Genomic DNA, 57,671 nt, shown 5'->3' with positions numbered 1-57,671 from the left:
TCCTGTATCTCTTTTACCTTCGGCTGCAGCCTTTGCATTACCACCATTGATTTCATCTGCTTCTGCGTTAAAGGATAAAGAGCCATTTTAACAATAATAGTTAATAAAATAATTGCCAAACCATAATTGGGTATACCAATCTGTCCAGTCAACTGATATAGCCAATTCAGCAAATAAGTCATACCAGCAATTAAAGAATTAAATATTTCCAATCCCCATGCCTCCCTAATAATGCCCGTTTACCTTTCATCAGCACTAGCATGATTTTATACAACCAAGCCCAACTTATACCGGATCATATCCACCAGGATGAAAAGGATGACATTTCATAATTCTTTTAACTGCCATAAAGGAGCCTTTAATTATTCCATACTTTTGCACAGCTTGCAAAGCATAATGTGAGCAAGTCGGGTAAAAACGGCAGGTAGGCATTTTTAGAGGCGATATAACCACTTGATAAAAACGAATCAACAGAATTAACAATTTCCTCATGCTTACCCTCTGCAAGAATTAATATTTCTCAACAGTTTCAACAAACTTTCTTCAACCTGTTGATACTTTTGTCCCACTATAGCATTACGCGCCAGTAAAACATAATCAAAGCCAATTGGAAATCTATTTAAATTTAAACGGCAGGCTTCCTTGAACAATCGTCTTACCCTGTTTCTCTTAATCGCATTTCCAATTTTTTTACTCACTGTAAAGCCAAACCGGCTGGTTTCCAAATTATTAACCAAAAAAAATAAAACTAGATAACGGTCAGCCACTGATTTTCCATAATTATATACTTTCTTATAATCCTTATTTTTTTGTATTTTATTAAAAACAGCCATTAATTCTCCTGCTATCTAATATATCCAATTATAAACACCAACTATACTCTTAAATACTATGATAGCTAGAAAGGCCACTTTGATATGCAGCGGCCTTACGCAGATAATCTCTTTCTCCCTTTAAATCTCCTTCTTTTCAAAACATTTCTTCCAGATCGGGTAGCCATTCTCTTAATAAATCCATGTAGCTTTTTGTGCTTGCGCGACTTCGGCTGGTAAGTACGTTTCATGCTATTACACCCCCTTTTTTAATTGGATAAAAAAGCAAAATGCCGTTATAATTAGGCACACACTACCAATTATATAGTAATGACCTTTCAACGTCAAGAATTACTATAAAGAGAGAAAAGCCTAGAAAAAATATATATTGACTAAATAAAGTAAATTTTGGTATGATAAATAAGTCATTGAAAAATACAATAATTATTTATCAAGTATATATTACATTTAAAAGTATCTTATTTAAACCTTCAAAAGGTCTCTTCAAAACAGGGAGAGAATTTTTGGGGTTTAATTTTCTTTCTTTAATTTTAATATATAATTTTTCTTTATGGAGGTAACCAGGAGTTAATTATGATTAAAAGTGAAGTCCAAGATCTTTGGGATCAATCACTAAAAATACTGCAAAAAAAAATAAACAAGTATTCCTTTGAGACTTTGCTTAAATCACTTAAACCGCTTGGATGCCATGAAAATACAATTATTATTGAAGCCCCCAGTTATTTTACACGCGATTGGCTCAAAGACCGGTATGCTCCTTTGATTAAAGAAGTTTTTCAAAGTATCTTAAATAAAGATATTGATGTGAAGTTTCTTATATCCAGTGAAATTTTCGACATAAATTCCTCCAATAAAAAACAAAACGATAAAAATATTGATGAATTATCTTCAACACATTTTAACCCAAAGTATAGTTTTAAAAATTTTGTCATTGGCAACGGCAACCGTTTTGCTCATGCCGCTTGTCTCGCAGTGGCTGAATCGCCTTCAAAAGCCTATAACCCTTTATTCATATATGGTGGCGCCGGACTTGGCAAAACTCATTTAATGCAGGCTATCGGCTGGTTTATTCTAGAAAATCATAATAGAATGAAAGTTTCTTATGTAACATCCGAAAAATTTACAAATGAATTAATTAATTCCATTAGAGATTATAACACAAACGATTTTAGAAATAAATACCGCAGTATGGATATCCTGCTTGTTGACGATATACAATTTTTAGCTGGAAAAGAAAGCACGCAAGAAGAATTTTTCCACACATTCAACTCTCTCTATGAAGACAACAGACAAATTATCATATCTAGTGACCGCCCGCCGAAAGAAATACCAACCCTGGAAGATCGTCTCCGCTCCCGCTTCGAATGGGGTTTAATAACTGATATTCAAGCCCCCGATCTGGAGACCCGTATTGCCATTTTAAGAAAAAAAGGTCAATTAGAAAACCTGCATGTACCAGACGACACTATTTCTTATATAGCGGACAAGATTCAATCCAATATTCGTGTCCTTGAGGGAGCGTTAATCAGAGTAGTCGCTTACGCTTCTTTATATAACGAAGAAATAAGCCCGGAACTGGCGGCAAAAGTGCTCAAAGATATACTGCCTCCCGAAAAACCCACTGAAATAACAGTGGAATTAATTCAACAAGTTGTTTCCAAATATTATAGTCTTCGCCAGGAAGATTTTAAGGCTAAGCGAAGAACCAGCGCTATATCTTATCCCCGCCAAATAGCCATGTATCTGACTAAAGAACTAACCGACTTGTCCTTGCCTAAAATAGGCGAATTTTTTGGAGGCCGCGATCATACTACCGTACTGCACGCATGTAATAAAATAAGCAATAAGTTACAAGAGGATTACACTTTACAGAACATTATCACTGAATTAATTAAACAAATAAAAAACAGTTGATAAATAAATCTGTTATTTTATTGTATACTGTGGATAAATTTTTTCGGTAATAAATTTTCTCTCAAAGTTATCTTTTTTTTTAAACAGCTTTTTTTCTAGAAGCGCCTTCATGGAACCTACATATCCACATAATAACAACTCCTACTACTATTATTTAAAAATAAATAATGTTAATTTTATATTATTAATATTAATCAGGAGTGGAAAAATGCGTTTAATCAGCAGCAAGGAAGACCTTTTATTCGCTGTCCAGACAGCTCAACGCGCCGTGTCATTAAAAAGCCCCTTGCCAATCCTTTCAGGAATCAAATTTGAGACACAAGATGATCTGCTTATTACGACAGCCACAGACTTGGAAGTGGGAATCAAATGTTCTGTTAAAGCTAGTGTTTTTGAACAAGGTTCGGCGGTCTTACCAGCTAAATACATCTCTGAGCTAATCAGGCGATTGCCAGATATCCCAATTCTTTTTAATTCAGATCCTGCAACGGGAAGCATGACCATTAAATACGGCGAGTCAGAAACTAATATCAACGGCTTTCCGGTAGAGGAATTTCCTGACGTGTCATTACCTTCGTGTGATAATAATTTTGATATTAAGGAAAATATTTTCAGGGATGCTATAAGACAAATTATTTTTGCTGTTGGCACAGATGAAAACAGGCCGGTATTCACAGGTGTCATGCTTGAAGTAAAAAACGGACAAATGCAGATGGTGGCTACTGATACACATCGCCTAGCTTGGCGTAAGGTCGATCTGGATAACTACAATAGCTCTGATATAACTGTAATTGTTCCAGGTAAAACTTTAAATGAGTTAAGTAGAATTATCGGTAGACCGGAGCAGTCAGTTCAAGTTAAGATCACAGAAAATCAAGTTCTTTTCTCCAGTGAAAACTTATCTTTTATTTCACGTTTAATTAACGGAAAATTCCCTCACTATCGCCAAGTAATTCCAAAAGAGTTGGTGGCGAAGGTTCGTTTAAAAACAAGGGAATTGTCAGAAGCAACGGAAAGAGCCGCTTTACTGGCAACAGAGGGCTCATCTGCGATCAAACTTGATATACAAGATAATATTTTGGTTATTTCAGCTAATGCAGTAGCCGGGCGGGTTTATGAAGAAATTCCAGCTTATTATGAAGGTGAACCAATGCAAGTTGCTTTCAACGCCTATTATTTAAGTGAATTATTAAAAGCGATCGGGAATGAAGAAATTGACATTGAATTTGCCGGTCCGCTCAGTCCGGGAATATTTAGGCCGGTTGGTGATGAAGGATATTTTTCTTTACTCCTGCCCGTGCGTATAAAAGAGGAATGACAGAATGACCCTAAGGTAAGCATTCCGTAATATTGAAATAACCTGATAATGGTGACTTATATCTATTGAATAACTGTGAACTGAGGAGTGTTAAACTCTTGCGCCTTCAGCGATTGGAGTTGACAAATTTTCGTAATTACCTCCACGGGAATATAGAACCCGGCTTTTCTCTAAATGTTTTAAACGGAGACAACGCGCAAGGAAAAACAAATATTTTGGAATCGATTTATTTGGCTTGTACGGGCAAGTCATTTCGTACAATAAAAGAAAGCGAGATAATTAACTGGCAGTGTGATTTTTCATTAATAAGCTGTTTATTTGAATCCGCCGGGCGTGAATTGGATTTAAAAATATTGCTGACACCCGGACAGAAAAAAATAAAGGTTAATGGCGCGTTAGCCCGCGGTTATCCTCTTGGATGGCCGGGCGTAGTATTGTTTACGCCGGACGACCTGGTTATTGTCAAAGGATCGCCGCAGGAAAGACGACGTTTTTTAGATTTGGAAATTGGCCCTTTAAATCACCAGTATGGACATTACCTGATCCGTTACCAGCGGGTTCTGACCCAACGTAATAATTTGCTGCGTGAGATCAGGGACAAGAAATGCGATAGTGAATCACTGCAAACCTGGAACGAACAATTTTGCCAATACGGATCGAAAATAATTTTTCTAAGAATAGCCTTATTAAAAAAAGTAAACCCTGTTATAAAAAATATTTACCGGGAGTTAACAGGGGGAGTGGAAGAGATTGGTATACGGTACCTCTCTTCTTTAAGGATCGATAACATAACAAGCGAGCAAGAAATTATTAATCATTTTAATGTTGAGCTGTCAGCTGTGAAAAACGAGGAGATCGCGCGTGGGCAGTCATTAATCGGGCCGCACCGGGATGATCTTGTTTTTTTAATTAACAAGAAAGAAGCTAAGGTATACGGATCTCAGGGACAGCAACGCACGATAGTGTTGGTTTTAAAATTAGCGCAAATTCAAATGTGGAATAATGAAATTGGCGAATATCCAATTTTGCTGCTTGATGATGTGTTGTTTGAACTGGATCATGCCAGACAAAATGCTTTATTTTGTAAAATTAAGGATAACGTACAGACTTTCATTACGTCTAATATAGTTAAAGATATAGGTACGGGACATAATCTTAATAAAAAGCTTTTTATTGTTCGTGAGGGAAAAATAATTAATTAAATAAAGGAGGCTTTATTATGTTCTTACATATTGGAGCTGACGTGGTAGTGCCAAAGAAAGATATTATTGCTATCTTGGAAATAAATACGAAGTCGTCAGCAATCACCAAAGAATTTCTTGAAATTGCTCAAGATGAAGGCTTCATAGAACATGTATCTGGAAATAACAAAGAAAAATCCTACATAATTACCACGGATAAAATTTATTTTTCACCTATCTCATGTACAACGTTGAAGAAAAGGTCAGACAGTATTATTGATGAGTGATCATTTGTAGGAATGAATCTATTGGTTCAAATACGCCCAAAATATGTCCTTTTTGGATGCAACTTGAGGGTTAAGCGCCCGCGTGTTATAATATTATTTGGTTTTAGTCTAATAAAGGAGTTGTTCTGGCATTGAATGGACATGACAATAACAACGGGTATGGAGCTGAAGAAATTCAAGTCCTGGAGGGACTTGAGGCCGTACGGCGCCGGCCCGGCATGTATATTGGGAGCACCAGTGCCAGAGGTCTTCACCATCTGGTATACGAGGTTGTGGATAACAGTATTGACGAGGCGATGGCAGGTTATTGCGACCGGATAGAAGTCATTATCAACGATGACAACTCGGTAACTGTTATTGATAATGGCCGGGGGATACCGGTTGGCATACAACCGAAAGTTGGCCGTCCCGCGGTTGAGGTAGCGTTGACAATGCTGCATGCCGGCGGTAAATTTGGCGGGGGAGGCTACAAAGTATCAGGTGGGTTGCACGGCGTAGGGGTTTCCGTGGTGAACGCCCTTTCCGAGTGGCTGGAAGTTGAAGTAAGAAGAGAAGGAAATATTTACTGGCAGAAGTATGAACGTGGCGTACCTGTAACAGAATTGGAAATAATCGGGCAAAGTGAAGTCGATGGAACAAAAGTTACTTTTAAACCTGACCCCGATATTTTTGAAGAGCTTGAATATAGTTACGATACCCTTTGCCAGCGTTTAAGAGAACTCTCTTTCTTAAACAAGGGAATTAAGATAATACTGACAGATAAACGTACCGAACAAGAAGTAATTTTCCAGCATGACGGCGGTATCATTGATTTTGTCAAGTATCTAAATAAAAATAAAACCCCGTTGCATACTCAGCCAATTTATTTTCAAATACAGAAAGATGATATACTCGTAGAAATATCTTTGCAATATACAGATTCATATACGGAAAATATTCTTTCTTATGCTAACAATATCAACACCATCGACGGCGGAACACATGAAGCGGGATTTAAAGCTTCGTTGACCAGGGTGGTTAATGACTATGGCCGTAAATATAATGTCCTAAAAAACGGTAACAGCAACCTGTCGGGGGAGGATATCAGGGAAGGTCTCACGGCGGTAATCAGTGTAAAGGTGCCGGAGCCGCAGTTTGAGGGACAAACTAAAACCAAATTGGGTAACAGCGAAGTAAGAAGTACTGTAGATCAAGTAGTTGCCGAAGGATTAAGCGCTTTTCTTGAGGAAAACCCTCAGATCAGCAAGCGGATTCTGGAAAAAGCGATTAACTCTTCAAGAGCCAGGGAAGCGGCCCGGAAAGCGAGAGAATTGACCAGGCGAAAAACCGCTCTGGAAAGCTCCACCCTGCCGGGTAAGCTAGCCGACTGTTCTGATAAGGACCCGTCTATTTCAGAATTATATCTTGTCGAGGGGGACTCCGCGGGCGGTTCGGCTAAGCAAGGGCGGGACAGGCGCTTCCAGGCGATCCTCCCTTTAAGGGGTAAAATTTTAAATGTGGAGAAAGCGCGTCTGGACAAAATCCTGGCCAACGAAGAAATCAGGGCGATGATTACCGCTCTCGGTACCGGTGTAGGGGAAGATTTTGATATCAGCAAGGCCAGGTACCACAAATTGATTCTGATGTCTGACGCGGATGTTGACGGGGCGCATATCAGAACGCTATTGCTCACTTTCTTTTACCGCTACATGAGGCCGTTGATTGAAGCCGGTTACGTTTTTATCGCCCAGCCTCCACTGTACAGAGTTAAAAAAGGTAAAAAAGACGTTTACGTTTATAATGACGCTGAATTGGAAAAGTTGTTGGAACAAATCGGCCGGGACGGAGTGAATATTCAAAGATATAAAGGTCTTGGCGAAATGGATGCCGGGCAATTATGGGACACTACCATGGACCCGGATACACGGACAGTGTTGCAGGTAGACATGACGGACGCGATAGAGGCGGACGCCGTTTTCTCAATGCTGATGGGCGACCGTGTGGAGCCGCGGCGTGACTTTATCCTGGAAAACGCTTTGGATGTAAGAAACTTGGATATATAAGGTGTTGTTCCAAAAGTGAATATCTCTTAGAAGTGAGACCCCTGCATGTACGCAGGGGTTTTATTTAATTAAAATAAGGTTGAATGAAAATTTTAAGAAAGACCTGAAAAAATTAAGAATTATCGATATAATATCTTTGTTATCTTTTAATCCACTTAAGCGGGATTTTTATTCAAAAATTATATAAAAAATTAAGCTTTATTTTTTAAGATATTGAAATTTAAATAAAAACAACATGTATAAGTATTATTCCACCTTATTAATACTTGACAGTATTGATTTGTTGTGGTAGTAATGTTAAAATTTAATAGAAGAATATTAGATTTCTGTAGATGTATTGTTGACTTAATGATTACAAAAATTTAAGATCACCAAAGATTTTTTATATAATTAAAGTTGACAATTAGTTATTTGACTAATTGTCAACTTGGGCGGTAATTAAATGACGTTAGGAACAATAATTAGAAAAGCCCGCGAAGAAAAAAAGCTCACTCAAACGGAGCTCGGAATAAAAATAGGGGTATCAAAATATGAAATAAGTCGATATGAAAACGATAGCAGAGTTCCTAGGGCAAAAAAAATTCGTACCCTCGCAGAGTCTTTGGGTATAAATATTGAGGATTTGCTCGAGTCATTAATTGAAATTGACGATTTGATAAAATGGGGTCGAGTCTATGGCAGGCCACGGGAATTTGTTTACATACCAATGTATCAAAATAGAATTAATTCTGATGATGTTAGTTATACTTTAGAATCACTTGGAGCGGTCGTTGCTGCAGGAGCTAATTTGTCCAAGGGTCAATACATATGGGTAGCAAATGTAGAGGGCTGCAGATGGATAAAACGCGGTACTCGACTTCTTGTGTATAAGACGAGTAAAGTGTGTAAGGGTGATTTAGCGGCTTTTTTGCTCTGTGACGACTGGATTTGGGTCGGTGAAGTGACAGAATTAAACGGTGAACTTCATTTGTGTTTTATTTTTAACGGAGAAGAGGAGTTTTTAAATATTGAACGGGTTCGCCTTCTGGGTAAGATAGTACATTTGGCGTTAGACCTATAGAGGCCTCGTTAATTGATATGAGATAAATAGTAGTCAGAGAGGATTTTTTTACTTGCGGTAGGATAGATCTAAGGAATGCTCTACTTTTTACCGGTAATTAAATAAAAACTAAAATTAATAATAAAAACCCCTTCCCATAAACGAACATATGTTCTATAATTATATAAAAGACTTTATGCCGGAAAAAGTTTAGAAGCTTTAGGCGTCATCCTAACGGCAACCCAAAGAGGTGTTTTTAAGTGTGACAAACGTAATAGACAAATGGCCAATAGCAGGAGTGCTACTTTACAAGAAGCAAAAAAGTGAAATTGCTAATCTCCTGTTAAAATTTTTTCAATTAAAAAGTGCGCTTTCTGATATTAAAGGAATCGAAGGAGAAGAGAGTATTGCGAGCATTGTACCAACTCATCTGAGAGAGAATGAAGATATTTGGCTTTGTTTGTTTTTAACTGACCAACCAAATGAAGTACTCGTCGTTCCGTTAAACTGTATTAAAAACTCAAACAGTCAACTCTTGGATAGCGAACTAAATTATGATTTAAAAAATATTAGGGGTAAGATTACCCAGCCGTGGACTCCTTTATCCGGTTATAATAACTACACTTTTTCTAGCCGTAATAAGGGATTGACGCCACGTGCTCAGGTTATATGTTTAAGTCGCTCAATCACTGAAATAAATTTTTTTCATGACGTGTATGTTAAGAAAGAAAACCAGAAAGCTGTCGATGACAGTATTAAAATTTTCTTCGGCGGAACGGAAAAAACTCAACGTTGGAGAGAAGAATTATTGTCTAAAGCCCTAGAAAATTTAGGAGACCTGCAATTTGAAAGGGCTATAGAAGAATTTGAAGAGAAATTGCTCAATGAAAACTAGTCACTATTCGAATCTACTCAAAGACTTCCTGATAACGGTATTATCTTGCCTAGCATAGTAGAAGACTTAGGAAATGTGATGGACGAAGAAACAAAAAAATTTTTGGTGTCGTCGAAGAATGTCGAGATCTTTGCTTCGAAAAATTTAATCAAGGAGTTTGACTATTCGCTTCCGGGAAGTGGCGTTTGGAAAGCTATAGAGAGAGAATTAAACGCGTCAATAATTTGTCACCTGCGAAGAAGTCGAAACATAGTTAACGACGATCCGTGGGTCACTTTAAGACATCACTCGGAGGAAGTTAACATATTCACGAATGCAAAGGGACGCAAAGTTAACTTAAATAGGCGAGAAAAGTCGGGATCGCCACAGTTAGGAGGCGTCATGTTGGGCGAAATCGCACATATATTACTGTTTGGCGATCACAATGGCGTAAACGATGACTTTGACGCTGTCGGGCTAACGCCCGAAATGGTTGAATTCCTTATGTGTGAATTGCCCAAAAATATTATAAAAGTCAGCAGCTTTAGAAATAAAAATGCTCACATTTCAGCTATGTCTAAAAAAGATTATTTCCATCTTTCAAAACTAGTTCTCGGTGATGAAGATGAACCAAAAAAATCTTTGTTGGGCAGAATCCTTTCTCTTAAGCAAGAGCTTTCTAGTATACGTTAAGCCGCTGATAAAATCAAGAGGAGAAACTGTTCCACGTTTTATGAAATCTGACTTTTATTGATTTCAATGAATGCGCAAAGGTTTTTCATCGGGCAACGAAGGCATTTCGGTTTACTAAAAGTACAAACGAGGGCGGCAAAGTCTAAAAGAGCCCAGTTAAACTCGCGAAAATTCTTTTTTGGCAAAAGTTTTCGCGAAGCTTCCCAAAGCACGGAATATCTGCGTGTACCTGTAAGGCCATGAGATATTCCGAAGAATCTGGACAAAATTCTTTCTACATTAGTGTCTAAAATCGCTTCTCTCTTGCCGTACGCGAAACATAGAACGGCGGAGGCTGTGTACGGGCCAACTCCAGGTAAATTTAGGATGGCCTTCTTGTCAGTCGGCGGTTTACCGCCATATTCTGCAACTAAAACTCTAGCGAATTCTTTAATAAGTTTAGCTCTTTTTACCAAACCCAAGGGATATATTATTTTTTCTATATCGTCTGTTTGAGCATCTGCTAAAGCCTGTGCTGTGGGTTATTTTTCTATCATGACGCGATATGCGTGGACTGCTTTGTAAGCTGCAGTCTTTTGCAGAAGTAGTTCCGACAAAATGACCTCATAAGAGTTTAGCGTTTTTCTCCACGGGAAATCTCGTTTGCTTTTTTGCCACCATTTTCGAAGTCTGACCTGAAACGCGCGTTTTTTTGGTAAATCTAGCATCTTATCTTACTCACCACCTAACAGTACCTAATCAAAATAGTAGCACATATATTTCATTTTGTGAGAGGAGAACTAAAAAAAATGGTTCGGTGTTTAACAAATCGGATATTAAAAAAGAAACCAACGGTTCTTAGTATGTTCAGTGGTTGTGGAGGTCTTGACCTCGGATTTGTCCAAGCTGGCTTCGACATCGTATGGGCTAACGACATTAATCCGGATGCTTGCTTAACTTATCGCCAAAACATCGGAAAGATCAACGAAGGTGACATTTTTACGTTTAACATACCAGAAATAGATGGCCTGGACGTGCTGACAGCTGGATTCCCGTGCCAGCCGTTTTCGAACGCTGGGAAGAGATTAGGTGTTAACGACTCTAGGGGGCGGCTCTTCGAAGTATGCCTCCGGTACGTTGACGTATTGCGACCAAAGATAGTGATGTTTGAAAACGTGCGTGGATTGTTAACCATACGAAATCAAAACGGCGTTAGACTTATCGAGGATATCTGCTCCAGTTTAACTGACAGCGGTTATGAGGTGCATTTTAAACTGGTTAACGCGGCAAGCTACGGAGTTCCGCAAAACAGACTAAGAATAATCATTGTAGCTGTAGCGAAAAACTTCAAAGAACGAGATTTCCGTTTCCCCTCGCCTGTAATCGGAGCGGATTTGACCCTGGGGTCTTGCCTTAATGTTTCACCTGAAACCCCAAACCAAAATGATCTTTTAAAACTAAACCCCCAAGCGGTGTATCTTGGAAGCCTAGTTCCAGAAGGTGGATCTTGGAAGGACATTCCATACGACTTGTTGCCGGATCGGCTAAAAAGGATTAGGGACAACATGAGAAAATATCGTTGGCCAAATTTTTACAGAAGGTTTGCGCGAAACGAAGTGGCTGGAACAGTTACTGCAGCATTTAAGCCGGAAAACGCCGGCGTCTGGCATCCCATCGAAGACCGTGTGCTATCGGCACGTGAGATTGCAAGAATACAGTCTTTTCCGGATACATTTGTATTCCGAGGTAGCAGTGTGAAAGCAATCTACGAGATGATAGGCAATGCTGTTGCGCCAAGGCTAGCTAAAGCGTTTGCCGATATGTTTTTACATATTTTAGAGGGTCGCCAAGAAATGATTGGAGCGCCTCTTATACAATATTCAAAATTGAATTTAAATAAGAAGCCAATTAGGCCTGGAGACCCCGAGATATTATTTGACTACCCGCCAGAAAAAAGAAACGTTAAAGAGTTAATCCGTTATGAGAATCTGGAACTAAATTTCGAAGTTGTAGGTGAAGCTTAATGACTCTTTTATATTTTTCCAGCGAAACCATATTAAATAACTTTAAGTCTTTAAATCTTAGAGAAGAGCAAAGATATGGAAAGACGAATCTTGAACGGACAACGGCTTTCGGTGCTTTTTTTTCTTTGGACATAACTCAGAAAATAGTTGGAAATTCGGTAGTAGACCTACACCCGAAACGTTCGAGAGATGGGCGAATTACACCACGAAAAATTATGACCGCCAAATACGTAGATCTGTTCATGCCATCTCTTAGACAAGAAGACAAAGATTTAGTAGTGAGGGAATTTGGCGTCACACATGTCGATGGGGAAAATGCTAGGAGCTTTTTAAGTAAGGCTTTTAGTAGCAATTTCTTGACACAACCTTTAAAAAAAGCTTCTGTCGCGGCCAGCCCGATACCATATCCTAGTAGCCGCCCGGCTCCAATTATGATTTTGGGTGTTGGTCCTGATAAGTGGAGTGCAGGGAAGCATCCGAATTGGAAATCTAACCTTTTAAAATTTATGGAAATTCGTGAATGTGGAAATGATTTTTTTCCGTTAATTGTGTACTTATTAAGATTCCGTGATTTAAGCCCACATGTTTCTTCCAACTTTTCAACGGGTCTTCTTTTGGCTCTCGGCGAGTTTTTGACTGAAGAATTAAGTGAATATTTAATAGAGAATTCGACCGCAAGCCAGCATGACTGGAGGGAGGAAGGCCTGTTAACTAACGAAATGCCAGTTGTAGATTTCAGGTCTATTGCGGACAATGCCGAAAATGAGATGCTAGTTGACCTCGGATCTCTTATGAACAATGTTGAAATAGAAGATGTCCAAGAAGAAACTAATGATACTGACGTAGAATGGCCGAACCCAGATGACGTAGTTGGAAATCCGCCATTTAACGTAGAGGTCATTCGTCGTATATTGGCGGCGTTGCAAAGTGGAAGTCACCTCATATTAATCGGACCCCCCGGAACGGGAAAAACGACTTTGGCTAAACGCATTGCTGAGAGGTGTAAAGGAAACTCTTATAAGCTTTATACCGCAACTTCCGACTGGACTACGCACGAAGTCATAGGTGGGTACATGCCGGACCTGAAACGACCTGAAAGATTAACTTTTTCTCCCGGCTTAGTCACGCGTGCATTAAGTGACAACGAGTGGCTCATCATAGACGAAATTAACCGGTCTGATGTTGACAAAGCATTCGGAGAGCTGTTTACCTTCCTCGCGGGTAAGGATGTGGTTTTGCCCCAAAGCTTCCAAGAATATAACGATGCGGGAGATCCCATTGGGCGTACAAAGAAAATAGTTCTCAAAGTTGAAAATGACAAAGATTACGAAGAAGAGGAATATGTGGTCTATGAGAAAAAGGATGATTGGAGAATTATGGGAACCATGAATACGTTCGACAAGGCGGCCCTTTACCAATTGTCTTACGCATTCATGAGACGATTCGCGTTCGTAGAGGTTCCTGCGCCCTCGCCAGAAGAATGTAGGGATATTATTAATAGCACAATAACCTTGTCTGCAGCGGAAGGTGCTTCTCAACCTGAGGATAACACCTTGTGGGTACAAATTACAGAGTTACTGCTACGGGTGTTCGCGGACGAAACTACAGGCTTACACGCCATCAACAAACCTGTAGGCGCGTCAATTCCTCTGGACGTTATAAATTATTTGAAAACCAGAATACATTTTGAGGCAAATGAGGTTAATGACGCCAGATTTTTAACGTTAGAAGCTGTGGAAATGTTCTTATTTCCACAGTTCGAATCACAGCGGAAAGAACATAAATTTCTCTTTGAAAAACTTGCTGACGCTCTAAATATTGAACAACCAAATGATAGAGATAAGCTAGACCGAAGCTTAAGTTCTTGGACTGGGGCCATTCCCGCGGGTGAAACGAGGTAAAATGAGTAGGAGTTTTGTATATACGCCGGAGCATTGGGAATCTGAAGTAAAGCGGTACTTGTTTGCTCGTCTCGATTCCTTATGGAAGAACTTGCCCGGAAACGAAAACGAAATATTAGACTTTCTCCAGGCCCTAACCTTGTCTCCTAACGACATTGAATGGTTAGCCCTTTTATACCATATCTCGCGAACTGAAGGAGCACAACAGTTTCTCGTCGAGGAGGCGCCTGGAAAACTTTCTTCGCTGACCCGAGCCAGAGAATCACGTCTATTACGTGACAGGAAGCCTAGGGGGCGAATTTTATGGGAAAGGACAATTATCGAACGAAGGTGGCGCCGTGACAATCAAGTATTCGTGCTTGACTGCCCTTCTAAAACACCGAACACCCCGGAAAATATGTTACTCAAGTTATACGTCGAAGAAGTCTTCAATAAGGCGAGGTCATATCGCGGGCGAGAGACCGAAGACATACGTTTGCTGTCCGAGATATTAGTTTCATGCGAAGAAATGCTCTCTTCTACATATTTGAAAAACATTACAACGACAACGGAAGCCACGGCTAGAATGATCGCGCAAACCTCCCGCAATCGGCGTAAATTGTATGCTCGTCTACATGAGTTATGGGTCGAGTACGAGAAGGCCATACTTCAAAGAGACCTGAAAGCTATAAAGGAAATGTTGGCTGTTGGCTGGCTTGCACCGTTATTGAAAAGAAATACAGACTATCTTTTCGAGTTATTCGTTTTGGTTAGCGTCATTAATTCCGTTGAAGAATTTGTCTTTAGTAGATCCGCTCTTACTAAAAAATCAAGATTTGGTCTCGTGCGAAGAGATGGTTCACGTCTAGTGGCGATAATTGAGGGTGACAATTGGGTTGGAGAAGTTAGTTTCAACCGTTCACCTGAAAACCTATTCGATGTAGGTGTGACTGGAAGCCTATATAAAACTCTTTTAAATCTTTACAATGGCTTGTCTGGTACGTCCAGAAGACCTGATGTTGCTGTCCGAATTAAAGTTCGCGAGAATTCTAAAGAGATTCGATTAATTGTAGAAGTTAAAAACACCGAACCCGAATCCAGCTATAGCAGCGACAGCTTGTACAAGGCTATAGGTTACTTGAAAGATTTTGAATCAATTTGGAAAATGAACGATCAAAAACCCAAAATAGTGCTTACGTTTCCTTACGGTATTTCCCCGCAATATGTCAATGCCGAAGATTGGCTAAACCAGGACATCGCAATAATTTCAGGAGATATTTCTACGTGGTTCTTGAGGATTCTTAATAAGATAACAGTTAATATTTTACGGTAATTATAACCATAATTTTTTATTAACAACTAACAAGTGTATTATATTTATTTTTTCTAAAGAGACAAACATGCTGCTAACGCAGCACCAGCAGAAGGATGAAAATAGAGCCGCATAGAATCTTTTTCTTTACGGCTGGCGAAGGGAGGTCGTGTTTTCTTGGTGCCACGAGCCCGTTAAATAGACAGACCCCAACGACCAGGTGCACCACAGATTGTTGCTCCCATCCGGGAAGCACGCAGGATAGAATAATCATTGATGGTTGTTGCACCAGCCCTTCAATTTAATTGCCGTAGAAGGAGCAATAGATGGAAGTCGTATACAGCCACTGCTGCGGCCTTGACGTTCACAAAAAGACTGTTGTAGCCTGTGTTATTATTCCTGAGGGAAAAGAGATTCGCACATTTTCAACGATGACGGATGACCTCATTTCCATGGTGGACTGGATAAAAGACAAAGGTTGTACTCATGTGGCAATGGAAAGCACCGGTTCGTTTTGGAAGCCCATTTTCAACCTGTTGGAACTGGAAGACATCCAGGCTTTGGTGGTCAATGCCAAGCATATGAAAAATGTCCCTGGGCGCAAAACCGATGTTAAAGATGCTGAATGGATTGCCGGTTTGCTCCGTCACGGCCTCTTGCAAGGCAGTTACATTCCTTGTTGGCTCAGCGCAGACTCAAGAATAAGAAGCCAGAATTGCAGCGGGCACTTAATGGTCTAATCGGGCACCACCAAAAGCTAATGCTTAAAACCCAACTGCGTCACATCGACTTTCTGGCAGACGAAATCAAACAACTAGACGAAGAGATTAAGGAGCGAATGCTCCCTTTTGACGAAGACCTGGAGTTGCTGGATACCATTCCCGGAGTGGGTCGGCGCACGGCTGAGCAAATTTTAGCCGAAATAGGAACCGATATGGACCAATTCCCTTCCGCTGCTCATATGTGTTCGTGGGCAGGGTTGTCTCCAGGAAACAATGAAAGCGCCGGAAAACGAAAGTCGGGACGAACGCGCAAGGGTAACAAGGAACTGAGAAGTGCGCTGGTAGAAGCAGCCAGGGCTGCTGGCCGAACTAAGAATACCTATTTGTCCAGTCAGTATCACCGTCTTGCTGCAAGACGTGGAAAGAACCGTGCCGCTGTTGCAGTTGCCCATAGTATTCTAACCATTGCCTACTACATTGTTAAGCGAAAGCAACCTTATATTGAGCTTGGTCCAACTTATTATGAAGAACGTAAGCGTGACACTGTCATCAGACAGTCCATTAAGAAACTGGAATCCCTTGGGTACAAGGTCACCGTTGAATCAGTAGCTTAGTTTTTTGTTTTATACCTTCATCCTTCTGTTTCCTGATTTCGTATTTTTTTATTATGAAGTTGGGTTGGTTTGTTATTGTTTTTTACAATTCGTTACGGTAGTTAATTTTCAGGATAGAATAAAAAATGGATGTTGAACTTGCTGTTGCGGTGGTTAGAGCAGAAGCCAACCTCACCTATCGGCTCTAATTCAGACATTAATAGAGTTCAATACACAGAAGATATGTAACTATTCTTGAAGATACAACTTGTCCAGTTTCTTGGGGTATGCCTTGCTCCGGATATACCACTATTTGAATGGCTTGAAGCTTTTAGCTCGTCCTGTCTACAGCCAATGATTGGCCGGCAAATGTAACTCGTTGATAAGAATAAATACTTAGTCGCTTAATCGTTGCTTTTGCCGATATTGCCTTATAGCGTTTTGGAGGTATTCAAGGTTCAGGGCTTTTTGAGTAATATTGTTTTATTAAAAAGAATTAATAATATTTTATCTATTACACCAACAAATTCATTTTTAATGAAACGCTAGTTTGAAAAGGAGCTATGGGCTCCTTAGCTTGAGTTTCATTTTTTGTGTAAACCGATAGTTTTAAAAGTGAATATCTTTGTAGTGAGCCCCTGCCTGGAATAACGGCGGGGGTTTTGAATTTTATAGATAATAGTAGATTATTGCTTAGGACATTAAACGCCGAACATGAGCCGTATTATATGCTCAAGGGGCGTCAACGACAAAGTTGTATATATAAAAACAGAAGTAAAAAGGAGCTAAATTATTGTATTGGTAATTATTGACCAAATATAGCTAAATATTAGGTTTGCTAAAATATGGTAGCATATAAATCACAAACAAGTGCAAAGGGGGTAAGAATAATGAGGACTGTTCTAAAATATAAGTCAGTGGGATTTAATAAAATTAAAACAATTTTTTTCACTGCCTTATTGCTGTCAATAGCTTTTTTATCCGGCGCGCTGGTTGAAAGATCAGATCATATCATACAAGACATATATGCGACTGCGCCGGTAGTGCTTGATGAAATAAAAACATTTTTACACGAACAGGTTATTATCAAAGTTAATTCAACAGCCGGTTATTTTAAGTGGGGATCAGTTATTACACTTTCAATTTTTGAACGCAGCTTGGCCAGCTTGATTAGAGGGCCCTAAAAAATATATTAGCGGAGGTGCATTCATTTGAGTGAAACTAAAATTGTTATAATTTCGAGAAAATGGCCGCAGGCAGTGATACAAAAGTTATGGCAGAAATTATATCTTTTGTGTGGAAAGGCCGTTGGTAAAAAAAACAACATTACAAAATGATTTGAGGTGGTGTGTCTTGATTGTGTGAAAAATATCCGGCACATTGAATATAAGGAGGAGAAAAACTTAAATTAATCCATAATCATTTGTGTGAAAAATGAGAATGTAAATTTTACGGCGAACGGGTCAGTTAAAAAGGTAAAGATGAGTTATTAACCTTGGTTTTAAAACCACGAAAGATCCGGCTGTAAAGTTTACCATATTATCTGAACTGATTACCCCGGTAAATTGCATTAGTTAGTTTATTTTGGTATAATTCCTACGTCGAAGAAAATAGGTAGAGGTGAGAGGTTTTGCCGTCATTAACAGGAAAAGTGATCCCGGTAAATATTAACGAAGAGATGAAGCATTCCTACCTGGATTATGCTATGAGCGTCGTAGTCGGAAGAGCGCTTCCTGATGTGCGCGACGGTTTGAAACCGGTTCACCGCCGTATTCTTTACGCGATGCACAATCTTGGTCTTTCGCCTGAAAAGCCGTACCGTAAATCAGCGTTTATCGTCGGGGATGTGCTGGGGAAATATCACCCTCACGGGGATCTGGCTGTATACGACGCTTTGGTGCGTATGGCGCAGGATTTTGCCGCCCGTTATCCAATGGTGGACGGACATGGCAACTTTGGGTCCGTCGACGGGGACTCGGCGGCGGCAATGCGTTATACGGAAGCGAGGCTGTCTAAGATTGCGACAGAAATGCTCTCCGATATTGAAAAAGAAACAGTCAGCTTCATTCCCAACTATGACGAAAAAACCGAAGAGCCGACTGTTCTGCCTTCCAGGATCCCTAATTTATTGGTCAATGGTTCCGCCGGCATCGCGGTGGGAATGGCGACCAATATCCCGCCTCATAATCTCGGTGAAGTAATCGACGGGGTAATCATGCTGATTGACGACCCGGATGTAAGTATAAAAGATCTGACAACAGCCATAAAAGGGCCGGATTTTCCCACCGGGGGAAAAATAATGGGCATGGAAGGTATTTGGAACGCTTACCGCACCGGCCGGGGCAGCATTAAAGTCCGCGCACAGGCGGTAATTGAAAAAAACAGCAATGGGAAAAGCAGTATTATTGTTAATGAAATACCATATCAGGTTAATAAAGCGCGCTTAATTGAAAAAATAGCCGAACTGGTAAAAGACAAGAAGCTGGAAGGGGTTGGCGACCTGCGGGATGAGTCGGACCGCAGGGGCATGCGTATTGTTATTGAACTAAAAAGGGATGCCAACCCACAGATAATTCTTAATCAGCTTTATAAACACAGCCAGATGCAAGAGAGTTTTGGCGTTATCATGCTGGCCCTCGTAGATGGGAAACCCCGGTATTTAAATCTGAAACAAGCTTTATTTTACTATCTTGAGCACCAGAAAGACGTAATTGTAAGGCGCACCCGCTTTGAGTTAAAAAAGGCGGAAGCGCGCGCGCATATTGTTGAAGGCCTGCGTATCGCCTTGTCCCATCTGGATGAGATAATCAAAATTATCAGGTCTTCCCGCACGACGGAAATCGCTAAAGCATCTTTAATGGAAAGATTTAATCTTTCCGAAAGACAAGCCGAAGCTATTGTTGAAATGCGTTTACGGCAACTGACCGGTTTGGAACGTGAGAAATTAGAGCAAGAATACAAAGAACTTATGGAAAAAATAAATTATCTCCGCTCAGTGCTTGCAGATGAGCGAAAAGTTTTAGACATTATCAAGAGTGAATTGTCCGCCATAAGGAAAAAATACGCCGACCCGCGGCGTACCAGCATATCGTATGAAGAAGTGTCTTTTGAAGAAGAAGATTTAATCCCGGAAGAAGAAGTTGTAATTACTATTACCAACCAGGGTTATGTTAAAAGAATACCGCTTGATACATACCGCAGCCAGCGCCGGGGCGGCCGCGGCGTAACCGCCATGGGCACTAAAGAGGAGGATTTTGTCAGGCATCTGTTCATAACTACGACACATCACTTTTTATTGTTCTTTACCAACCGCGGAAAGGTATACCGGCTTAAAGTGCACGAAATACCGGAGGCCGGCAGGCAGGCCAAAGGAACGGCGCTGGTGAACCTGATATACATCGAAAACAATGAAAAAGTGACGGCGGTTATCCCGGTGCGTGAGTTTAAACCGGATCAGTATTTATTTATGGTGACCAAGCGCGGAGTTGTTAAAAAAACTCAGTTGAATCATTACGATACCTCCCGCCGGGACGGAATTATCGCCCTTTCATTGGACGAGCAAGATGAATTAATTGACGTTAAATTAACCACCGGCAAAGAGGAAATCATTTTAGCGACTATGAATGGTCTGGCTATTCGTTTTTCAGAGCAGGAAGTACGCTTTACGGGTCGTGTTTCACGTGGAGTAAAAGGAATTTCTTTAAGGAAAAATGACGTAGTGGTAGGGATGGAGACTGTTCGTCCGGACTCCTATTTGCTTACCGTGACGGCCAACGGATTCGGCAAACGCACGCAAATATCCGAATATCGCCTGCAATCCCGCGGCGGCAAAGGGATCATCAATGTCAAAACAAGCGACAGGAATGGCCCGGTGGTTGCGGTTCAGGAAGTGAAAGGTGAAGAAGAAATAATGATGATTAGCGCGGAAGGAATTATTATTCGCCTGAGCGTCAGTGATATATCCGCCATGGGCCGCTCAACCCAGGGAGTGACCTTGATGCGCCTTGACCCGGGGGATTTAGTGGTGGCGGTTGCCAAGGTGTATATGGAAGATTGAAATTAAAGCAGCCTTTTCCATAACGGTTTCATGATGCAAACCGGCGATTAATATCACCGGTTCTTTTCATTTGTCAGAGGAAAGGGGACACACCTCCCTAACGGGCTTATATTTAGGGTCGGAGGAATGTCCCCGATTATAAGGGCGGAACATGGGATGCGTTGTATGTCCAATGGTCATACAATTGTTTTTATGATTTCGCTTTTATGTTTTAGCTTGACTATAAAAGGCCAAAATAGTAATTGGGAGTATTGTAAACAGGACACTTTTATATTATAATAATATCAAGGTCAGTCAAAGTCAAAGTATCTGCGGCACAGGGATGGTGACAATAATGAACAATATTTCCGACCTTATCGAGCGGTATCTAAAGAAAATGCTGGCGGAAAGCATTCAGGATTTTATTGAGGTCCAACGCAGTGAACTGGCGAACCGCTTTAACTGTGTGCCCTCGCAGATCAACTATGTATTGACGACCCGGTTTTCAACGGGGCGGGGGTATATCGTGGAGAGCAGGAGAGGCGGAGGCGGATTTATCAGGATTGTCAAGGTGCCCCTGGATCAGCGGGTGGATCTCATTCTTGATATCAGTAATATGATTGGCGATTCAATATCTCAAAACGAAGCCGCAGGTTTAATCCGGAGACTGCTGGAGGAGGAGTTGATCACCAAAAGAGAGGCGCGCTTAATGCTCTCAGCGATGGACGGCAGTATACTGCGTCTGAATTTACCTGCGCGTGACCAATTAAGGGCTATGATCTTAAAAGCGATGGTAGTAGCGGTATTGAGAGAATAAATGTTAAGGTGATATTTCGGAAAGCTTGAAGGGGGAGTCTAATTATGTTATGCGAGCGCTGCGGACAGCGTCCGGCGACGGTGCATATGACAGAAATAATAAACGCTCAAAAAAGTGAAACTCATCTTTGTGAAGTGTGTGCCAGGGAAATCCAGCCGCAGGGATTTGCTTTTGTACCGCAAATACACCTGCACAATTTCCTCGCCAGTCTATTAAATCATGAATTGGGCGGGGAGCAACGTGATCAAGCGGAGACAACCGGGAACAGATGCGAAAAATGCGGCGTTCCTGAAGAACAGATTGTCAAACAGGGACTTCTTGGCTGCGGCGACTGCTACCCTTTCTTTGAAGACAAGGTGCTTCCTCTGCTGCGAAGAATCCACGGCAGCACCAGGCATACGGGTAAAGTGCCTGAGCGCACCGGGGGACGCGCCCGTTTGGTGAAGGAGATAGACACCTTGAAGAGTCGTCTCAAAGAGGCGGTTAGCCGCGAGGATTTTGAACAGGCTGCTCAACTGCGCGACCAAATTCATCAACTGGAAAAGAGTATGAATGAGGGGGGGGAGGTTTGATGCCGCTGAAAAAGACAGTCAATGATTCCCACAGCAACTGGATGGATGGGGCCGGCCCGGAGTCGGACATTGCGATTAGCAGCCGGGTTAGAGTAGCTAGAAACCTTGCTGACATCCCTTTCCCGCATCTGTTGAATAATGCTAAGGCCGAAGATGTTATTCACGCGGTACGGCTGGCAGTTGAAGACAAGGAACTGGCAAGGCAAGCCGGCGTCCTTGAGATGAGCCTGTTAGGCGAATTGTCCCCGGTGGAAAGACAGATACTAGTAGATAAGCATTTGATCAGCCCGGATCTGATAAACAGTTTTGAGTGCAAGGCGGTTGTGTTGAGGGATGATGAAGTAATCAGCATTATGGTTAATGAGGAAGACCATTTACGGATTCAGTGCCTGCTTTCTGGTTTGCAGCTTAAAGAGGCATGGGATTTGATTAATCAGGTCGATGACGGATTGGAAAAAACGCTGGATTATGCTTTTTCCGAGCAGCTTGGCTACCTTACGGCATGTCCCACTAATGTAGGGACCGGAATGCGCGCTTCGGTCATGCTGCACTTGCCTGGCCTGGTCCTGGTAAAGCAGCTGAAAGGAGTGCTGAACGCTATCAGTAAAGTCGGCCTAACAGCACGGGGTCTTTTTGGAGAGGGTACTGAAGCGCTGGGAGATTTGTTTCAAATATCCAATCAAATTACCCTTGGGCAGACTGAGGAGGAGATCATCAGCAACCTTACCGCTGTTGTCCGGCAAATAATCTCCCAGGAAAAGGCCACTCGCGCGGCCCTTTATAAAGATAGGCGGGATTTTGTCGAGGACCGTGTTTATCGTGCTTACGGCATCTTGAAAAACGCGCATATTCTGTCTTCTGAAGAGGCGATGCGTTTATTTTCCGATTTGCGGCTGGGCATAGAAATGAATCTTCTGTCGGGTATACCGGCTAAACTGTTAAATGAACTAATGGTCAGAATAAGGCCGGCCTTCTTAATCAAGTTGGCCGGGCGGGAGATGTCCGCCCACCAGAGGGATGTTTTCAGGGCGGAGTTAATCAGGAATGAGTTTAAAGAATTTGATTGTTAATTGGAGGTGATTGGCGTGTTCGGAAGATTTACCGAGCGGGCGCAAAAAGCGTTATATTTTGCCCGGGAAGAAGCGAAAAATTCAGGCTATCCGTATGTTGGGACTGAGCACCTGCTGCTTGGCCTGATCCGCGAAGGTGAGGGTGTGGCGGCTAAAGTGCTGGATGCGGTTGGCCTTGATGCGGATAAAGTACGGTCGGCGGTAGCGCAAATAGTGGAAGCCGCCAAAGGGTCGGCGACGGGTGAACCGGCGCTTACCCCACGCACAAAACGGGTGTTGGAGCTGTCGGTGGATGAAGCCAGGCGCATGGGGCACAATTATATTGGCACAGAGCATTTGTTGCTGGGGTTGGTCCGCGAAGGAGAAGGCGTAGCGGCCCATATCCTGAACGCATACGGCGCTGACGGCAACAAGGTCCGTGCCATGGTAGTCAACATGCTGGGCGGGCAGTCAGGCGCCGCCGCTGAAGGGGGACAGCCGGCCGGCAACGCGAAGGACGGCGGAACGCGCACATTGGAACAGTACGGGCGCGACTTGACTGTTTTGGCCAAGGAAGACAAACTCGACCCGGTAGTCGGCAGGGAAAAAGAAATAGAAAGGGTAATCCAGATCTTAAGCAGGCGCACGAAAAACAACCCGGTGCTGATTGGCGAACCGGGCGTGGGTAAAACCGCCGTGGCCGAGGGACTGGCCCAACGGATAAACGCCGGAAACATACCGGAAGTGTTGGAAAATAAACGAGTGGTAACCCTTGATATGGGCTCACTGGTGGCAGGGACCAAGTACCGGGGTGAGTTTGAAGAGCGGTTGAAAAAAATTGTTGATGAGATTCGCCAGTCCGGCAATGTCATCCTGTTTATCGATGAACTGCATACCATGGTTGGAGCGGGCGCTGCCGAAGGGGCCATAGACGCGGCGAACATTTTAAAGCCCGCGCTGGCCAGGGGAGAGTTGCAGTGCATTGGCGCGACCACGCTGGATGAGTACCGCAAGTATATTGAAAAAGACGCCGCCCTGGAGCGCCGTTTCCAGCCGATTACCGTCGAGGAACCGACAGTTGAGGAAACCATTCAAATTCTGCACGGTCTGAGGGATAAATACGAGGCCCACCACCGCGTCAGGATTACTGATACCGCGCTGGAAGCGGCCGCCAAGATATCGAGCCGTTATATTACCGACCGCTTTCTACCTGACAAAGCCATTGACCTGGTGGACGAAGCCGGTTCAAAAGTAAGGTTGCAGGCTTTTACCGCGCCGCCGGATTTAAAAGAACTGGAAAAGAAATTGGAAGTGCTGCAAAAAGAAAAAGAAGCGGCGGTCAATGGCCAGGAATTTGAAAAAGCGGCGGAAATAAGGGATCAGGAGAAGAAAATCCGGAATGAGCTCGACCAGCTCCGGGAGTCGTGGAAACAGCGCAAGGGCGGGCCGGAACTGGTAGTGGACGAAGATGTCATCGCCCAGATTGCCGCCAACTGGACCGGTATTCCGGTAAAGAAGCTAGCCGAGGGGGAATCGGAAAGGCTTCTGAAAATGGAAGAAATATTGCACCAGCGGGTAATCGGGCAGGATGAAGCCATCCTGGCCGTATCACGGGCGGTGCGGCGCGCCCGCGCCGGGCTGAAGGACCCGAAACGCCCCATTGGCTCGTTTATTTTCCTCGGCCCTACCGGGGTTGGCAAAACCGAGTTGGCCAGGGCGCTGGCGGAGGTCTTGTTTGGCGACGAGGACGCCATGGTGCGCATTGACATGTCGGAGTACATGGAAAAATTCGCGGTGTCCCGCCTGGTTGGAGCGCCTCCCGGCTATGTGGGTTACGAAGAAGGCGGCCAGTTGACCGAAGCGGTGCGGCGGCGGCCATATTCGGTAGTCCTGCTGGACGAAATTGAAAAAGCCCACCCGGATGTTTTCAATATTCTGCTGCAGGTGCTGGAAGACGGCCGGTTGACCGACTCCAAGGGGCGCAAGGTGGATTTTCGCAATACGGTGATTATTATGACGTCCAACGTCGGCGTTCAGATGATCAAGCGCGAGTCGGTTCTCGGTTTCCGTACCGGTGACCAGCGCGAGGCAAACTATGAGAATATGAAGAGCAAGGTAACTGAAGAACTGAGGCGCACTTTCCGCCCCGAGTTTCTCAACCGGATTGATGAAATTATCGTTTTCCACGCCTTGAGCGCTGAACACATCAGGGAAATTGTCAACTTGATGCTTAAGGAAGTTGCTGAAAGGATGAAGGAAAACGAGGTTGAGATAGATGTGACCGAGACTGTCAAAGACTTGCTGGCCAAGGAAGGCTTTGACGAGGAGTACGGCGCCAGGCCGCTGCGCCGGGCGATCCTGCGCCTGGTGGAAGACCGGCTTTCCGAAGAAATCCTCAAGGGGACCTTCAAGCGGGGCAACCGGGTGTTGCTTGATAAAGGCGACAATAATGAGATTACCGTTAAAATCGCATAAATATAGCACTATAATACAGGCCTGCCGCCCGTTGGGGAACGGCAGGTTTTTTTTCCGTAGTTAAGCTAATGTGAATTTGCTCTCATTTTTTATCTGATGATTTTGGCAATATCCATTTTTGCATAAATGATTCTGCGTATCTCCACTTCAAGTTCAGTTACTACATAGAAAACCAGATAGTTTTTTACTGGCAATATCCTGTATTCACCTTCTAATGGTTGTGCAGGTTGATATAGCCTGCATGAATATGGGAATTGTGCAAGCCTTGATATGGAAGCATCCAGAGCGTCAAGCAAATCCGTAGCGGCCTTTGGCGCTTTAAGCATACCGGTGATATAATCCGTAATATCTCTTAAATCCTTCAATGCCAAAGGTATATATTTTATCTTATGCATTATCACCATCCACTCTGTCGGCAAGTCTTCCCCTTAAATCCGAAAACACTTCTTCATGTGAAAACCTTTTATCCGTTGACTTTGCTTCCAATTCTGCCTCCTTCAGCTTAAAATAAATTTCACTTTCGAATAATTTGCGTTCATAGGTTTCTATACTCATTACAACCATATCGCCATAACCATTCTTGGTTAAGAATACCGGTTCTGCCGTCTCATGTACTACCCTTGAGATGTCAGCAAAATTGTTCCGCAAATCAGAGACTGGTCTAATATGTGGCATATCCTCACCCTCTATTATTTTTAGCATAATTTTATCGTAATTATGCTAAATAATCAACTCCGTCTTCCTACGAAAGCCCTTGTTATTATACTTAGGACCTCTGAGGATGGCCTAATTATATTCATCCGATAGATTCAATGAAAAATTTTTCTCTATATAGAAGGATATAGAAGGAAATAAGCATCAAGGCAAAGAAGATCCAAGTTTGGTTAAATAGTCATAATTGCAGGTCGAAATGGGGATTATTTGTGAAAATATCTACAGTTGATCGGAATACCGGCAGAAAATACAAGCCATCTGCTTTAAAAGCGGGAGGCGGCAAAGACTTTTCCAGTACCCTGGATATGGCTAAAAGGGAACAGCGGAAGCTTGAAGAGATGCTGGATAAAATAAAAGCAGCGGGAGATAAATTAAAGAGGACAAAAAGCAAAGTTGACGTGATCGAATATAAAGAACAAGTACAAGAATACCTGACTTTTGTACTGAATAATTATTACAGGGTCAAACAGGATTACGGATTGGGCCGGTTGCTGATTAGAATTGAGATAATAAATAAAAAAATTGAAGAATTGACTGCCTCCCTGCTGGAGCAACAGAAAGCAAACTTTGAGATCGTCGGTAAAATTGATGAGATAGCGGGACTCTTGCTGGATTTGTATAATTAGCCGAACAAGATACGCAGAATAACTGTCACGACCTGACTTGTTCAGTATCTATCAGGTTCAGCCACTTTTCCATGTGGTCATGCAGGACCGCCCGGATTTGTTCCAACTCGCTCTGTCGTTGCTGACAGGCTTGGTAATCATGATATACTTCAGGTTGCTCCAGTTCTTTTTCCAGGCGGGAAATCAACTCTTCCTGATGGGCGATGGACTGTTCCAGGTTCGCAATTTCACGCTGGTGTTTGCGTTTTTTCCTCTCCTCCTCTTTCTTTTGATAATATTGTATCTTTTCCCCGGTGTCTGCGGAACGCTCCGGCTTAGCTGGACCGGACTTCGCTGTTCCTTGCAGGCGGGTTTTTTTATTCAGGTAGTAATCATAATTCCCTTGGTAACTGATTACGTCGCCGAGGGATAACTCCAGTGCCCGGGAGGCCACTTTGTTAATAAAATACCGGTCGTGGGAGATAAAAAGAATAGTGCCCGGGTAATCGGCCAGGGCGTCTTCCAGCGCTTCTTTACCCGGCAGGTCGAGGTGGTTTGTCGGTTCGTCCAGGAGAAGAAAGTTCGCCTTGCGCAGCATTAAAGCGGCCAGGGCAAGGCGGGATTTCTCACCGCCGCTTAAGCCCGCCACACTCTTATTTACATCGTCACCGCTGAACAAAAAACCGCCCAGCGCTTTGCGAATGTCCAGCTCATTCATGTGCGGGAACTGGTCCCACAATTCATGCAGCACATCCTTGTCCCGGTGCAACCCTTGCTGCTCCTGCTCGTAGTAGCCTATTTGCACCAAGCTTCCTTGCCGGATACTTCCCCCCAGAGGCGGGAGCAAACCGGTGATGGTTTTTAGCAGGGTGGATTTGCCGGCGCCGTTGGGGCCGATCAACACTACCCGCTCCCCCTTGTTAATCTCAAAATTCAACCCCCTGGCCAGCACAGTACCGGGATAACCAATGGTCAAATCGCGCGCCTTAAGCACTTCCCGCCCGCTTGGCCGGGCAACATAAAAAGAAACGTTTACCCTGCGTTCTTTCTCCGGCCCGGGTCACCCGCTCCATTTTTTCGAGTGTTTTTAGACGGCTTTGAGCGCGTCTGGTTGTATCCTTGGCGGCGATATTCCGCCTCACGAATTCCTCCGTGCGGGCGATCTCCTCTTGCTGTTTTTTATAGGCTTTAAGCTGCTGTTCTTGCATTTCCTTTTTTTGCCGGATAAAGCCGGTGTAATTCCCTGTGTACCGGGTAATTCCGCCGTTGTCCAGGTCATAAATCACCTTCGTCAGGGTGTCCAGGAAGTAGCGGTCATGGGATACTACAAGCACAGCCCCGCGGTACGACTGGAGGTATTGTTCCAGCCAGGTCAGGTTGTCCATGTCCAGGTAATTGGTTGGTTCATCCAGTATTAATATATCCGGCGCCCCAAGCAGACAGCGGGCAAGGGCCAGGCGGGTCTTCTGGCCGCCGCTCAGTATATTCACCGGAGTGTTGTAGTCCATATCTCTGAAGTTAAGCCCGTGCAGCACACCACGAATGTTAGCTTCGTATTCAAATCCGCCTTTATTCTCGAAGTCAGCGGAAAGACTGTCATAGTCCCGTAGCAGTTGCCGGTATTGTTTGCCGTCTGCCATCACGGTCGGGTCTCCCATGCGCTTCTCCATTTCTCTGAGTTGCTGCTCCAACCCAATTAAATGGGTAAACGCTGAAAGCATTTCGTGCCAGATACTCTGCCCTGATTCCAGACCGCCGTCTTGCGCCATGTATGAAACCGATATGTCTTTCGCCTTGATTACTTCTCCGGCATCCGGTGACAGTGCGCCGGTGATTATTTTTAAAAGGGTGGATTTGCCAGCCCCATTGACACCTACAATACCTGCGCGCTCCCCTTCCTGAATGATTAAGTTCACGTTATTTAGCACCCGGCGGGCGCCAAAAGATTTGGCTATACGGACAGCCTGCAACAGGATCAAGTGAAATCACCTCTTTTACCTATCCAGTTTACAATAACGGGGAGTGAGATTACAAGCGTGCGGCACAGGCTTATATATTAAAATCTAAGGAAATTTGTTAAAATAAGGTGACAGTAAATTTTAATTTTAAAATTAATAAGAAACAACTAGAATATAAATTAAAAAAGGTAGAGGAAATTAATATGCAACAGAAATTCACTGTTAAAACCCGCAATCGTGAGGAGCTTATTGATATTACAGATGAAGTGAAAAAAATCTTAGCCGGGTCAGATATAAAAAACGGAATCGTGAATGTATACGTGCGTGGCGCGACAGCGGCGATAATGATTCAGGAGAATTGGGATGAAAGTGTTCAAAACGATGTGGTAAATTTATTGAGGAGATTAATACCGAGAGGCGTTTGGGAACATGATCGACAAGATGGCAATGGAGACGCGCACTTGAAATCCGGTTTGATTAGTCCGAGTGAAACTATTCCTATTATTGACGGGGAAATTGGGCTATCTACCTGGCAGAATATTTTCCTTTGTGAATTCGACGGGCCGCGTCCGAGCAGAGAAATCGTTATTACCATTATCGGCGCTTAACTCCCGGCCAGGCATCAATTTAGCAGTCTTTTTTCATGAAAATACTTAAGGCCGGAAAATATTTGAAGCTGCAATAATGTTGGAAGGACATGAATCATTTTAAGAAACAACTTGAAAGTTGAGTTAAGAAACTCGGGTCCAAAGGTATTTTAGCTGGTGGGAGGGTTTGTATTATTGGGACATTAATCCATTTGTTTCATTTTAAACAATTAGGATATGCCGGGATTTACTTGTCTTTGGCTTTGGGTATCCTCGGAGTGCCTATACCTGACGAAGCGTTGATGACATATCTTGGTTATGTAATAAATTCCGGCAAGCTAAATTATAGCTATGCATTCATTCTTTCTTTCTTGGGAAGTTTAACGGGTATGACCTTAAGCTATTTAATAGGCAAAGGTATCTTAAGCAGGTTTGAACATAAATTTGAAGAAAGGTTTAACCTTAAAGAAAAACGTATTAATTTAGAAAAAATACTCGCAAGATTTGGTAATATAATTATTGTTTTTGGCTATTATTTTCCAGGTATTCGCCACCTTGTGGCATATACGTGCGGAATGCTGAAAATGAACTATGTTAAATTTCTCATATATTCGTCAATAGGAGCTTTTATTTGGGTGAATTCTTTTATCTTATTGGGATATTACCTGGGAGATGATTGGAAAAAGATATTATATTTCTCGCTGCATTACAAGAATGTAATAGCCATAACAGCTATCGCTGTTTTAGTCATGTTGATATGTTATTATATAAAAAAACAAGTTAAAGATAATAATACAGGATAGTTCATTAAACTATTCTGGAGGGAGTTTGAACATGAAGCGCGACATTTGTGTTGTTGGAATTCTGGTAGATGAAAGGGCGAACAACGCCCCGGAAGTGCAGCAAGTGCTGACCAGGCACGGATCGCAAATATTAAGCCGCAGCGGTATTCCCGGCCCCGGCCGCCAAAGAGGTATTATCACCCTGACTATGCAGGCAAACGATAATGAGAGGCAAAAGCTGGAGGATGACTTGAAGAGAATCGGCGGGATATCTGTTAAGTCATTTTGCCTGGCAGACGCTGTGGAGTAGTGGTAAAATAACCTGGCAAGCCAGGTTATTCAGGAAATATTAAAACGGTATCCGGTACCCCATATTGTTTCAATATAATCAGGATTGGACGGGTCTTTTTCTATTTTTTCGCGAACTCTTCTAATATGAACGGCAACCGTGGCAATATCCCCCAGATTATCGAACCCCCAGATCTTTTCAAAAATCTGTTCCTTGCTGAATACCCGGTCAGGGTTCTCAGCCAAAAAAACCAACAGATCAAATTCCTTGGTGGTAAGCTGAATTTCCTGGCCGTTAAGGTAAACACGCCGGGAAATTTTATTGATTGCCAGCCCCTTGATTTTTAGTTCCTCGGGACGATCAACAACTGTTTGATTAACCAGACGGTTATAACGGGCAAGATGGGATTTGACTCTAGCTACCAGTTCGGCGGGACTGAAAGGTTTGGTCATATAATCGTCAGCACCTAACCCCAGTCCTCTGATTTTATCAATATCTTCTTTCTTGGCTGAGACAATTATTATGGGTATATTGATCCGGTCGCGGATTGTCCGGCAGATCTCAAAACCGTCTAATTCGGGCAGCATGACATCCAGTATGATAATGGCGTAGTTTCCTTGCAGGGCGCGCTGCAGTCCAGTCCGGCCGTTTAGCTCGATGTCTGCTTCAAACCCGTCTATTTCCAGATAATCTCTTTCCAATTCCGCGATACTTTGTTCGTCTTCAATAATTAATACTTTTTTCATGTTTTTTTATCTCCTCTTAAGCAAAGCACACCAGTTCTATTTGTTTTTAAAATAGGCGGCTTTTATTAAGGTGAAAAAAATACTTGTCCCCAAATCTTCAGTGCTCTCCGCCCAAATTCTTCCCTGATGAGCTTCGATAATCTCCCTCGCAATGGATAGACCGATCCCACCGCCTCCGGTTGTCCGGTTTCTTGAACTATCTACCCGGTAAAACCGATTAAAGATCAAAGGGAGTTTATCTGCCGGAATACCGGAACCGTTATCCCTTATTTCAATTAAGGCTGAACTTTCTTCTTCTTTCAAAATTATTTTTATTTCCTTTTCTTGCTTGTTTAAATGCTTTTTGGCGTTTTCCACGATGTTATGAATGACTCTGATTAACCTCTGACGGTCAGCCATAATTAAATCATTGCTTTTATAATGGGACTCAAATTTAAGGATGATATTATTTTCAGATAAATCAAAATTCAATTCTTCTCTGGCATCCTCAAGGTATCTGTTAATTTCTATACATTCAAATGAAAAAGGGAGTTGTTTTATGTCCAGTTTGGAAAAAAGGGCTAAATCATTTGCTAATCGCTCCATTTCCACAGCGTGAGCAATAATGGTCCGGAGATATTTCCCTACTTTTTCCGGATTATTGGCCACACCTTCAATAATGCCTTGAGCGTAACCTTTTATTGCGGTAATTGGTGTTTTAAGGTCATGGGATATATTTGATATCAATTCTTTTCTGCTTTTTTCATATTGCGTGTTGAGTTCTTGTGATTGCTTTAGCTTTAGCCGCATCTCTTCAAAGTCCTGATATAATTCTCCTATTTCGTTATTAACCGGATAGCTAATGGGGTAATCCAGGTTTCCATGTTGAATTTCCTTTGCTGCCTTTTTAACCAAGTTTAAAGGCTCGATTAAGCTTTTATACAAAAGGTAGGTTAAATAACTGTTAGTCAGAAAAATACAAATAATGAAGATAAAAAAAACCCACTTCACATAAGCGATATGGTCGGCAGGTGACGCCTCCCAAGGAGGTATTCTGTTCATGAAGAGGTAGATTTGGCCGGTTGTCCCGTCACTGAAAGAGAAAGCCCGGCATCTTACTATATAATCTTTTGTCGTTGCTGAAACCCATTTTCCAGTAACATCTTGTTGGATAAACTTGGATAAATTAGGTTTAATTTTTTCTGTGTTAACTGGAACAGAATTATATATAAAATCTCCATTGCACTGGACCATAACCCCCATATTGAGAGAAGAAATCTTTTCGTTGAATTGCGCCAAGTAAAATGGATCTTTGAAATAATCCGGTTTATTGACCAGCGTATTCTCAAGTTCATCCATAAAACCTGTGGTTTCCCGCATTGTTTCCTCTTGGGCGGCCTCTATGATCTGAATTTGGTGATCCTTTTCATAATTAATGCGAATAAGACTGGCCGATAGTATCGAGAGGAGGAGAGGAACGGTAACCATAATTATACAAGAACCCCATATTTTTGTTTTCAAGGACATCTTTTTATCTCCTCTGGACTTGCCGCAGAAAAATCGTTTCTTTAAATTATTATAAATCCAAATTATAAATTGCTTTAAAATAGTTCTTTAAATTTTTATAAAAATAGAATTCGAAATTTTTATATGGATTTTCAATTTTTTTAAGAAAATTTTTCAATTTGGTTTAGGTCCAGTTTATTTCACTTTTTTATAATGTTAAAGATTGCAATAGGTGATTTTTAGAAAGATGAAGGGAGAGAAAATAGATTTGAAACGATCAACGATCTTGGTATTGGTTTTGTTATTATCTGCTTTTTTTAGTGGATGTGGGAGCAAGCAGCCCGACGGCGGCGAAAACCCCGCCGTCGCGGTTGAGGTGGTGAGTGTGAGCAGGACAGATATAAATAAGATTTATGATGCTTCCGGGCAGATTAAGGCATCGGCGGAAGCAACCATCGCTCCTAAAGTTACGGGCCGGGTTGCCGGGGTCAACGTGAAGTTGGGCGACCGGGTGGAAAAGGGGCAGGTTCTTTTCCGGATTGAGGATAAGGAGGCACGAAACCAACTGATTCAGTCGCAAGCTGACCTGGGCATCGCCCAGGTAAGTTACGATACCGCGGTGCAGGCTTTAAAGGATGCCCAGTCCAATTACAACCGCACCAATACCCTTTATGAAAGCGGCGCCGTGTCAAAAAACGATTTGGAACAGGCGACAACCAAACTGGTCAATGCCAAGCTCAGCCTGGAACAGGCCCGGCAGCAGATTGACAAGTTGCAGGTGACTATCAGCACCACCCAGGACAATTTAAACGACTATACGGTTACGGCGCCGCTTGGCGGCCTCATAGGCGCGATTAAGGTGGAGACCGGAGAAATGGTCAGCAGCCAGACGGACGCCGCCGTCATCGTCAGCATCGATACAGTCAAGGTAGAGGCCTCGGTACCGGAAAGTGTGGTGAACGCCATTAAAACGGGAGGCAAGGTCCCGGTAGCTATCGACTCTTTACATAAGTCCGTGGAAGGAACAGTGACCGCGATAGCCCCCAAAGCCGACTCGACCACCATGGGTTACCCGGTGGAAATCGCCGTAGCCAATCCAGCCGGGGAAATAAAGCCGGGGATGACGGTGAAAATCAACCTTTCTACAGGGACTTTGCAAAATGTAATTACTATTCCGGTGGATGCGGTTATTGAAAAGGGTGGACAGCATGTTGTCTATGTTGTGGAAAATAACCAAGCCAAAGAAATTTATGTCGAAACGGGAGTGTCCAATGAATCCCAAGCCGAAATCACCAAAGGCTTGGAGGAAGGACAGATTGTCGTAGTCCAGGGCAACCGCCTTCTTTCTGACGGGCAGAAGGTAAAAGTAATTACAAGGCAGGAAGGTGGTTCCAAGTGAAAATAGCAGATTTCTCCGTAGAACGGCCGGTTGCCATCTCGATGCTCATCCTCACGGTGGTGTTCATTGGCCTTTATTCCTTGCCAAACCTGGGCGTTGCTCTTATGCCAAATATGAATATACCAGTGGCAATTATCACCACCAGCTATCAAGGCGCAGCCCCGGCCGAGGTGGAAAAATTGGTCACAAAACCAATTGAATCCGCAGTGAGTTCGGTCAGCGGCGTCAAAAAAATCAGTTCAACCTCTTCTAGCGGAAACTCCATGGTGGCGGTGCAATTTAACTACGGGATCAAGGTTGATGACAAGGTAAATGATTTGCGGGATAAAGTGGACTCGGTGAGAAACTCGTTGCCGGATGACGCCGGCAGTCCCAGAATTATGAAAATTGACCCCAACTCCCAGTCCATCATGACCTATTCTCTTTCCGGAGCCAGTCTTACCAAGATGAAAGAAATTGCGGAGGATACCATCCAGCCTGCTCTGGAGCGGGTTGAGGGAGTCAGTTCAGTTTCGATCAGCGGAGGCAAGGAGCGGGAGATTCAAGTCAGGCTGGATCAAACCAAAATGGATGCCTATGGACTGACCATACAGCAGGTGTCACAGTCAATCTCCGGTGATGATATTACCGGGACGGCGGGTACGCTGGTCAAAGGCTCCAGGGAAATCAGCATCAGGGTCGTAAACGAATTCAACAATTTGGATGCCGTCAAGAACGTGCAGATCAGCGTTCCCGGATCATCGAAAAACCATATCCTGCTGTCGGATATCGCGGACGTGAGAGATGATTTCAAGAAAGACAGCACTCTCACTTATGTTGACGGGAATGCGTCACTCAGTCTTGAAGTCATGAAAACTTCGGATGGAAACACTGTGCAGGTGGCTAAAAAGGTAAGCGAGGAAGTCGCCGTTTTGAGTAAAAACCTTCCCGCCGGTGTGCAGATTAACCTGGTCAGCGACACCTCCACCACCATCAACGACACCATTAAAAGTGTTGAGGAACACGGCGTTTTGGGAGGGAGCCTGGCGGTAATTATTCTTTTTTTGTTCCTGCGCAACGCCCGTAGTACCGCGGTTGTGGCAATTTCTCTGCCGGTCGCCTTGATCGGAACTTTTTCCGCCATGTATTTTGCTGGTATAACGATTAATATGTTCTCCCTGGGGGGGTTGATGCTGGGCCTTGGTTCTCTTGTCGACTTTGCCATTGTGGTGCTGGAAAGCATCTATAGGAAGAGGCAGGAGGGCTTTGACATAATCAACGCGTCCAAAGTAGGAACGGCTGAGGTGGGAATTGCAGTAATGGCTTCGGCAGCTTCGCAAATCGTGGTCTTTATGCCGGTTGTATTTGTCAGCGGTATAGCCAGCATGATTTTCAAGCCCCTAGCGCTTACAGTTAGCTTTTCCCACGCCTGCGCACTCTTTTCCGCTTTGACGCTGGTCCCCATGATGTCCTCCAGAATGTTAAAAACTGTTCCGGCGCCGGAACAGTTTGAGTATCAAAAAGGCGTCAAGAACCCGGTCATTATTTTCGGGTACGGACTGCAAAAGCTTACTTCTTTTTACAAAACTATTCTCAATTGGGCTTTAGGTAACCGTAAAAAAGTGGTGGCCTGCACCGTGCTCATGTTATTCGCCAGTCTGGGGTGTATCCCGCTGATTGGGATGGAGTTTATATCTTCAATGGACGAAAGAGGGGTTAACGTTAAAATTGAAATGCCCACGGGGACAAGTTTGGAGGCGACCCGTAAAAAGGCCATGGAAGTTGATGCGCTGGCCCAAAAGGCGTTGGGCGACGGTATTAAAAAAGGATATATCACGGTCGGCGGCGGAAGCAGGTCCTTTTTAGGTATTTCAGAAAATAATAACGCAAATGTCAAGTATAAGCTAAAATCCACAGATGAATACAAACTAACGGCAAGCGAGGCGGCGGAAAAAGTGCGTCAATCCTTAAGCGATACTGCCGGAGGCACCATCACGGTGACTGTTGAAAGCGGTGCCATGGGAATGTCCAGCAGCGCGGTCGATGTGATTATCAGGGGCAACGATCTGGATGTTCTTGCAGAGCTGGGGAATAAAGCGGTGGATATAGTCAAAGGAGTTTCAGGCACCAGGAACGTGTCAAATTCGTTGTCCAGCAACGTTCAGGTGCAAGTGGTGGTTGACCGTGAGAAAGCGGCGCGTTACGGGCTTTCCGCAAGCCAGGTTCTTTCGGTGATAAAAACCGCCTTCGGAGGGGCGACGGTAGGCAGCCTGCATACCGGGGATAACACGGTGGACATTACGTTAAAGTACTCCAGTGAATTCACCCAGACGGAAAGCAGTCTTGCGAGCCTGGCTCTGGTCGCCTCTTCCGGGGCGAAGGTATCGGTGGGTGATGTGGCCAGCATCACCATTAAAAATTCACCCAAAGAGATTAGCCGCTCCAATCAAAACCGGGAAGTCGAAATTACCGCTGATGTAACCGGAAGAGCTTCCGGAAGTGTTAATAGCGAGGTTCAGGAAAAACTGGCGAAAATGTCGTTGCCTCAGGGCTATACCATCGACTTTAGCGGCGAGCGGCAAAATATGAATGAATCCTTCAGCGCGCTGGGCATGGCGCTCATACTGGCGATTGTCCTGGTCTTCATGGTGATGGCGGCACAGTTTGAATCTTTGTTCCAGCCTTTCATTATTATGTTCTCCTTGCCGCCCACATTTATCGGAGCTGTGATCGGACTGGGGCTCACCGGCACCCGCTTGAGCGTTATGAGCCTGATTGGGGCGATCATGCTGGTGGGTATCGTGCTCAATAACGCCATCGTGTTGGTTGACTATATCAATACCCTGCGCAAGCGGGGACTTGAGCGCGACGAAGCAATCAAGCAGGCTGGACCGATCCGTCTGCGGCCAATTCTGATGACGGCGCTGTGTACAGTGTTGGCCTTGATGCCCATGGCTCTTGGGGGCGGCTCAGGTAATGAATTGATGAAACCGATGGCTATTGTCATCGCCTTTGGGTTATCTTTTTCAACCCTCATCACCCTGGTTCTGGTGCCTGTAGTGTATGCTATTTTTGACGACTTAATGGAAAGAATGAGAAAACGCTTTTCAATTATTCTTGGGAGGATAAAAAAAATCTTTGTTAAACCAAACTATAACCATTCAGGTGTATAAATCATCTTCATATCCCGTTTTGCCGTGAATGCAACGAAAGGAACGGCTGTAATAATGCAAAATAGCTTGGAAATGCGCGATAAAAAAATAAGTATGGCAAACCTGTTCAATCCGCTATACTCAGTTTATCCAGGCAGGTGTTGCTGTTTATACCATTGTTATTAATCCTGCCAAAATTTTGGGGAATCAACGGGGTTTGGAGAACGGCGCCAATAGCTGACGGCATCTCCGTATTGTTGACGGCCGTTTTTATTCTCTTTGAAATGAAATACCTCCCCAAGAATCAACCAATTAGTGGCACAGGTTGAATAGAATAAACCCATAAGCTTGCCGCAGCGGTAAACTTATGGGTTAAGTCGCGCTTTTTGAGGTTGAGGTTTTGTTTTCTATGCCGGTGGAGGGGCGTCTTTACGGTCGTTGTCCTCTGATGGCGTAATAACGGTTTCTTCTAGAGGTTCTTTGGTGGCGTCCTTTTTATCGGCAGGCTGCTCCTGGGAAGAGGGTTCTTCCGGGGCGGCGCTTTTATCTTGGTTTCTAGTCAAATCGTCATGAAAATTGCTTGCCTGATCATCGGGTTTGGGATCGGTTTTTTTGTCCTTCTTCACCTTTTTGTTGATGCTGGTGCTCAATTCCTTTGTTTTTTGGACTGTGGTATCCCAGAGTTGGCCGGTGGATTCCCGGATATTTTTGACTGTTTCCTGCAGCCCGCCTTCAAGTTTAAAGATATTTTCGAGACCTTCATCTGTTATTATCGTTACATCTTTGCCAAGTGTGCGCACGTGGGCAATATCAAGGAAAGCACGACCTTTTATCACACTGTTGAGCAAGTTTCCCGAGAACTCCAGCCCGGCAATAGCGCCTGTTTCCAGATCCACATAAAATTCATCCACGTATCCCAGCACTGTCCCGTTTTCCGCCACAATCTTTGAACCGATGACACCTACTTTATCCTTTAGCAATCTTACTATTTCTGAAAGGTTGCTCGCCTTTTCCACGCAGGTGTTTTTTTCGATGGTGATGGCGTCGCTGCCAACACTGTGCACTTTATGATAAGGGATAAAGCGCTGCTCTTTGAACCAGCCTTTTTGTTCAATGATCAATGCCGCCACTTTTTTATTGGCGGGATCTACTATTAATCCTTTCACAGTGCCGATCTGCTGGCCCTCTTCCAGGCTTATTACCGACAAAGAGGCAAATCGTTTACTCTTTTTCATTTGTGACACCTCAATTCCCCGAAAATTTTCTTGTCTAAACCATATTCACGGATCAGAATGATTATGACAAAAAAAGGGAATAATTATAATAAATATTCAGGTATTCAGTAGTCAGTAGTCAGGAGTCAGAATAATTGACAATAAAGTTTGCTCAGGATAGAGTGGCGCTTGCCGTTAGGGCGATTTTTAGTACGGCAATGGGTAACTTTTTAACTAGAAGTTTTTTAGTAATGCCATTGCAGCCAAACTTGTTTGTATTATTAATCGCCTAAGGATAAGCAAAGGAACTATTTGAGGCGCTTTGTGCACATTCTCTTATTATTACTCCTGACTACTGACTCCTGACTACTGACAAGAATGCTCTTTCATCCATAATCACACCGGGTTACAATAAAGTGAGATTTGGGTGTGGGGGGCTTTAGTCATGAAATTGATTGTCGGCCTGGGTAACCCGGGCAGTGAATACGCCAAAACAAGACATAATATTGGTTTCATGGTCGTCGACCGCCTGGCTCCGGTACTGGGCGTAACTGTCGGGAAAAAATTGTTTAAGGCGCTGGTTGGCCAGGGGCAAATAAATGGGGAAAGGGTTGTTTTAGCCAAGCCGCAAACCTATATGAATTTAAGTGGTGACGCGGTAGGCGCTTTGCTGAATTGGTTTAAGTTGACAGCTTCAGACCTGCTGGTCATCTATGACGATTTGGACCTGAGGTGCGGAAAACTGCGGTTGCGGCCCGGCGGCGGTTCAGGGGGGCATAGAGGAATGCAATCGATTATCCGGGCAATTGGCACAGATAGCTTCCCCAGAGTAAGAGTTGGCATCGGCAGGCCGCCGGAGCCCGGGTATGAAACTATAGATTATGTTTTAGGGCATTTTAGCGATGAAGAGGCAGCGGTATTGGAGGAAGCGCTTGGCCTGGCGTCTGATGCCGCCATCTGCGCCGTGCGCGAGGGTATTGAGCCGGCCATGAATCTTTTCAATAGAAGGTGAGCGCATCTCTGGATTTCAATGGAGAATCTAATCCTGTACTGTTGTCTCTAGCGGTCTCATTATTTGCAGCCTTGCTGGCCTGGCAATTGAACCGCATAAAGGTGTACTTGCCCGGTCCGAACATAATATACTATGCACCCCTGGTGGAGGAACTTTCCAAAACCGTTCCGGCAGTTTTAACCGGCGCCTCTTTATTTTTTACACATGCGTTTTTCGGCGTGATTGAAGCGGCCTGGGAGATGTTTACGCTGCGGCGTAATGGTCTATACGCGGGATTGGCGGCGCTGGCCAGCCATTCGATTTTTGGGTTAATCACTGTTTTGGCATACGAGCGTTATGGAGCGGCGGCACCCGCGCTTTTCGCCGGGTACCTGGCCCATGCGGCCTGGAATGGCACTGTGACATATTTGGTAAATAATAACTAATATTATTAAGAAGGGAATCATATTGACCTTGCTGTTTGTTTGCGAGTGTTGCGACGCGGTTGCCGGACAGCTGCATTTGCCAGGCTTTATACCCACTGGCGGCGGCTTGACGGGCAGTGCGCGGCAAGATATAATAACGGTAAATACTGTTTGTGATGACTGCCGTGAAACAATATTTGCCGGATACGACAAGACCTTCTATAGCCAGCCTGTTATTAACTGATAGATCTACTTTTTAAAGTATCGGGACAAAGGGTTAGAGCTTTAGCCATGGGTATGCTAAAGCTCTTTTTGTGATGATTTTTTAGGAGGACATGTATGCGCGGTATTCTAAGACCTCTGCAGCGTTCTGCGGAATTTGACAGCCTTGTGCAAGGAATAAAGAGGGGATTAAGCAAACAGTTGGTTTATGGCCTGTCCGGTTCTCAACGCAGCTATTTGCTGGCCGGTCTGACTGATCAGATAACACCTTTGCCCGTGTTGGTGATCACGCCGGGAGAACGGGAAACGAGTGTTCTGGCTGATGAGTTAGCCGGGCTTTTACCTGGGGTGTCCGTAAGACAGTTTCCGGTATGGGAACTAATTCCTCATAATGTGCTGGCGCAGAGCAAGGAAATTACGGCGCAGCGCTTGCAGGTGCTGGAAGGGCTGTGCTCGGGTGAACGTATGGTGGTGGTCGCCCCTGTGGAAGCCCTGTTAAGGCGATTGATCCCTCCCGGTGCGTTCCGGGCGCCGGTTCTGCGCCTGGCGGTGGGAGAACGAACAAGTCTGGAAGGGCTTTTGTCCAACTTACTGATATTAGGTTATGAGCGGGTTGACCTGGTGGAGGAGCGAGGTCAGTTTACCCTGCGCGGCGGCATACTGGATGTCTTTCCAATGACCGCGCACAGGCCGGCGCGTCTGGAATTCTTTGATGACGAGGTTGATTCGATCCGTAGATTCAACGTGCAAACTCAACGTTCTGAAGAGAAGACAAATGAATTGGTAATATATCCCGCCAGGGAACTTATCATCGGCGATGAGCTGGTTTGGCAGAATGCCCGGCGCGCACTGACGCGTGAGTATAAGAACCAAGAGCGCAAGCTGAGCAGGACAGGTGACGCCGGGGCAGTCCAACAACTCAACGAATTAGCCGGAAAGGTGCTGGAGGCTGCCGGCAGCTATTTTAATGGAATTGAACACTATCTTTCCTTTTTTTATGATGAAACAGCAACACTTATGGATTACCTGCCGGCAGGCGCCCTGATTTTTGTCGACGACCCGGTGCGCGTCGCGGAAGTGGCGCAAATTGTTCAGCGGGAGCGTGCCGAGGCCAATAAGGAACTGCTGGCGAAAGGACGCATGCTGCCTTCGCAATTCATGAACAATGTTGACTGGAGTCGCATCGCGGATGCTCTTGCTTCCCGCGAGGTAGTCTACGGTTCCCTGCTGCCCCGCCTTACCCGTCTTATGGAACCTCAGAACACGGTGAACTTTCACGGCAAGGCATTGCCCAGCTTTTTAGGCAACGTGGAGATGTTGGCCGGCGAGATAAAAGAATGGCGTAGAGCAGGCTATGCCATAGTATTGCTGGTATCAGGCCGCCAACGATCGCAGCAGCTTCTAACGTCCTTAAAAGAATATCAAATTGACGCGTTTTATACTGGTTCGCTGGAAGGCCACGTGCGGCCCGGCAACGTGGTAATTACGGCCGGCAGCCTGGTAGAGGGGTTTGAACTGCCGATTTGCCGGCTGGTTGTGGTAACCGAGTCTAATATGTACGGCCAGCGCAAGAAGATCCACAAGGAAAAGAAACAGCTTGAGCGGCTGACTCCTTTTGTAGACTTGAAAGTTGGGGACTATGTCGTTCATGTTAATTATGGCATCGGCCGCTACCTGGGTGTTGTGCCCCTGACTATCGCGGATATCCGGAAAGAGTACCTGCTCGTCAAGTACGCCGGTGAGGATAAGCTGTACGTGCCGGTGGACCAGGTTGGACTCATTCAGAAATACCTGGGCAGCGAAGGTGAGGCGCCGCGCTTGTCCCGCCTGGGGGGCGGCGAATGGGCGCGGGCTAAAAGCAGAGTTAGAGAAGCGGTCAGGGAAATGGCCCAGGAACTCCTGGCGCTTTACGCGGCTAGGGAGACAGTGCATGGTCATGGTTTTGGGCCGGATACGGTTTGGCAGCGGGAATTTGAAGAATCGTTTCCTTATGAGGAAACACCCGACCAAATCCGCGCTATTGAAGAAGTTAAAGTCGATATGGAGCGCAACCGTCCGATGGACCGGCTGCTTTGCGGGGATGTGGGCTATGGCAAGACGGAAGTAGCGCTGCGGGCCGCTTTTAAAGCGGTCATGGAAGGCAAGCAGGTGGCCGTGCTGGTGCCCACCACTATTCTGGCCCAGCAGCATTACAACACCTTCCGGGAAAGGTTTGCGCGCTACCCGGTCAAGGTTGAGGTGCTCAGCCGCTTCAGGACCGTCCGGGAACAGCGCCGAGTATTGCAGGGATTAGAACAGGGCACTGTTGACATTGTCATCGGTACCCACCGGTTAGTGCAGGAAGATGTGCGCTTCAAGGACCTCGGCCTGTTGGTTATAGATGAGGAGCAGCGTTTTGGAGTAGCCCATAAAGAAAGATTAAAGTTTATCCGCAAGAATGTTGACGTGCTTACGTTGTCCGCCACGCCTATTCCACGCACACTGCATATGTCTCTAGTAGGGTTGAGAGATACCAGCCTTCTGGAAACCCCGCCGAAAGACCGCTACCCGATTCAGACTTATGTGCTGGATGAAGATCCGGTTTTATTCCGGGAAGCGATCCGGAGGGAGTTGGGGCGGGGCGGTCAGGTGTTTTTCGTATATAACCGGGTTTTGGACATGGAGCGGGTGGCGCTTATGCTGCAGGAACTTGTGCCGGAAGCCAGGATTGCCATGGCCCACGGGCAGATGAAAGAAGATGACTTGGAGCAGGTTATGATGGATTTTCTGGACGGCAAGTATGATGTGCTGGTTTGCACCACTATTATTGAAAACGGTCTGGATATTTCCAACGTTAACACGCTTCTGGTCAAGGAAGCGGATACCATGGGCCTGGCCCAGCTATATCAGCTCAAAGGCAGAGTCGGCCGTTCCAACAGGCTGGCTTACGCCTATTTTACCTTCAGAAAAGAGAAAGTATTAGGCGAATCAGCGGAAAAGCGCCTGGCCGCCATCCGGGAATTTACAGAACTGGGCTCGGGGTTTAAAATTGCCATGCGTGACCTGGAAATCAGGGGGGCGGGTAATATTCTGGGGGCCGAGCAGCACGGACATATCGCGGCGGTAGGGTTTGACCTGTACTGCCGCTTGCTGGAGGAGGCCGTAAAAGAAGCCAGGGGCGAGAAAGTAACCCAGGCGCCGGAAACCACCATTGAACTGCCCGTTGAGGCGTACATTCCGGACACGTATATACCGGAAACCGGCCAGAAGGTAGAGATTTATAAAAGAATCGCCGCTTTAGCCGCCACAGCCGATTTGTCCGACTTTGAGGATGAACTGGTGGACCGCTTCGGTGACCCGCCGGCGGTGGTGCAGAACCTGCTGGCGGTAGCCAAGGTGAGAATACTGGCCGGGCGGTTGAAGGTAAAAAAAATCAGTTTGCAGCCGGGGCAGTACCGCCTGCTGTTCGGCCGGGATCATCCCCTGACCGGCGAAGCTTTAGTGGCCGCCGGCCGGCATTACTTGAACGAGGTTAAGTTCAACAACGCCGGCGAAGAATTTGAAATTAAACTGAAGTTGGCCGGCGGCGGTTTTGGTGACAATCAAGTCCTGCTTAAACGGCTGGAGGATTTTTTAGTCGTTTTAGGTGGTTGCAGCAACGAGTTTAACGATTTTACTGAGAGATCGCCGGAGGTTGCCACGGGAACGCGTAGTAATGTATAATTTCATTATCTGAGAGGAGATGGGGTATTGCATAGAAAAATTTTGCCGCTGACGCTGGCTGTGCTGATGATCTTTGCCTTGGCCGGCTGCGGCCAGGATGTGGTGGCGACAGTTAACGGTGAAAAAATCACCGGCGCTGAATTGTCCCAGCGAGTTGACGAAGCTAAGGCCAGTATGGAAAAGCAAGGGGTTGATTTCAGCGGGGACAAGGGTCAGACTTTGACGGAATCTCTCCGGAAGCAAACCCTTGACGAGATGATTAATAACAAACTGTTTCTGCAGGAAGCCAGAAAATCCGGCAAGCTGACGAAAGAACAAGTTCAGGATAAAATAAACATATTTAAATTGCAGTTCACAAGCACAGAAGAATATAATCAGTTTCTGGCGCAAATAAAGATGAGCGAAGAAGACATAGCGTATATTTTAAACATGCAGGATCAGGTGGCCAAAGACATACCGCCTGTATCCGAAGATGACGTGAAGAAGTACTATGACGAAAACAAAGAGCAGTTCACTCACCCTGAACAGCTGCAGGTCCGCCACATTCTATTCTTTGTTGACGACGGGAGCAAAGGCTATCCGGTTCAGCATACTGACGCCGAGGCCAGACAAATGGCTGAAGACGTAATTACCCAGTTGAAGCAAGGCAAAGACTTCGCCGCCTTGGCCGCGGAGAAATCGGAAGACAGCGGTTCCAAAAATAACGGCGGGTTGTACACTTTTAGCGCGGGTGATGCTGTCCAGGAGTTCGCCGATGCCGCGTCTGCTCTCAGTCCGGGACAATTCACCCAAACCCCGGTCAAGACTGAATACGGCTATCATGTTATAAAAATGGAGAAGAAAATAGCCGCGGGTCAGTATCCCTTTGAGGAGATAGAACAACGTCTCACCGAACAATTGAACCAACAGGCGGTTAGTGACAAGTTCAGCAGCATGATGCAGGAAGCAAAAAACAACGCCAAGATTACTAACAAGCTCACCGCTAAAGAAGGGGATACATCAAAACAGTAAAAACAAACAAAAGTTGAAAATAATCGTTGGCTATTGGAAAAAAATGAATAAACGCCTCCTTTCCGATATATACTATCATTGAAAGTTATTTCGTGAACATTTGCCGACAAAGGAGGGAAGGGAAGCTTATGAAAGCTACGGGCATAGTACGCCGTATCGATGATTTGGGAAGAGTCGTAATTCCTAAAGAAATAAGAAGAACGCTGAGAATCCGTGAAGGCGATCCTCTTGAAATTTTTGTTGACCGGGAAGGTGAGGTAATCCTAAAAAAATATTCACCAATAGGTGAATTGGGGGATTTTGCCAAAGAATATGCCGATTCATTATACGAAGCTTTGGGACATATCGCTTGTATCGCAGACCGGGACAATATAATCGCTGTTTCCGGCGCTTCTAAAAAAGAATTTTTAAACAAACCAATCGGAACCGCTGTTGAAAAGGTAATGGATGAGCGCAAAGCTATAATCATCAATAACCCGGGAGAAGATCCGTTTTGCAAAGACTGCCTGACCATAGAAGAAGGTGAGTGCAGGTATTCTTCCGAAGTTATCGCTCCGATTATTGCTGAAGGTGACCCAATCGGGGCGGTTATCTTGGCCACAAAGGAACCAGATTTGAAAATGGGTGAAATGGAGTTGAAACTGGCTGAAACCGCCGCGGGTTTCCTGGCCAAACAAATGGAGCAGTAACCAATGTGGCCTTACAAGGCCACTTTTTTGTTGTTATGAGGCCGAACATGAGCCGCGTTGTATGCCCAAAGGTCGCCAAAATTCTTGAGAGTCAGCGAAAGGAGTACCGTTAAATATGCCTCTGCAAGCCGGCATAACCATCACGGGGCTGGGTCCCGGGGCGCCGGGTCATATCACCGTGAGCGCCTGGGATGCTTTGAAAGCCTCCACCTGTACCTTCCTGCGGACTAGTAGACATCCCGTAGTCAGTTGGCTCGTTAAAGAAGGGATTTCGTTTTCCACTTTTGATTATCTGTACGAACAGTCACCCGGCTTTGAGGAGGTCTACGCGGGGATTTGTCAGGCTGTAATCGCGGCGGCGCGCCGCGAACCCGTACTATATGCTGTTCCGGGCCACCCGCTGGTGGCTGAGGAGTCGGTTCGCCTGATTGTGGAGGCTGCGGAGCGGGATGATATTAATATTTGCATCCAGCCGGCGTTAAGTTTTCTTGACGCTGTTATAACCGCGCTCAGGCTGAACCCCGGCGCTGGTTTCCAGGTAGTCGACGGGCTGCGCATCGATAATAATATGCCGCTGCCGGCCAGGCCGGCAGTAGTCACACAGGTGTACAGCCGGCTGGTGGCGGCCGACGTTAAAGTGTCGCTTCTGGAATATTACCCGCCCGGCCACTTGATCACGGTAGTGAGAGGGGCCGGCATACCGGGTGAGGAAAGAATAGAAAATATCCCCTTGTCGGAGTTGGACAGGCTGGACTGGGTGGATCATTTGACAAGCCTGTATATACCGGAGGTCGGAAGTCAGAGGTCGGAGGCCGGAGATCAAGGAAAGAATGAAACAGGTACGGATGATAGAGAGGGGCTGTATGGACAAGCAGTCGGGGATGGGGAAGAAACTGGACAAAACGGAGGCGTGGAGGTTATCCGGGTTAATGAGAAAACAAATACCGGTTCAAATAACGGGCGCCGGACCTTGAACGTCAGCCGGCGTTCGTGCCGCTTCCCTTTGGACCCGCTGGTCAACCTGCTGGCGAGGCTGCGCGGAAAAGGAGGTTGTCCGTGGGACCTGGAGCAGGATCACCTGACATTGAGACCGTATCTCCTTGAGGAGACGTATGAAGTCTTGGAAGCCCTGAATGAAGAAGATATGTATAAATTATGTGAAGAACTGGGAGACTTATTACTACAAATAGTATTTCACGCGCAAATTGCCTCGGAAAACCGGTTATTTGACATGAACGACGTTGTCAACGGCATTAGTGAAAAAATTACCCGCCGGCACCCGCATGTTTTTGGCACGGCAACCGCCAGGAACAGTTATGAAGTTTCGCTTAACTGGGAAAAAATAAAAGCCGGGGAGAAGGGAAGAAGCAAGCCTGCAAGCCTGCTTGCCGGTGTTTCAATGGCTTTGCCGGCGTTAATGCGGGCGGTTAAACTGCAGAAGAAAGCTGCCAGTGTCGGGTTTGACTGGCCGGATTACCGGGGCGCTATGGAAAAATACCATGAGGAGTTGGACGAACTTAAACACGCCATTTCAACCGGGGATAAAAAACAAGTTGAAAAGGAGATGGGCGACCTGCTGTTTTCAGTGGTTAACTTGGCCAGGCTGCTTGATGTGGAACCCGAATCGGCTTTGGCGTCAACCTCTGAAAAATTTGTCAAAAGATTTTGCTATATTGAGAATAAAGCGCGGTGTACCGGTAAAGAGCTGCAAAAATGTTCACTTTCCGAACTGGACGCTTGGTGGGAGGAGGCAAAAAAACAAGAAATAAAGTAAAAAACTATTAAAAAACCTAGGAAACATTTTCTTAGCGGAAGGAACTACGAGGATTTTAGCGAATAAGTTATAAATTAATATCTCTATTTTATATAGGAGGGTTCAAATGAATAAGGCTGAGTTGATTTCAAACGTTGCCGAAAAAACGGAATTAACCAAAAAAGACTCGGAAAAAGCCGTAGGTGCGGTGCTTGGCGCAATTGAAGAGGCGCTGTCAAGGGGCGACAAGGTCCAACTGGTGGGTTTCGGTACCTTTGAAATTAGGGACAGAGCTGCCCGTAAAGGAAGAAATCCACAGACCGGTGAAGAAATTAACATTGAAGCTGCCCGTGTACCTGTGTTTAAGGCAGGGAAAGCTCTTCGCGACGCTGTGGGCAAGTAAGACTGTCAATGAAAATCGATAGTCAGGCTGGTATGTCTGATTTTAAAGGCGATTACGTTTGATTTTAGATGAACATGCTTTGTTCCACATTAGCCTGGCGCCTGATATTGCGTAAAAGGTGGTAAGTATGCTTGCGTCTTGATAAGTTCCTTAAAGTTTCCCGGGTGATCAAACGGCGCACCCTGGCTAAAGAGGTTTGCGACCGGGGCCAGGTTGCGGTTAATGGTCGTGCGGCCAAAGCCGGAGCGGAAGTCAAACCAGGTGACACTGTAATGATTGGTTTTGGAAACAGGAACCTTAAACTAAAAATATTATCGATTCGGGAAAATGTACCGGCTAAAATGGCGGCGGAATTATACGAGATTCTGGAAGATTCCAGGCCGGTAAGAAATGACGGCGAGCTTTCGTAACAAGTAATCTGTTTGTCGCGGGCCGGGCAAATGACGAGAGGGACGGTAACTATTATCGCCCCTTTTTTATTAATAACATCAAAAGAAGTTCTCAACGTCAATTTTAAACCCAGTGACTACTTTTGAATCGACCGAGCCTTTTTTTTCTGCTTTATGTCTCAATATAAACTTGCCTTCTTGGACTGCGTAGATTTCCACACTGCAGTCTTCCGGATCAACAATCCAATATTCCTTGACGCCATGATTTTCGTATATTTTGAACTTTTTCTTAAGGTCGTAGTAACCAGTGCCGGGGGAGAGGATCTCAATCACCAGGTCGGGCGAACCTTTGATTTTTTCTTTCTCGATAATTGAAAGTCTCTCTTTAGCAATAAAGATAATATCGGGTTGATAAGTCTCAGTATTTTCAAAGTAGACATCGATTGGGGCAAAAAGAACCAGACCCAAGTCTTTTTCCATAACATAGCCGGCCATTTTAGTACCTAGTTTCATGGAAATAATCTGGTGATAGGTTGTAGGTGCAGGTGTCAATACCAAATTCCCTCCAATCAACTGGTAAGGAGCCCCTTCCGGCAGCCTGGAGTAATCCTCGTAGGTGTAGATCCTATCGCTCGTTATGGCTGCTTGTATTGCCTTTATTTCCTGGAGCGGTAGACTCATTCATAGCACCCCCCTGATTGTTTGAATCTGACTGCCTTTTGTTCCTTTTATATAATGTTTTATGGTTTGATGCAAACTCTCGGTCAATATGATATTAGTGAATCATGTCAATATTATACCAAAATAATCAATAAAGAAAACTTCAGGTCAGGCATTAAGATGATAAATCAGTTAAGCCCCAAGTGCTAAGCCGGCTGACGATGTGGCCGGTAGACGGCTTAATTATTAATCGCGAAACGTTGTAGGGCTTGAAAAATTGCTTCAGCGCCAAAAGTTACCGCTTCAACCGGGACCCGCTCGTCGGCGGCGTGGATCAACTTGGAAACTTCAATTTCCGGAGGCAGGTTCATCGGCATGAACCCATAGGTTTGAATACCTAGTCGCGAAAAAAAGTGACCGTCCGTGCAGCCGCTCAGCAAAAGCGGCACGGGATAACCGTCCGGGTCAGCCTCGCGCAGAATTTCTGCCAGGGTGTCAAACAAAGCCATGTCCGGTTCGCCTGGGTCGGCGCCACGCTGAATAAACTCAAATGCAAACTGGCCGCCCGTAATCTCACGGAGTTCACTAATCATATCTTCCGGCGTGCAGCCGGGCAGGAGGCGGCCGTCCAGTTGAAGCGTGATTTCGCTTGGAATCACGTTAATTTTGTGGCCGCCATGCACAATCGTGGCATTGACCGTGTTGTGCAGCAGTGGATCAAGGAACTGCCAGCTCTCATCAAGTTGGTCAAGTGTTTTGTCAGTCAGGGCCGGATTAAGGAGCCGGCGAATGACCGAGGAGGTAGAATCGGGTAAAACGGGTACCATTGTGTCTAGCATCAGGCGCACTACCGGTGTGATATGCACCGGCAGGCGGCGCTGTTCAATCTGTTGCAGCAATTGGGCAAGCTTAGCCATAGCGCCGCCGCGCCGGGGGATGGAGCCGTGACCGCCTGGTCCCCGCACCGTCACCTTCATCCAGCACAATTTTTTTTCAGCGACCATGATCATATAGAATTTTTTCCCGCCGAGACGCAGCGTATAACCACCGAGTTCCCCAATGGCGTAGCGGATGCCTTTAAAAAGGCCCGCGTGGTTGTTTACCAGGTATTTGGCGCCGTAATCACCGCCGCTCTCCTCGTCGCTTAAAACAGCCAGCACAATATCGCCGGGCAAAGCCGGGTTTTCGGCTTTGGCGCGCAGGCAAGCGGCCAGCATCATGGCCAGACCGCCTTTCATGTCCAGCGCTCCCCGGCCCCAAACGCAGCTTTCCGCTATCTTTCCTTCAAAAGGCGGGTAGCGCCAGGTCTGGTTTTCCGCGGTGACGACATCCACATGCCCGTAGAGCAGGAGCGGCGGGGCCTTGCCCTGTCCCGTTAGGCGAGTGATCAAGTTGGGGCGGCCGGGATCGCGGGCAAGGATAGCTGTTTCAAGACCGGCTTCGGTCAGCAGGTTGTTAATATAGGTAATACACGCCGCCTCGTCGCCTGGCGGGTTGGTTGTGTTAAAACGGATCAGTCTTTGCAGCAACTCCACCGGTCGCTGGTAGATCAGGATCTGCTCGCTGATTGGCGGCATATATGTAAGTACCCCCTCCGTTAGAACAACGGCTGGTCAATTCGATAAACGACTCCTTGAAACACGGCTATATGGTTTCCATCCGCGTCATCAATAGTGATACTGTACAAGCCCGTTCTCCTGGTCTTGTTTTTTTCCACGCCGGTGGCCACCAGCGTACTGCCGGGCGGTACGGCCTTCAAATAGGTTATGTCGGCGTGCAAAGCAACTGCGACGGTACCGTGTGAATTGCTGGCGGCGCTGAAAGCGATGTCGGCTAAAGAAAAAATGACACCGCCGTGCATTGAGCCATTGAAGTTCAACATGTCATCTCGGACTTGCATGCTTAGCTTTACGTAGCCTTCCCCGAGTTCGTCAAATCTAACCCCAAGCATCCTGGCAAAAGGATCCGTGGAGATCTTCTTTTTTATTTTTTCCATGTCGGGCATTAACGCACCTTCCCTCTCTATATATTGCTATTTTATAGTATATAGTTTTTGTTTGCCATAAGGAAAAGCGGCATTTACTGAATACTTATTAATGTAGTCTTAATTCAAGATTGAATAATTGTCAAATGCCGGAAAGGCGGAATATTATGAGATAGACGTAGCTGTGTAACTCGAAGGAGGTTATTCAACAACGGGCTGCAGTATATCAGACCTTTCCGCCGATGAAAAGTTATTGTTCGATTTGGTTAATCAGGAACGGGAAAAGGCGGGTTTGCCGGCGTTTACTTTGGATATGCGCCTGGTAGACCTGGCCCGCAAGAAAAGTGAGGATATGTTAAAAAATAATTATTTCAATCACAGGTCCCCCGTTTACGGTTTCCCGCTGGACATGGTGCGAAAAGCCGGCATTACGGCCAGGGCGATGGGTGCGGAGAATATTGCCATGGCAGCGACTACCCGGCGGGCGCACGAACTGATAATGGACAGCTGCGGTCACCGGCCAAATATACTTAACACCCTGCATGACAGCATCGGAATTGGTATATGCAAAACACGTTATGGGGTTGTTGTAACGCAGTTGTTCATAGGGATGTCTTACTGAAAGGCAATCACCGAAACCGAATTAAGGGATAACATAAACCATAACGGACAAGCTAACCAGGGGACTTTCAAGACCGGCTTAGTCCTCGATGCGAGCCCTGCTCTTAGGAGCGGGGTATCGAAACTGGCAACGAATCTTGGTATAACTCAGGACCAGGTAACGACAGCCCTGGACACCACTAAAAAACAAATGCTCGACGAAGCAGTTCAACAAGGTAAAATCACTCAAGCGCAAGCCGACAAGATTGCCGCCGGTAAAGATTTTGGCTTGGGTAGGCTCGGCTTCCTGAACGGTAAGAAAGGTCTTGAAGGGAAAGGCCGCAACCTTGACGGCATGGCGAGTGCGCTGGGCATTACTACAGAGCAGCTTAAAACCGAAATGCAAGCAGGTAAAAAAATTCAGGATATTGTTACCGGGCAAGGCATGACCATGGATCAATTCTATCAAAAGATGCTCGAATTAAAGAAAGCCGAGATTTCCCAGGCGGTGACAGATGGCAAAATGACCCAGGAGCAAGCTGATAAAATGCTGCAAAGGATGGAGCAGAGTCCTAAAGGACAAGGTTTTGAGATGCGCGGTCATGAGTAAAAATACCTTCTTTACATCATTTTGCTTCCAGCCTCCCCTCGGGGAGGTTTTCTATGTGCGCGTCAAATCTTTTTACAACAAATAAAACTTCGCTGGCTTCAGACGCGTCACCTTCTTCAAAGGGGATTATTGCCTCATCCACCCAGAACAAACCATGTTCCACAGTGACATGATTTGCGCGGGTCCAGTCAAGGAAGTCATTTGCCGTAAACAGGTGTATGTTCGGAGTATCATACCATTGGTAGGGCAGGGTTGATGTCACCGGCATCCGGCCGGTTGTAACAAGCGAGTCAACGACCTGCCGGTATCCGAAATTAGGGAAGCTGACGATGCCCGAACCGCCCACCCGAAGCATTTCGTCAAGGACGAAAAGAGGTTTTTTTACCGCCTGAAGAGTTTTTTCCAAGATAACAAAATCAAAAGAACTGTCAGGCAACCCGGTTAGCCCTTCGTCGAGATCCATATGCAGGACCGGCACTCCTTTAGTTATGGTTTTTGCCACTTGATCAATATCTTTTTCTATCCCTAAACCATGCACATTTTTGCTTTCGATTAGTTTTATCAGAAGTTCACCGTTTCCGCAGCCCAGGTCGAGTACGGAAGAACCTTCATTGACAAGACCGCATATGACGTCATGATCAAAGCGGCTCCTTCTTTTTCTTGTCACTCAACACCCCTCACTTTCAAGAAACCACGGACCAGTTGGGATAACTTCTCGACCTCCAGAAGGAAAGCGTCATGGCCATACGATGACTGAATATTAGCGTAGCTGACGTGTTTTCTGCAACGGCTCAAGGCTATCGCCAGCTCTTTCATTTGTTCCGGCGGGTAGAGCCAGTCGGAAGAAAATGAGACTAACAGCACCCTGCTCTCAATCCTGCGGCACGCTTGATCAATGTCTCCATCACCCCAGCTTGAAGCGTCATAGTAATCCATCGCGCGTGTTATGTACAAGTAGCTGTTGGCGTCAAACCGGTCTACAAAGCTGTTGCCCTGATGTTGAAGGTACCCCTCGACTTCGAAATCCACACCAAGATGAAATCCCGGTCCGTCCCCGTTGCGATATTTGCGCCCGAATTTCCTGCTCATGGAAATTTCCGAAAGGTAGGTTATATGGGCCAGCATCCGGGCGGCCGCAAGTCCCCGGTCGGGCGCCGCGTCATGATAATAGTTGCCTTCTTGAAAATTGGGATCGGTTGTAACGGCGTGCCGGGCCACGGCGTTAAATGCCAGCCCCTGAGCGCTCAAGCGGGTTGACGAGGCAATGACGATGGCCGACTCTACGCGGCCGGGATAAGCCAGTGCCCACTCCAGGGCTTGCTGTCCGCCCAGGGAACCACCCGCCACGGCGCGCAAACGTTTAATGCCGAGATGACTGATTAACCTTTCCTGAAGTCTGACCCAATCTCCCACTGTGACAACCGGAAATGCGAGGCCGTACGGCTGACCGGTTTCCGGGTTGGCGCTGGACGGCCCTGTTGTTCCATAACAACTTCCCAGGATATTGGAACATATAACAAAGTATTTGTTAGTGTCGAAGGATTTCCCGGGCCCGATCATGCGGTCCCACCAGCCGGGGCGATTCTTTTGCCACGGGCGGTTCAATTCATCCGCCTTGGCGCTTCTACCGGCCGCGTGGGCATCGCCCGAAAGGGCGTGAAGGATAAGTATGGCATTGTTGCGCGCTTCATTAAGTTTGCCGTAAGTCTCGTATTCCACCTCAACAGGGGTTATTTCTTCCCCGCAATCAAGGGGGAGCGGGTTGTTCACATCTGCAAGCCGCGCCCTGTGCGGGACTGTCCAGCCAACAGTATCCGCCGGTAACGGGTTCGATGCCTGAACATTTAACTCTTCTTTAATAGGATTGACCATATATATAACCTCCTTGAGGCTCCTAAGAAATTAAAGACCCTCTTCATGAAGAAAAGGGTCTTTGAGACAGCCTCTTCTTCTCATCTTTCCGGTGCTTCCGGCGGAAATTGGCACCATCTCAAACCAAAAGGCTTGAAGGTTGCCGAAGGTTCCTCGGGTCCTGCCCTCCCCTTCTCTTGATAAGAAGATTAAGTGTATAATATATATAAACTTAATTTAAATAATATGATAATATTATTTTTTTGTCAACTGATGATATAAAACATGCTATTTAAGGCCTTCTTGATCTGATTGACAATATACTAGCGTTGTGCTAGTATAATTTTAAAAGTATAGTGGTTAACTATGAAATGAGGTAATATTATGGGGGATACAATTATGCGAAGAGTTTATTTTGACCATAGTGCTACTACACCTGTCCACCCTCTGGTGGCGGAGGAAGTATACCGTTTCATGACTGAACATAATTATGGCAACCCTTCCAGCCTGCACTATTTCGGACAAATCGCCCGCAAAGCCTTGGATGAATCACGCGAAAAAGTGGCCAAGGCCATTGGCGCGAAATCAGAAGAAATTATATTTACAAGCGGCGGCACAGAATCGGATAATATGGCGATCCATGGAGCGGCTTTAACTAATATCAAGAGGGGAAACCACGTAATAACCAGTGCGGTGGAACATCACGCGGCGCTTAACGCTGTAAAGGCGTTGGCCAAACAGGGTTTTAGCGTCACGGTGCTTCCCGTGGATCAATACGGGATGGTAAATGTTGATGATGTGGAAAAAGCCATAACAGATAAAACAATTTTAATCAGTATCATGCATGCCAATAACGAAGTCGGCACGATCATGCCAATTGCCGAGATTGGTAAAGTAGTGAAGGATCGCGGTATAATTTTTCATGTCGACGCGGTCCAGAGTCTTGGGAAAATCCCGGTGAATGTGGATGATCTGGGGATTGACTTGTTGACTGTCTCAGGACATAAAATATACGGTCCCAAAGGTATCGGCGCGCTTTATGTCCGCAAGGGAACACGATGGAGGCCGACGCTTTTCCATGGGGGCGCGCAGGAACGCCTGCGCCGGGCAGGTACTGAAAACGTGCCTGGTATTGTGGGTCTGGGCAAGGCGGCCGAACTGGCTATGGAAAATATGGAAGCTGAAAATAAACGGTTGTTGACTTTACGCGATAAATTAATCGGAGAGGTGACAAAACGGTTCAGTCATGTTAGATTAACCGGTCACCCCACCATTCGCCTGCCAAACCATGCCAGTTTTGTTTTTGAATATATCGAAGGCGAGTCGGTGCTGTTGAGCCTGGATATGAAAGGTATCGCGGCTTCTACCGGATCGGCTTGCGCCTCAGGTTCCTTGGAACCTTCACACGTGCTTTTGTCAATGGGCATTCCGCACGAGATTGCCCACGGTTCTATCCGTTTAACCCTGGGCGCGGGTAATACCGAAGAAGACGTGGATTACTTCCTGGAGGCCATGGGGCCTATTGTTGAAAGATTTCGGTCCATGTCACCTTTAAGCGAGGAAATTGACTATAACAAAAATATTAAAGATCCCGGAAATTTACAGAGTTATTGCTGATAAGGTAAAAAAATTAGATGATACCCGGTTATACTAAGCAATTGCTAAAGCAAGATGAATCCAGGGGTTCCAGTCTCCTGGATAGTTATAATGTAGAGTTGAATTATCTATAACCATTTAAAAAAGGATCTTATAATATAATATATAATATAGATACGGGATTATCTTTTATGGTATCGTTAATGTTTTATTATGAAAAATTGGTTCAGAAAATTCTGTGAAGTAACCCATTGGCCTATATATTTTAGGATATTGGGCGTGAAGGGGGTGTGGCGCCTACGCCCGTAATAGTTAAACTGGGGGAATAGAATTGTACGTACCTTGTTGATGGAGGTAGAATATATGTCCGTACTTGAGTTAAACGGTGTAATGGTGGAAATTGACGAGGATGGATTTCTTTTGGACCCAGCCTCTTGGAGTGAAGATATTGCCAGAAGTTTAGCCGCTTCTGAGGGGATCGATGAGCTAAACGAGGAGCACTGGCGGGTGATCGCATTCCTTCGTAATTATTATGAGTTAAACGAGGTTGCCCCGAATTTATCCACGCTTTGCAAAGAGGCCGGCTGTACTTTGAAGCGGATATACCAGCTGTTCCCCGCGGGGCCCGCCAAGGGAGCCTGCAAGCTGGCCGGCCTGCCGAAACCGAGAGGTTGCATCTGAAATTTTTTATTGATAATAAAGTAAGGAGTGGATGGCAGAGTGTCTCAAAAATCTCTCTATCAGGAACGGGGAATAGTCACCTATAATCAAGGTAAGGTAAAGCCTGGCCACGACTTTATTGTTGATGAAATACCGCTGACAGTATATGTAAATGATAATGAACTGGCTACTTTAATCTGTTCTTCAGGCGCGTTTAAAGAATTGGCGATAGGTTTTTTAATCAACGAAGGAATAGTCAAAAAATATTCTGATATAAAGGATATTACCTTTAATGAAGATGATGGTTTGATGTGGGTGGAAACTACTGCGCCGGTGAAGCAAACCGAGACATTTTTGAAGCGGCAAATTGCCAGTTGCTGCGGCAAGGGGCGGGCATGCCTGTACTTCGTCAATGATGTTACACAAATGGAGCCGGTAAAGTCCACCAAGCAGTTTGCCGCCTCTCATCTGTTACATTTGATCGGTGGACTGGAATATGGATCTGAAACCTACAGCAAGACTCACGGTGTGCATAGCGCGGCTATGGGCGATGATACAAAGTTGCTGTGCATGTTCGACGACATCGGCCGCCACAATGCTGTGGACAAGGTTTTAGGTTATGCCTTATTGAACCATTTGGCGCCTGATGACAAGTGTTTGCTGCTGAGCGGGCGTGTGTCTTCGGAGATTCTTATTAAAGCCGGCCACAGCGGTATACCCATAGTAGTGTCACGCGCCGCGCCCACCAGCCTGGCGGTGGATTTAGCCGACGAGTTCGGCATTGCTTTAGTGGGATTTGCCCGTGGTGAGAAGATGAATGTCTACAGCCATCCCGAAAAGGTGATTATGTAATACTGAAGATTATATGTCCAAAATAAGGTAATGAGGCCTGAGTAAAACTTTATCCAGGCCTCATTTATTTTTATTAGCGCAACATTTAAAAAGAAGTTAAGTTTTTTAAAGGATATAGCTTTAAAGTAGAACTCCTCTTTTTGCATTCTATAACTCCTTAAATTAGTTTAGTAAAATAAACTGCACCATATTTTATGCAAACATGTTGCGAATACTTCATAAATATTCACACAAAGGAAAGGACCTGGTCAGCAAGTGCCAGGTCCTTCTTTATCGTTTACAGGGCCGAACATGAGCCGCGTTGTATGCCTAAAGGTCGCCGAATGCGATTTGTTCGGATTTGCAAAGATTAGACAGGAAAGACCAGTTGCTGAACAAAATAGTCCTGGAACTCGGGCAGGAAAGACAACTCTTTAATTTTTATCCTTTGGCAAATGTCCTGGACCTCCCGGGTAGCGTCTCTGTTAATTAGTACATTCTTGGCTCCTTCTTTGGCGGTGTTGCCGACAAAAATTATTTTGTCCCGCATCTCGGCGGGCAATAAACCTATAGCCGACAAAGAGGCAGGTTTTAGATGATACCCGAAAGCTCCCGCTACTAAAACTTGTTGGACCTCCTGACAACTGAGGTTCAATTCTTTTAACAGCAAGGCGATACCGGTTGCGATGGCGCCTTTGGCCAATTGGACTTGCCGGATATCTTTTTGAGTCAGGAAAACCTGCC

55 protein-coding genes, 3 pseudogenes and 1 riboswitch (2 of these 59 running past the window's edge) are annotated in these 57,671 nt (G+C 45.1%); of the genes and pseudogenes, 40 read left to right on the top strand and 18 right to left on the bottom strand.

Annotation, left to right across the window (positions count from 1 at the left end; genetic code table 11):
• The 4 genes from L7E55_RS05160 to rpmH form a co-directional block, all read right to left on the bottom strand.
• Window positions 1-182, bottom strand: the beginning of a protein-coding gene (locus L7E55_RS05160; protein ID WP_277443018.1) for a YidC/Oxa1 family membrane protein insertase. The gene continues 457 nt to the left of window position 1, outside the view; the window shows 182 of its 639 coding nt (coding positions 1-182); its start codon is at window positions 180-182; its stop codon lies off the left edge, out of view.
• A gap of 103 nt (window positions 183-285) precedes the next feature.
• Entirely contained in the window at window positions 286-492 is a 207-nt protein-coding gene (gene yidD, locus L7E55_RS05155; protein WP_277442991.1) for a membrane protein insertion efficiency factor YidD, read from the bottom strand.
• Window positions 493-494: 2 nt separating this feature from the next.
• Complete coding sequence (rnpA, locus tag L7E55_RS05150; protein WP_277442990.1) at window positions 495-833, bottom strand: ribonuclease P protein component; 339 nt, start codon at window positions 831-833, stop codon at window positions 495-497.
• Between the two features lie 95 nt (window positions 834-928).
• Entirely contained in the window at window positions 929-1,063 is a 135-nt protein-coding gene (gene rpmH, locus L7E55_RS05145; RefSeq protein ID WP_277442989.1) for a 50S ribosomal protein L34, read from the bottom strand.
• Window positions 1,064-1,409: 346 nt separating this feature from the next.
• Between rpmH and dnaA the strand changes: the two genes are divergently transcribed.
• The 8 genes from dnaA (at window position 1,410) to L7E55_RS05105 (ending at window position 10,181) form a co-directional block, all read left to right on the top strand.
• Window positions 1,410-2,747 (top strand): chromosomal replication initiator protein DnaA, encoded by a 1,338-nt coding sequence (gene dnaA, locus L7E55_RS05140; protein ID WP_277443017.1) that lies wholly within the window; start codon window positions 1,410-1,412, stop codon window positions 2,745-2,747.
• 208 nt (window positions 2,748-2,955) lie between these two features.
• Entirely contained in the window at window positions 2,956-4,065 is a 1,110-nt protein-coding gene (dnaN, locus tag L7E55_RS05135) for a DNA polymerase III subunit beta (protein WP_277442988.1), read from the top strand.
• Between the two features lie 98 nt (window positions 4,066-4,163).
• Entirely contained in the window at window positions 4,164-5,267 is a 1,104-nt protein-coding gene (gene recF, locus L7E55_RS05130) for a DNA replication/repair protein RecF (protein ID WP_277442987.1), read from the top strand.
• Between the two features lie 17 nt (window positions 5,268-5,284).
• Window positions 5,285-5,533, top strand: a complete 249-nt coding sequence (gene remB / locus L7E55_RS05125) for an extracellular matrix regulator RemB (RefSeq protein ID WP_277442986.1) — start codon at window positions 5,285-5,287, stop codon at window positions 5,531-5,533.
• Window positions 5,534-5,664: 131 nt separating this feature from the next.
• Window positions 5,665-7,575: a DNA topoisomerase (ATP-hydrolyzing) subunit B gene (gene gyrB, locus L7E55_RS05120; protein ID WP_277442985.1), complete on the top strand. Its 1,911-nt coding sequence runs from the start codon at window positions 5,665-5,667 to the stop codon at window positions 7,573-7,575.
• 442 nt (window positions 7,576-8,017) lie between these two features.
• Window positions 8,018-8,635, top strand: coding sequence for a helix-turn-helix domain-containing protein (locus L7E55_RS05115; RefSeq protein ID WP_277442984.1), 618 nt, complete (start codon window positions 8,018-8,020; stop codon window positions 8,633-8,635).
• A gap of 241 nt (window positions 8,636-8,876) precedes the next feature.
• Window positions 8,877-9,509: a hypothetical protein gene (locus L7E55_RS05110; protein WP_277442983.1), complete on the top strand. Its 633-nt coding sequence runs from the start codon at window positions 8,877-8,879 to the stop codon at window positions 9,507-9,509.
• 381 nt (window positions 9,510-9,890) lie between these two features.
• The gene (locus L7E55_RS05105) at window positions 9,891-10,181 is read left to right on the top strand and encodes a hypothetical protein (RefSeq protein WP_277442982.1); all 291 of its coding nucleotides are present in this window, start codon (window positions 9,891-9,893) and stop codon (window positions 10,179-10,181) included.
• A gap of 38 nt (window positions 10,182-10,219) precedes the next feature.
• Here the strand turns inward: L7E55_RS05105 and L7E55_RS17680 are convergent.
• Window positions 10,220-10,690: pseudogene (locus L7E55_RS17680) on the bottom strand (HhH-GPD family protein); the annotation flags it as partial.
• 279 nt (window positions 10,691-10,969) lie between these two features.
• On the opposite strand from L7E55_RS17680, the gene L7E55_RS05100 reads away from it, so the two are divergent.
• The 10 genes and pseudogenes from L7E55_RS05100 (at window position 10,970) to L7E55_RS05055 (ending at window position 25,640) form a co-directional block, all read left to right on the top strand.
• Window positions 10,970-12,184 (top strand): DNA cytosine methyltransferase, encoded by a 1,215-nt coding sequence (locus L7E55_RS05100; RefSeq protein ID WP_277442981.1) that lies wholly within the window; start codon window positions 10,970-10,972, stop codon window positions 12,182-12,184.
• A complete protein-coding gene (locus L7E55_RS05095) occupies window positions 12,184-14,085 on the top strand; it encodes an AAA family ATPase (RefSeq protein ID WP_277442980.1) in 1,902 nt (633 codons plus the stop codon). Before L7E55_RS05100 ends, L7E55_RS05095 begins: the two co-directional genes overlap by 1 nt.
• Window positions 14,072-15,397 (top strand): hypothetical protein, encoded by a 1,326-nt coding sequence (locus tag L7E55_RS05090; RefSeq protein WP_277442979.1) that lies wholly within the window; start codon window positions 14,072-14,074, stop codon window positions 15,395-15,397. The genes L7E55_RS05095 and L7E55_RS05090 overlap by 14 nt, the downstream gene beginning before the upstream one ends.
• 305 nt (window positions 15,398-15,702) lie before the next feature.
• Window positions 15,703-16,712 (top strand): annotated as a pseudogene (locus L7E55_RS17860) (IS110 family RNA-guided transposase).
• Between the two features lie 869 nt (window positions 16,713-17,581).
• A complete protein-coding gene (locus tag L7E55_RS05080) occupies window positions 17,582-17,875 on the top strand; it encodes a hypothetical protein (RefSeq protein WP_277442978.1) in 294 nt (97 codons plus the stop codon).
• A 446-nt stretch (window positions 17,876-18,321) separates the two neighbouring features.
• Window positions 18,322-20,748: a DNA gyrase subunit A gene (gene gyrA / locus L7E55_RS05075; protein WP_277442977.1), complete on the top strand. Its 2,427-nt coding sequence runs from the start codon at window positions 18,322-18,324 to the stop codon at window positions 20,746-20,748.
• Between the two features lie 334 nt (window positions 20,749-21,082).
• A complete protein-coding gene (locus tag L7E55_RS05070; protein WP_277442975.1) occupies window positions 21,083-21,544 on the top strand; it encodes a CtsR family transcriptional regulator in 462 nt (153 codons plus the stop codon).
• Window positions 21,545-21,588: 44 nt separating this feature from the next.
• Window positions 21,589-22,116 (top strand): UvrB/UvrC motif-containing protein, encoded by a 528-nt coding sequence (locus L7E55_RS05065; RefSeq protein WP_277442974.1) that lies wholly within the window; start codon window positions 21,589-21,591, stop codon window positions 22,114-22,116.
• The gene (locus L7E55_RS05060) at window positions 22,116-23,186 is read left to right on the top strand and encodes a protein arginine kinase (protein WP_277442973.1); all 1,071 of its coding nucleotides are present in this window, start codon (window positions 22,116-22,118) and stop codon (window positions 23,184-23,186) included. The genes L7E55_RS05065 and L7E55_RS05060 overlap by 1 nt, the downstream gene beginning before the upstream one ends.
• Before the next feature lie 15 nt (window positions 23,187-23,201).
• Window positions 23,202-25,640: an ATP-dependent Clp protease ATP-binding subunit gene (locus L7E55_RS05055; protein ID WP_277442972.1), complete on the top strand. Its 2,439-nt coding sequence runs from the start codon at window positions 23,202-23,204 to the stop codon at window positions 25,638-25,640.
• A gap of 89 nt (window positions 25,641-25,729) precedes the next feature.
• Here L7E55_RS05055 and L7E55_RS05050 read toward each other — a convergent pair whose 3' ends face one another.
• On the bottom strand, window positions 25,730-26,035 hold the full coding sequence (locus tag L7E55_RS05050) for a type II toxin-antitoxin system RelE/ParE family toxin (RefSeq protein WP_277442971.1): 306 nt from the start codon (window positions 26,033-26,035) through the stop codon (window positions 25,730-25,732).
• A complete protein-coding gene (locus L7E55_RS05045) occupies window positions 26,028-26,315 on the bottom strand; it encodes a type II toxin-antitoxin system Phd/YefM family antitoxin (RefSeq protein WP_277442969.1) in 288 nt (95 codons plus the stop codon). The genes L7E55_RS05050 and L7E55_RS05045 overlap by 8 nt, the downstream gene beginning before the upstream one ends.
• 248 nt (window positions 26,316-26,563) lie before the next feature.
• Here L7E55_RS05045 and L7E55_RS05040 point away from each other — a divergent pair, with 248 nt between their 5' ends.
• On the top strand, window positions 26,564-26,980 hold the full coding sequence (locus L7E55_RS05040; RefSeq protein WP_277442968.1) for a YaaR family protein: 417 nt from the start codon (window positions 26,564-26,566) through the stop codon (window positions 26,978-26,980).
• 25 nt (window positions 26,981-27,005) lie between these two features.
• On the opposite strand, the gene L7E55_RS05035 is transcribed toward L7E55_RS05040, so the two are convergent.
• Together L7E55_RS05035 and L7E55_RS05030 are read right to left on the bottom strand one after the other, a co-directional pair.
• Window positions 27,006-27,953: an ATP-binding cassette domain-containing protein gene (locus L7E55_RS05035; RefSeq protein ID WP_277442966.1), complete on the bottom strand. Its 948-nt coding sequence runs from the start codon at window positions 27,951-27,953 to the stop codon at window positions 27,006-27,008.
• A complete protein-coding gene (locus tag L7E55_RS05030) occupies window positions 27,946-28,938 on the bottom strand; it encodes an ABC-F family ATP-binding cassette domain-containing protein (RefSeq protein ID WP_277442965.1) in 993 nt (330 codons plus the stop codon). Before L7E55_RS05030 ends, L7E55_RS05035 begins: the two co-directional genes overlap by 8 nt.
• A gap of 182 nt (window positions 28,939-29,120) precedes the next feature.
• Between L7E55_RS05030 and L7E55_RS05025 the strand changes: the two genes are divergently transcribed.
• The 3 genes from L7E55_RS05025 (at window position 29,121) to L7E55_RS05015 (ending at window position 30,596) form a co-directional block, all read left to right on the top strand.
• Window positions 29,121-29,525 carry a secondary thiamine-phosphate synthase enzyme YjbQ gene (locus tag L7E55_RS05025; protein ID WP_277442964.1) on the top strand — a complete coding sequence of 135 codons (405 nt, stop codon included), beginning with the start codon at window positions 29,121-29,123 and terminating at the stop codon, window positions 29,523-29,525.
• A 236-nt stretch (window positions 29,526-29,761) separates the two neighbouring features.
• Complete coding sequence (locus L7E55_RS05020; protein WP_277442963.1) at window positions 29,762-30,307, top strand: DedA family protein; 546 nt, start codon at window positions 29,762-29,764, stop codon at window positions 30,305-30,307.
• Between the two features lie 31 nt (window positions 30,308-30,338).
• Window positions 30,339-30,596: a TM1266 family iron-only hydrogenase system putative regulator gene (locus tag L7E55_RS05015; RefSeq protein WP_277442962.1), complete on the top strand. Its 258-nt coding sequence runs from the start codon at window positions 30,339-30,341 to the stop codon at window positions 30,594-30,596.
• Window positions 30,597-30,625: 29 nt separating this feature from the next.
• Here the strand turns inward: L7E55_RS05015 and L7E55_RS05010 are convergent, their stop codons facing one another.
• Both L7E55_RS05010 and L7E55_RS05005 read right to left on the bottom strand, forming a co-directional pair.
• On the bottom strand, window positions 30,626-31,321 hold the full coding sequence (locus L7E55_RS05010; RefSeq protein ID WP_277442961.1) for a response regulator transcription factor: 696 nt from the start codon (window positions 31,319-31,321) through the stop codon (window positions 30,626-30,628).
• 36 nt (window positions 31,322-31,357) lie between these two features.
• Window positions 31,358-32,827 (bottom strand): HAMP domain-containing sensor histidine kinase, encoded by a 1,470-nt coding sequence (locus tag L7E55_RS05005; protein ID WP_277442960.1) that lies wholly within the window; start codon window positions 32,825-32,827, stop codon window positions 31,358-31,360.
• Between the two features lie 247 nt (window positions 32,828-33,074).
• On the opposite strand from L7E55_RS05005, the gene L7E55_RS05000 reads away from it, so the two are divergent.
• The 3 genes and pseudogenes from L7E55_RS05000 to L7E55_RS04990 form a co-directional block, all read left to right on the top strand.
• On the top strand, window positions 33,075-34,205 hold the full coding sequence (locus L7E55_RS05000; protein ID WP_277442959.1) for an efflux RND transporter periplasmic adaptor subunit: 1,131 nt from the start codon (window positions 33,075-33,077) through the stop codon (window positions 34,203-34,205).
• A complete protein-coding gene (locus L7E55_RS04995) occupies window positions 34,202-37,357 on the top strand; it encodes an efflux RND transporter permease subunit (RefSeq protein WP_277442958.1) in 3,156 nt (1,051 codons plus the stop codon). Before L7E55_RS05000 ends, L7E55_RS04995 begins: the two co-directional genes overlap by 4 nt.
• 95 nt (window positions 37,358-37,452) lie before the next feature.
• A pseudogene (locus L7E55_RS04990) lies at window positions 37,453-37,665 on the top strand (MATE family efflux transporter); the annotation flags it as partial.
• A 78-nt stretch (window positions 37,666-37,743) separates the two neighbouring features.
• On the opposite strand, the gene L7E55_RS04985 reads toward L7E55_RS04990, so the two are convergent.
• A complete protein-coding gene (locus tag L7E55_RS04985; RefSeq protein ID WP_277442957.1) occupies window positions 37,744-38,571 on the bottom strand; it encodes a PRC-barrel domain-containing protein in 828 nt (275 codons plus the stop codon).
• Between the two features lie 134 nt (window positions 38,572-38,705).
• Here L7E55_RS04985 and L7E55_RS04980 point away from each other — a divergent pair, with 134 nt between their 5' ends.
• The 10 genes from L7E55_RS04980 (at window position 38,706) to L7E55_RS04935 (ending at window position 48,156) form a co-directional block, all read left to right on the top strand.
• Window positions 38,706-38,843 (top strand): hypothetical protein, encoded by a 138-nt coding sequence (locus L7E55_RS04980; RefSeq protein ID WP_277442956.1) that lies wholly within the window; start codon window positions 38,706-38,708, stop codon window positions 38,841-38,843.
• A 152-nt stretch (window positions 38,844-38,995) separates the two neighbouring features.
• Window positions 38,996-39,562 carry an aminoacyl-tRNA hydrolase gene (pth, locus tag L7E55_RS04975; RefSeq protein ID WP_277442955.1) on the top strand — a complete coding sequence of 189 codons (567 nt, stop codon included), beginning with the start codon at window positions 38,996-38,998 and terminating at the stop codon, window positions 39,560-39,562.
• Between the two features lie 86 nt (window positions 39,563-39,648).
• Window positions 39,649-39,987 (top strand): hypothetical protein, encoded by a 339-nt coding sequence (locus L7E55_RS04970; RefSeq protein ID WP_277442954.1) that lies wholly within the window; start codon window positions 39,649-39,651, stop codon window positions 39,985-39,987.
• Between the two features lie 22 nt (window positions 39,988-40,009).
• Complete coding sequence (locus L7E55_RS04965; RefSeq protein ID WP_277442953.1) at window positions 40,010-40,210, top strand: hypothetical protein; 201 nt, start codon at window positions 40,010-40,012, stop codon at window positions 40,208-40,210.
• A 95-nt stretch (window positions 40,211-40,305) separates the two neighbouring features.
• Window positions 40,306-43,890, top strand: a complete 3,585-nt coding sequence (mfd, locus tag L7E55_RS04960) for a transcription-repair coupling factor (RefSeq protein ID WP_277442952.1) — start codon at window positions 40,306-40,308, stop codon at window positions 43,888-43,890.
• A 27-nt stretch (window positions 43,891-43,917) separates the two neighbouring features.
• Window positions 43,918-44,901, top strand: coding sequence for a peptidylprolyl isomerase (locus tag L7E55_RS04955; protein ID WP_277442951.1), 984 nt, complete (start codon window positions 43,918-43,920; stop codon window positions 44,899-44,901).
• Between the two features lie 128 nt (window positions 44,902-45,029).
• Window positions 45,030-45,590: a stage V sporulation protein T gene (gene spoVT / locus L7E55_RS04950; protein ID WP_277442950.1), complete on the top strand. Its 561-nt coding sequence runs from the start codon at window positions 45,030-45,032 to the stop codon at window positions 45,588-45,590.
• 115 nt (window positions 45,591-45,705) lie between these two features.
• Window positions 45,706-47,364 carry a nucleoside triphosphate pyrophosphohydrolase gene (gene mazG / locus L7E55_RS04945; protein ID WP_277442949.1) on the top strand — a complete coding sequence of 553 codons (1,659 nt, stop codon included), beginning with the start codon at window positions 45,706-45,708 and terminating at the stop codon, window positions 47,362-47,364.
• A gap of 106 nt (window positions 47,365-47,470) precedes the next feature.
• A complete protein-coding gene (locus L7E55_RS04940; protein WP_277442948.1) occupies window positions 47,471-47,746 on the top strand; it encodes an HU family DNA-binding protein in 276 nt (91 codons plus the stop codon).
• 131 nt (window positions 47,747-47,877) lie between these two features.
• Window positions 47,878-48,156 carry an RNA-binding S4 domain-containing protein gene (locus L7E55_RS04935; RefSeq protein WP_277442947.1) on the top strand — a complete coding sequence of 93 codons (279 nt, stop codon included), beginning with the start codon at window positions 47,878-47,880 and terminating at the stop codon, window positions 48,154-48,156.
• A 78-nt stretch (window positions 48,157-48,234) separates the two neighbouring features.
• Here L7E55_RS04935 and L7E55_RS04930 read toward each other — a convergent pair whose 3' ends face one another.
• From L7E55_RS04930 to L7E55_RS04920, 3 genes are all read right to left on the bottom strand, one after another.
• Window positions 48,235-48,816, bottom strand: coding sequence for a Uma2 family endonuclease (locus tag L7E55_RS04930; RefSeq protein ID WP_277442946.1), 582 nt, complete (start codon window positions 48,814-48,816; stop codon window positions 48,235-48,237).
• A gap of 218 nt (window positions 48,817-49,034) precedes the next feature.
• The gene (locus tag L7E55_RS04925) at window positions 49,035-50,372 is read right to left on the bottom strand and encodes a M20/M25/M40 family metallo-hydrolase (RefSeq protein WP_277442945.1); all 1,338 of its coding nucleotides are present in this window, start codon (window positions 50,370-50,372) and stop codon (window positions 49,035-49,037) included.
• A 20-nt stretch (window positions 50,373-50,392) separates the two neighbouring features.
• Window positions 50,393-50,800 (bottom strand): PaaI family thioesterase, encoded by a 408-nt coding sequence (locus tag L7E55_RS04920; protein ID WP_277442944.1) that lies wholly within the window; start codon window positions 50,798-50,800, stop codon window positions 50,393-50,395.
• A 232-nt stretch (window positions 50,801-51,032) separates the two neighbouring features.
• On the opposite strand from L7E55_RS04920, the gene L7E55_RS04915 reads away from it, so the two are divergent.
• Window positions 51,033-51,401, top strand: coding sequence for a CAP domain-containing protein (locus L7E55_RS04915; RefSeq protein ID WP_277442943.1), 369 nt, complete (start codon window positions 51,033-51,035; stop codon window positions 51,399-51,401).
• A 189-nt stretch (window positions 51,402-51,590) separates the two neighbouring features.
• Window positions 51,591-51,989, top strand: a complete 399-nt coding sequence (locus L7E55_RS04910; RefSeq protein ID WP_277442942.1) for a DUF2680 domain-containing protein — start codon at window positions 51,591-51,593, stop codon at window positions 51,987-51,989.
• A gap of 16 nt (window positions 51,990-52,005) precedes the next feature.
• Here the strand turns inward: L7E55_RS04910 and metW are convergent, their stop codons facing one another.
• Window positions 52,006-52,656, bottom strand: a complete 651-nt coding sequence (metW, locus tag L7E55_RS04905; protein WP_277442941.1) for a methionine biosynthesis protein MetW — start codon at window positions 52,654-52,656, stop codon at window positions 52,006-52,008.
• Window positions 52,653-53,861 (bottom strand): homoserine O-acetyltransferase MetX, encoded by a 1,209-nt coding sequence (gene metX, locus L7E55_RS04900; protein WP_277442940.1) that lies wholly within the window; start codon window positions 53,859-53,861, stop codon window positions 52,653-52,655. Before metX ends, metW begins: the two co-directional genes overlap by 4 nt.
• A 77-nt stretch (window positions 53,862-53,938) precedes the next feature.
• Window positions 53,939-54,047, bottom strand: a riboswitch (SAM riboswitch).
• Window positions 54,048-54,239: 192 nt separating this feature from the next.
• Here metX and nifS point away from each other — a divergent pair.
• The 3 genes from nifS (at window position 54,240) to fdhD (ending at window position 56,948) form a co-directional block, all read left to right on the top strand.
• Window positions 54,240-55,457, top strand: coding sequence for a cysteine desulfurase NifS (nifS, locus tag L7E55_RS04895; protein ID WP_277442939.1), 1,218 nt, complete (start codon window positions 54,240-54,242; stop codon window positions 55,455-55,457).
• Between the two features lie 342 nt (window positions 55,458-55,799).
• The gene (locus L7E55_RS04890) at window positions 55,800-56,117 is read left to right on the top strand and encodes a TusE/DsrC/DsvC family sulfur relay protein (protein WP_277442938.1); all 318 of its coding nucleotides are present in this window, start codon (window positions 55,800-55,802) and stop codon (window positions 56,115-56,117) included.
• 39 nt (window positions 56,118-56,156) lie between these two features.
• Window positions 56,157-56,948, top strand: a complete 792-nt coding sequence (gene fdhD / locus L7E55_RS04885; protein WP_277442937.1) for a formate dehydrogenase accessory sulfurtransferase FdhD — start codon at window positions 56,157-56,159, stop codon at window positions 56,946-56,948.
• A 349-nt stretch (window positions 56,949-57,297) separates the two neighbouring features.
• On the opposite strand, the gene L7E55_RS04880 is transcribed toward fdhD, so the two are convergent.
• Window positions 57,298-57,671: the 3' portion of an ASKHA domain-containing protein gene (locus L7E55_RS04880; protein WP_277442936.1), read on the bottom strand. It continues 1,435 nt past the right edge of the window; only the last 374 of its 1,809 coding nucleotides appear in the window; its start codon lies off the right edge, out of view; its stop codon occupies window positions 57,298-57,300.

Origin of the sequence: Pelotomaculum isophthalicicum JI (assembly GCF_029478095.1) — a bacterium.
Lineage (GTDB): Bacteria > Bacillota > Desulfotomaculia > Desulfotomaculales > Pelotomaculaceae > Pelotomaculum_D > Pelotomaculum_D isophthalicicum.
This window is presented reverse-complemented; position numbering and strand designations above follow the sequence as displayed.

Bases quoted from the DNA above. Each gene is read 5' to 3' on its own strand.
- dnaN (WP_277442988.1), top strand. From the start codon at position 2,956: ATGCGTTTAATCAGCAGCAAGGAAGACCTTTTATTCGCTGTCCAGACA.
- rnpA (WP_277442990.1), bottom strand. From the start codon at position 833: ATGGCTGTTTTTAATAAAATACAAAAAAATAAGGATTATAAGAAAGTA.
- pth (WP_277442955.1), top strand. From the start codon at position 38,996: ATGAAATTGATTGTCGGCCTGGGTAACCCGGGCAGTGAATACGCCAAA.
- remB (WP_277442986.1), top strand. From the start codon at position 5,285: ATGTTCTTACATATTGGAGCTGACGTGGTAGTGCCAAAGAAAGATATT.
- L7E55_RS05015 (WP_277442962.1), top strand. From the start codon at position 30,339: ATGAAGCGCGACATTTGTGTTGTTGGAATTCTGGTAGATGAAAGGGCG.
- rpmH (WP_277442989.1), bottom strand. From the start codon at position 1,063: ATGAAACGTACTTACCAGCCGAAGTCGCGCAAGCACAAAAAGCTACAT.
- mazG (WP_277442949.1), top strand. From the start codon at position 45,706: ATGCCTCTGCAAGCCGGCATAACCATCACGGGGCTGGGTCCCGGGGCG.
- L7E55_RS04940 (WP_277442948.1), top strand. From the start codon at position 47,471: ATGAATAAGGCTGAGTTGATTTCAAACGTTGCCGAAAAAACGGAATTA.
- L7E55_RS05045 (WP_277442969.1), bottom strand. From the start codon at position 26,315: ATGCCACATATTAGACCAGTCTCTGATTTGCGGAACAATTTTGCTGAC.
- L7E55_RS05070 (WP_277442975.1), top strand. From the start codon at position 21,083: ATGAACAATATTTCCGACCTTATCGAGCGGTATCTAAAGAAAATGCTG.
- L7E55_RS05105 (WP_277442982.1), top strand. From the start codon at position 9,891: ATGTTGGGCGAAATCGCACATATATTACTGTTTGGCGATCACAATGGC.
- L7E55_RS05080 (WP_277442978.1), top strand. From the start codon at position 17,582: ATGAGGACTGTTCTAAAATATAAGTCAGTGGGATTTAATAAAATTAAA.
- L7E55_RS04920 (WP_277442944.1), bottom strand. From the start codon at position 50,800: ATGCCCGACATGGAAAAAATAAAAAAGAAGATCTCCACGGATCCTTTT.
- L7E55_RS04890 (WP_277442938.1), top strand. From the start codon at position 55,800: ATGTCCGTACTTGAGTTAAACGGTGTAATGGTGGAAATTGACGAGGAT.
- L7E55_RS05115 (WP_277442984.1), top strand. From the start codon at position 8,018: ATGACGTTAGGAACAATAATTAGAAAAGCCCGCGAAGAAAAAAAGCTC.
- L7E55_RS05060 (WP_277442973.1), top strand. From the start codon at position 22,116: ATGCCGCTGAAAAAGACAGTCAATGATTCCCACAGCAACTGGATGGAT.
- L7E55_RS05005 (WP_277442960.1), bottom strand. From the start codon at position 32,827: ATGTCCTTGAAAACAAAAATATGGGGTTCTTGTATAATTATGGTTACC.
- yidD (WP_277442991.1), bottom strand. From the start codon at position 492: ATGAGGAAATTGTTAATTCTGTTGATTCGTTTTTATCAAGTGGTTATA.
- metX (WP_277442940.1), bottom strand. From the start codon at position 53,861: ATGGTCAATCCTATTAAAGAAGAGTTAAATGTTCAGGCATCGAACCCG.
- spoVT (WP_277442950.1), top strand. From the start codon at position 45,030: ATGAAAGCTACGGGCATAGTACGCCGTATCGATGATTTGGGAAGAGTC.
- L7E55_RS05100 (WP_277442981.1), top strand. From the start codon at position 10,970: ATGGTTCGGTGTTTAACAAATCGGATATTAAAAAAGAAACCAACGGTT.
- L7E55_RS04925 (WP_277442945.1), bottom strand. From the start codon at position 50,372: ATGCCGCCAATCAGCGAGCAGATCCTGATCTACCAGCGACCGGTGGAG.
- L7E55_RS04930 (WP_277442946.1), bottom strand. From the start codon at position 48,816: ATGAGTCTACCGCTCCAGGAAATAAAGGCAATACAAGCAGCCATAACG.
- nifS (WP_277442939.1), top strand. From the start codon at position 54,240: ATGCGAAGAGTTTATTTTGACCATAGTGCTACTACACCTGTCCACCCT.
- mfd (WP_277442952.1), top strand. From the start codon at position 40,306: ATGCGCGGTATTCTAAGACCTCTGCAGCGTTCTGCGGAATTTGACAGC.
- L7E55_RS04910 (WP_277442942.1), top strand. From the start codon at position 51,591: ATGCTCGACGAAGCAGTTCAACAAGGTAAAATCACTCAAGCGCAAGCC.
- L7E55_RS05010 (WP_277442961.1), bottom strand. From the start codon at position 31,321: ATGAAAAAAGTATTAATTATTGAAGACGAACAAAGTATCGCGGAATTG.
- L7E55_RS05095 (WP_277442980.1), top strand. From the start codon at position 12,184: ATGACTCTTTTATATTTTTCCAGCGAAACCATATTAAATAACTTTAAG.
- L7E55_RS05065 (WP_277442974.1), top strand. From the start codon at position 21,589: ATGTTATGCGAGCGCTGCGGACAGCGTCCGGCGACGGTGCATATGACA.
- L7E55_RS05050 (WP_277442971.1), bottom strand. From the start codon at position 26,035: ATGCATAAGATAAAATATATACCTTTGGCATTGAAGGATTTAAGAGAT.
- L7E55_RS05025 (WP_277442964.1), top strand. From the start codon at position 29,121: ATGCAACAGAAATTCACTGTTAAAACCCGCAATCGTGAGGAGCTTATT.
- L7E55_RS04985 (WP_277442957.1), bottom strand. From the start codon at position 38,571: ATGAAAAAGAGTAAACGATTTGCCTCTTTGTCGGTAATAAGCCTGGAA.